The organism is Marinomonas aquimarina (genome assembly GCF_900089755.1).
In the GTDB taxonomy this organism is placed as follows: domain Bacteria; phylum Pseudomonadota; class Gammaproteobacteria; order Pseudomonadales; family Marinomonadaceae; genus Marinomonas; species Marinomonas aquimarina.
In genome coordinates this window covers 1-57,526 of sequence record NZ_FLOC01000004.1, presented here as the reverse complement: position 1 = coordinate 57,526, position 57,526 = coordinate 1, and the positions used below count along the sequence as shown (strand labels likewise).

Here is a 57,526-nt window from a genome sequence, read left to right as displayed (position 1 = left end):
GATCCATTGCTCAGGGCGTCGATACGCAAACGTGCGGATTTCCTCGATGGGGGCACGGTTCAACCGATAGAAGAATCGACCCAGACTCAGGTACGCAACTTTCAACTGATCGTCACCTGCAAATTGCCTTTGGAAAGTCCTATACCGACGGAGCGTGAGTTGAGTCGAGCATCCGCGCTTCGGGCTTCTTTCTCGCAAGCGCTGGCAACGGTTGGTTTTCGTGTTACTGAGATGACTGACCGAAATTGGCTCGCGGCATTAAGTGCTCAGCTTAACTGGGGAAAAGATGCTTCTTGGCGCAATCCATCTCCAATCCGCAGTGAGGCAGATAAACCACTTAGGGAGCAAGTGTTGGATTATGACCGAGCTATCAAAGTGGATAGCCAAGGTCTGATGCTGGGTGATTACCGAGTTAAAACCTTATCATTTAAGCGCTTGCCTGAGCGGATCTGGTTTGGTCATGCCGCAAGTTTTGCGGGCGATATGATGACGGGTAGTCGCGGTTTACGCGGCAGCTTTTTGCTGAATGTCACCATTCACTTTCCCTCAGCCGAGGCGATGCGATCTCGTCTAGAGACGAAGCGTCAATGGGCGGTCAATCAGGCCTATGGCCCGATGCTCAAGTTTGTGCCGGTGCTTGCAGCCAAGAAAAAGGGGTTTGATGTTCTTTTTGAAGCCTTGCAAGAAGGTGATCGTCCTATTCGGGCAAATATGACCTTAACGCTGTTTTCCCCAACGGAAGAAGCGTCGATCAGCTCTGTTTCAAATGCTCGAACCTATTTCAAAGAACTTGGATTTGAGCTGATGGAAGACAAGTACTTCTGTTTGCCCATTTTCCTGAATGCCCTGCCATTTGGTGCTGACCGCCAGGCGATGAACGACTTGTTTCGATTCAAGACCATGGCGACACGGCATGTGATCCCTCTGTTGCCTTTGTTTGCGGATTGGAAAGGCACTGGCACGCCGGTGATTAACTTTGTTTCCCGTAATGGCCAGATCATGAGTGTGTCCCTTTATGACTCGGGCAGTAATTACAACTGTTGCATAGCGGCGCAATCAGGGTCGGGTAAGTCATTCCTGGTGAACGAAATCATATCCTCCTACTTATCAGAAGGCGGGCAATGCTGGGTGATTGATGTTGGCCGCTCTTATGAAAAACTGTGTGAAGTCTATGACGGTGAGTTCTTACAGTTCGGGCGGGACAGTGGCATTTGCTTAAATCCGTTTGAAATCGTTGAGGACTATGACGAAGAAGCGGATGTACTGGTTGGACTATTGGCCGCAATGGCCGCGCCTACGCAGTCATTAACTGATTTTCAGATGGCCAACCTAAAGCGTCAGACCCGTGAACTGTGGGAGAAAAAAGGTCGTGCCATGTTAGTTGATGATGTGGCAGAGGCTTTAAAAAATCATGAAGACCGACGTGTGCAGGACGTGGGTGAGCAGCTCTATCCGTTTACGACACAGGGCGAATATGGCCGCTTCTTTAATGGCCACAACAATATTCGCTTCAAAAACCGTTTCACCGTTTTGGAGTTAGAAGAGCTCAAGGGGCGCAAGCACCTGCAACAAGTGGTGTTGCTTCAGCTTATCTACCAAATCCAACAAGAGATGTACTTAGGTGAGCGGGATCGTCGCAAGATTGTGTTCATTGACGAAGCCTGGGATCTGCTGACTCAAGGTGATGTCGGTAAGTTCATCGAGACGGGTTACCGGCGATTTCGAAAATATGGTGGCAGTGCTGTAACGGTAACGCAGTCGGTCAACGATTTGTACGACAGCCCAACAGGTAAAGCCATCGCTGAAAACTCGGCCAATATGTACCTGCTTGGCCAAAAAGCCGAAACCATCAACGCGCTCAAAAAAGAAGGCCGTTTGCCACTCGGTGAAGGCGGCTACGAATACCTGAAAACGGTTCATACCGTCACGGGTGTCTATTCCGAAATTTTCTTTATTACCGAGATGGGCACCGGGATTGGCCGCCTCATCGTCGATCCGTTTCACAAGCTGTTGTACTCGTCCCGTGCAGAAGATGTAAACGCGATTAAGCAGTTAACGCGCAAAGGCCTTTCTGTTGCTGATGCCATCTCCCAGTTGTTAAAGGAGCGAGGCTATGAATAAGTCCACGCTTTGGCCATTTATGGCTTCTATTACTTTGTCTATTGCTGGTAGCGGTTTAATGACCAGCTGGCTCTTAATGAAAACACTCGAACCCATCCACAGCCAGTTGGCGTTAAGTACGCCCATTGCAGTCGTGGATTTTGGGGAGGCTGTGCTGTCACTGGGCCCCAATGCCAGCGAACAAGACATCGAATCCAGGTTGCTTCAGACCAATCAGCAAATTGAAAAGCTAAAAGCAGCCGGTTTTATCGTGCTGGATGCCCAAGCGGTGGTGGGTGCTGATGACTCCGTATTTGTGCCAGTAGGCTCAAAGGAGGTGTCTCATGCAGATACTCCGTAAAAGAATGCCTTGGCGGCCATATCTCATCCGGTTGACCGCTCTCGCGTTAATCATGTCCGTGGTAGGCACCTACGCCATGATGCGCTACCGAATAGGAATCGATACCCAGCAAGAGCGCTGCCTGCCTGATACCACGGTGTATCTGATTGACCTATGGAATAAAGAGCCCGTTAAGGATGGTTTGTATGCCTTCCACTCAAAAGGACTCGCTCCGTTATATAACGACGGTACTCGGATGCTGAAACGCCTAACAGGGATGCCAGGGGATGAAGTCAAGGTGACCCCTGAGCATGTGCTGGTGAATGGTGCTGAAGTCTCTACCGGCATGGCATTAGCCCAGCGTCTTGGTGTGGCGGGATCACAATTTAGCCGCTCATTGACGCTGCAAGAAAACGAGTATTGGTTTTCCGGTGAGGCCGCAACGAGTTTCGACTCCCGTTATTGGAATGCCGTTAAGCGCGAGCAGATTGTCGGTCGCGCTTGGCCGCTTTGGTAGGAGGTAGATGATGCAAAGACTATGTCTCTTATTTTTGTTGGTTGCTCCATTGTCTTGGGTTCAAGTGTCCTGGGCACAAGAGCCTTATCCGTTGTCTGACGAGGACAAAAAGATCGTCGAAATGAGCCGCAGCATTTTACAAAGTGCTGTGGATGGTTCATCTGAATTTATCGAGCCTTTTTCACCGATTGAACAACCTGCGTCGCTCAAACACAGCGATGAATGGTTGATATTTGCGTCGTCCTCACTGGGGGATTCCTCACTGAAGCAGCTATTTAAAGAGGCCAGTGCTACCGGCGCTATTGTGTTGTTTCGGGGAATTCCTGAAGGAAAGACCTTGGGGGCGGCTATCCGTGATTGGCATACGCTGATGACGGGGCTTGATCCTGTTCCTCAGGTTCGAATCGATCCGAAAGCCTTTGTGCACTGGCGGGTGACTAGCGTGCCTGCCATTTTCCGCATAGAAGATGACAAGGTGACTGCAAGTGCACTAGGGGTTTACAGCAAGGACTGGTTGCAGCGTCAAATTGAAACAGGCAATACCGGTTCATTGGGTCAACGCGGTCCTATTCATTCGATTTTAGAACCGGATTTGATGCAAGTGGCGATGCAGCGTTTACAGTCGATTGACCTGGGCGCATTAAAGAAAAAAGCCATTGAGCGTTTCTGGTCTCGCCAAACATTTACTGAGTTACCCAAAGCCACGCAGTATCGGATAAGAATGGTTGATCCAACCATCGTCATGCAGCGGCCACTATTGGATGCCAATGGCCGAACATTGATCCCAGCAGGAACGCGTATTAACCCGCTAAAAGCCTTGCCGTTTACTCAGCAGCTTGTGGTGTTTAATGCGTCGAACGCTGAAGAAGTGGACGGAGTAGCACATTGGCTTGAGGGCCAAGATAGGACACTGCGCCGCATTACGCTTATCACCACGCAGCTCGACCGTACTCAAGGTTGGAATAGCCTCAATGCGCTCGAAAAGACATTGGATAGCCCGGTTTACCTTCTCAATGCCTCGCTAAAGCAGCGCTTTGATTTGCAAGTCACCCCATCGTTTGTTCAAGCAAAGGGACTCGCGTTTGAAATAGAAGAAACTCCAGCAAAGGAGCTTGTTCATGAAAAAGCTCAATAATACGTATCGTCTGTTGCGGACTCTCGTTGTCATGTTTGTCCTGGGCGCATCTATTCCTGCTAAAGCCGAACTGACCTGCCCAGACGCGGGTTTATTGTCGGGTAAGCTGCTGACGGATGTTTGCTGGTCATGCATTTTTCCTATCCGGGTTGCAGGTCTTCCACTTGGCTCTGGCAGTGTCCCAAGCGGCGCATCAAACAAGTCATTTTGCTTATGTGAAGACAACTTAGGCGTGCCAAGGCCAGGTATTGTTACCAGCATGTGGGAGCCAGCGCGTTTGATTGAACTGGTCAGAACGCCAGGTTGTTCGCCTTCACTGGGAGGGATTCGTTTACCGTTAGGTGATAGACGATTGCAAGGTGGTCATGGTGAAGGTGAATACGATACCGGTGATCTTGCTTTCTACCATTACCATTATTACGCCTTTCCGCTTTTGGTCATGCTCGATTTGTTCATGGATGGCAATTGCAATGCCGATGGTTACATGGACTTTGACTTGATGTATTTGTCGGAATTGGACCCAACATGGCTGAACGATGAACTGGCCTTTTTTACTCAGCCTGAAGCGGCTGCCGTTGCCAATCCATTGGCTATATCTGCTTGTACCGCTGACGCTGCTTCATCAACGCTTGGTAAACCCATCGACCAGTTGTTTTGGTGTGCTGGCAGTTGGGGCCATCTCTACCCGTTATCTGGCCACACCTTAGCCTTTGGCTCATTAGCAGAAAACACCAGCCATTTAGCGGCGCGTGCAATCGCGGCTCAACACAGGCGTGGTCTTGCTAGGCGAACAATGGGGAACAGTGCGCTATGCCGACCTGTTATCGAACCCATGCTGCCGAAATCCCAATACAAGATGAGTATGTTCTTCCCTGTACCGGAAACTGAAAGTGCGCATGTCATCGGTGAAAGCACCATGAAATGGGGAGAGTGGCGAACGATCCCCGGTGCCGGTGAAGATGCGCTCTACATTTTGTGGCGCTGGCAAGACTGCTGTAACTCGGGAGGTTAACCATGAAACCAACACTTTTTACCCGAGTTTTAGCGGGTATTTTATCAATCACTATGGCGTGCCTGCCCTTACATGGTGTGGCCGCTGATGTGCAGCGCCAATCCGGCCTAAGCGGACAACAAGAAGGTAAGCAATTGCTGCAAAACTGGACGATGCCCGCACTCAATGGCAATACATTGTCGGTGCCGAATGGCAGTGGTAATGAGTCCATTAACTTGCAAGAGCTTTTCCCTGGTATGGATCAGGGCTCATTGGATGTCTTAACGGGCGTTTATGGCTCTGATGCCAGCATGAATCAATTGGGGACACAGCGCCAAGAGAGCATGGCATCCGAAAGTGGCGCTACGGGTGAAGCATTTCGTTCGCTACAGCAAATCAAAGACAGGTCTCGGCCAGATATGGTCAATGATCCGCTTTGGGCATTAACTGATGCGGTTCAAACTGACCCAAATCTATTAACGCAAAGCTTCCCAGGCTGTGAGTCTCAAGGTGAAGGCAGTCCAAACTACCAGCAATGTGACAGGCTCAATACAGCGGTTAACAGCTGCACTATTACTCACGATTACACGGCAGGCATTATTGAGCATGTTTCTGGACCGATGAACCTTCGCTCTTGTGGTGAGGGGTGTCTTGAAGTTTGGATAGGACGTATTGGCGACAACTACTGGAGTGGCCGTTGTAAAGTGTTTGAACAGGCCATCACACTCAAAGTCGTGAACCCCGATGCGATTACCTCAGCCGTTCTTGAGTACGCCAAATGGGATGACTACATGCAGGTGTGGCTTGGCGATCAGAAAGTCTGGTCTGGGCCCAATAATAACTTTCCTCCAGAAACGGCTGATCGCTGCGAGCTTAGTACCAGTTGGGAGCGCAATCCTAATACCGATCTAACGGCCAAGCTAAAAGCGGTAGAGTCAGGTTTAGAAGTGCCGGTAAAAATTCGCGTATCGGTTACGGGTAGTGGTGAGGGGTATGCACGCATCAAGGTGCGCTTTGATCCAACCAAGGTGGTGATGAATGATAGTTGGTCGCCACAATCCTGTATCGAACAAGCAGCGGATATCCCGGCTAAGTTTTCAGACTACAGCATTCAATGCACGGATCAGCCGTCTTCAACCAACGGATGTACGGTGGTCAATGGTGTTTCAGTTTGTGAATCCTATTTTGCCCCAAGCCCTGTGGCTGGCATATCGCCTTTGTGTCGGCGTGTTCAAGTCAGTGTGGATGATGAAAGCTATAAGGGGATTGAAAATCAGGTCTGCCAAGTGCTTGAAGCAAATCCTTCCTGTGGATTCATGTCGTCAAAATGTGCCGAGACCAATGATAAAGGTGAATGCATTCGTTTTACCGATACCTATGACTGTGGATTGCAAACCAGCGATCCAAAGTGCGTGGTATCCAATCTTATGCCGAGTAGTTTTGAGGCCTGTGAGCCTACTCAGACGATTACGCCATTCACTGAAATCAAGCATGTACCGGATTACCAGGTGTGCGAGAAGATCAGCACGCTTACTCAGTGTCAGTTAGAGCGACGTGTATCCGCTGAAACCCATCAACAAAGCTGGTCCATTGAGCGTGGTTGCTTTAGCTCTGAAACGCTCAGCTTTGTTCCACAGCACAGCAATACTATGCAAACTGGAAACGCTACGCTGAGGATTTTTGATAATCAAAATACTGAGATAAAAATCACTGAGTCGCCGTCCAAGGCAAATGGTTGGAAAACGACACTCTCATTGACGGGCAATAAGGAGACGGTGACTGAGACGAAACCGTCCATTAAATACCCTGAAATGACCTGTCCAAAAGGAACCTTGGTTGGCTCATTGTGTAAAGTCGTCAATGGTTCGATTATTTCGTGGCATGAACCCCAGGAAGTCACGCGTTCCAGATGCGAATCCGGCTGGAACAAAGTCGATTTCGACACTTGCAGCCGAGAAGTTCAGAAGTGTTTGGCTCCTGCGAAACTGAGCGCTTCATTGACCTTCTCTGGCAAGTACTTAGAGCAAGACATTGTTCATCAATCAAGTGATCCGGGCATAGACCAATGCTTGATGCAAACGGATCAGTTTACTGCGGTGCAGTGGCAGTGTTTGGATACGGGGACAAAACGAATCGAGGGGTTAACGGTTGGTAGTGGCGAGTTGGCAAAGCTTGGAAGTCTTTATCCGGCGGTTGTTTCGTCTCCTGCTCATTTAACCAGTCGTGGCAGTTCTGATAGACTGGGGCTCTCATGCTGGAGGGCAAGAGCGACCTACAATGCTTCGACTGCTCATCCAGAGTTCAACATGGGCAGCTCAGATAGCTGGGTAGATGCCAATGGTAATACACAAACCATCGTCAATAACGGACAAAACACGACCACCAATACGTGTGCCGCGCTGGAGCAAAACCCGGCCTGCCAGTATGTCAGAACCGAATGCACTGAAGGCGGGGCTGGTCATGAAGGCTTCTGCTATATCCAAAGTCTGGTGTATGACTGCGGACAAAGCGTTGAAGTGCAAAACGCTCGAATGGAAACTCAATACAACTGTGAGGGGCCAGTTCGCTGCATGGGCACAGATTGTTTAGAGCCAGAGTCAATCAAGCAGGCTAACTTTGCAGAGGCCGCTGCGATGCTTAATGCGGCGCAGTTTATGACCAATGATATGTCATGCACGGGAGCTGATGGCCAAGATAACGTCGAGTGTACGGTCTTTAAAGGAAATGCTGGCCAGTGCAAAAAAGCCGTTGGCGGCATAGTGGATTGCTGTGAAAAGCCAAGTGGCGTGTCGTTATCGGATTACATCACGATGATAGTGGCGGTTAACAAGCTTGATACGGCAGTCATGGCTATGAATCCGTCTTCGGCAATCTATGGTTCGTGGAATACGCTTAGGGAGCCAATCACGAGTACTTGGAGTGCGGTCAAAGAGCCTTTTGTGTCTGCATGGGACTCTCTCATGGGGGCTGGGCCATCAACGGCTGCTGGCGCGGGAGCGGAGCAAGCTGCGACTGGCTTCATGCAGGTGTTGACCAACAAAACGGCTGAATGGGTAGGCTCTACCTTTGGTTCGGGGGCGCAATCGGCACTGTTTAGTAACGTTGGTGGTGCTGTCGGAGCCGATGGTGTTGTTTCGGGCGGCAACTTTGCGCTGGGTGGCGCTGCGGGCGCGGTTCTGAGTACGGTTATGACGGCCTACATGATTTATTCAGTCACCATGATCCTCATTCAGCTTATCTGGAAATGTGAGCAGAGTGAGTTTGAAATGAATGCCAAGCGGGTATTGAAGAGTTGCCACTATGTAGGTTCTTACTGCAAGTCTAAGTTCTTAGGTGCCTGTGTTGAGAAACGACAATCATATTGTTGCTTTACTTCGCCGCTTTCACGGATCATTCAAGAACAAGTTCGTCCGCAATTGGGCCTTGGTTGGGGCAGTGCAAAGTCACCAAACTGCGAAGGTTTGACCGCGAGTCAGTTAAACCAGGTAGATTGGAGCCAAGTCAATCTGGATGAATGGATAGGTATCTTGTCGATCACGGGCAATCTACCTGAAATACCGTCACTGGATCTTGAGAGACTCACAGGCTCAGGAAGTACGCTAAATGTTGATGGAAACCGTCAAAGTGCCGCAGACAGAGCCATTGAACGGCTAAACGGAATGGATGCCCAGAAACTGCGTCAGGAGGCGACGGAAGAAGTCTCGGGCAATAATTGAGCACGCCCTTCTAAAATAGCTGCGCCAATAATGTTCCATATTGGTTACTTTAATGCGTTTTTCCGCTGTAAAGTAACCATTTTTTGGCTTTCTGATTTCAGCTCGAACATACTTCAGCTAACACGGTTTTGCCCCTTAGCGTGACAGCTTGTTTTTTAACCGATAAATTTCGTCCCAAGTTAATCAGGTTTGCACGAATGACTGGAAGTTAACGCACGGTGCTCAAAAACTCCCAAAAGTTATCAGAACACTAAGCTAAATTTGCCAACAAATGAATGCATAACCATGCAGCACAAGGCTGCCAGCAATTACAGAAAAATGCCAATCAGGTTATGACTGGCATTTTGTTGAAAAGGTTGCTTTGTGAAACTATCGCAGTTTATGAAAATGCGTTTTCAATACTCACCATTGCGATACCACGCACTTGCATAGAATCTAAGGCTAATGCATGAGCAACAGGATCAACTGTACAACAACACTCCTCAATGACTTTCGGGGTGTATTTTTCTGCTGCTGGAGACAGCGCAGTATGTGTCACACAGTTATGGGTCATCATTCCCGTTAATAAGATCTCTTCTACTCCCATGCCCTGAAGTAATTCTTCGAGATTGGTTTTCTCGAAACAATCAGCATGACGCTTAACAACAACAGGTGAGGTAGGTGCCGCTGCCATGATGTCTTTTTGAATTTCAGCGCCTTCCGATTCATCATAAAAGAATAGACCTTCACCCAGTTCAGGAGATACCAGATGTTGAATGTGAATAATCGGGATGTTCTTCGTATTCGCAATGGCCATAGCTTCTAGGGTTTTCGCAGTTGTAGTTTCAGGTTGATAAAGAGGATATTTGCCGCCAGCGAAATAGTCATTTTGGATGTCGATTACAATTAGTGCTTGTTTAGTCATGATGTTTCCTTTGAGTGTCTCGTTTTGATGCGTTCATTATGTTGAATTTGAACTTCTAGAACGAGAGGCTAAAATGACACATTAGAAGGCAAATGCGACAACGGTTCTGAGATGAAAATAGTTATAATTGAGATCATTAATTACCCGACAGCCAGCCAATCCGCTGTACATGGTTTTGCTGAAACGATGATGCTTGCCAACACAATTTGCCAGCAGTTTGATGCATCTATTAGATTTGATGTGGGTATAAACACGTTGGAACAACTTGATATTGAAAGGCATGCTAAGGTTGTGGTGTTGCCTCCCTGTATCAACGACGATTTCTACACCCAACACAATACGGTTTTAAATCAATATCTTTTAAAAATGCAACAACAAGGCGCTGTATTAGCTTCAGCTTGTGTTGGTGCATTTATTCTTGCTAGAGGTGGTTTTCTGGATAACAAGTTTTGCACGACACACTGGCGACTAGGTGAGTCTTTTCGATCGGCTTTTCCCAGAGCAAAACTCAACGACAATGCGATCATTGTAAATGAAGGGAACGTCATTACCGCAGGCGGCCGTATGGCATGGCTTGATTTGGTATTTGAGATAATTTCGTTATTCTCTTCACCCACAATTGCTCTAAGTCTATCAAAAGAAATGGTGGTTGATAGCGGCTTTCGTGAGCAGCGGTTTTATCATCAATTTATACCAAAACTTGACCACGGTGATGAAATGGTTCTTAGAGTTCAAAATTATTTGGATGAACACTACGCCAAACCTTTTTCTGTAAAGAACATAGCAGAGAGTTACTTTGTTAGCCCTAGAACCCTGCAAAGGCGGTTTATAAAAGCCGTTGACTCAACCATAGTCCAATACTTACAGAAATTGCGATTGCATAATGCATGTCAACTGATCGAACTAACTAAAAAAGGAATCTCTGAAATCTCTTATGATGTGGGGTATCAAGATGTTAGCGCTTTTAGGAAGGTCTTCATAAGGGAATACGGCCTTACCCCGACAGAGTTTAGAAAACGGTTCAGTACTGATTCAATAACCGAATAACTTCTCATTAACTTAGCATTTTAAATATGAGGTAGTTCGAAGTCATGGTGACTGCTTTTGTCCATTTTCGTTCACCAACGGCATCACAGGAAGTGGTGCCGTTCGGCTATTTGGGATATTAAAAGTTCTCCGATGGGTAGATTCCGCCCAAAGCGGCTAAGAAGGTTCTGTCCAAAACTGTGTTACAAAATCCACAACACCAAATTTTGAAGAGCCCCTTCGAGAGGGGCTAGTTGAGGGGAGCCTAGCTGGCTAGTTGGCGGGGGTATCTGTTTCCTCTTCAGTTATATCGTCATCGGTTGAAGGCACCGCTTGCTCAACTTCTGCTTCTTTACCCTTAGCTTGAGCTGATTTTCGTGCTCGAATTTCGATATCAATAATGCGCCTAGCCAGTTTGATAACGCGCTGTTGCCATGCGTAGTTGCCATCAACACGTTGCTTGTTGCTAAGCACGCTAGATAACCAGAGTGTGTCCATTGAGATCATCAACGCATCGAGTTTGCGAACTAAGCCGACAAACTGGCCAACCTGAGGCGAGCTGATTTTGGCGTTGAAGGTAATCGGGTCGGTGTAGTCAGGTACTTCATCGATGCCGTTGGACTCCATCAGTTTGTCCAAACGAGCTTGTTCGTTGTCTACCGCTTTAGCGCAATCCTCGATCAACTGGCTAATGATCTGTTCCACTTCATCAATTTCGTTCTCATCGCCAATGATGCGCAGGATGACATCGATTCCGTAAAGCGCACTGACCGTCCGTCTAAAAACACGGTCAACGACACGTTGCGCCTGTAAGCTGTTAATTGTGAATGATTGTTCAAAGATGGGTTTTGAGTAATTGGGTTTTGCTTGGGCCATAAGTTTGCTCCTGATATGACAATAATCAGTCCCTAGCCTAATCCTCTGTGAGGTAACGGCCTCTCAGCTAGGTGGAAGAATTGAGCATCTTTCTAACTATCCTGTCTGGATAAGACGGTTACACTGACTATCAAATATTGCTGATCTGTTTCAGTGATATCTGCGCCTGAGAGCATGAGCTCAAAGGAAGCCCGCCGCTGAGTTTTCTCAGTGGTACTAAGAGGTAGCTAGCCTCCTTAAACAAATAGCCTGCATGTTTTTACATGCTCAACCATGCGTTCCTTACGGTTCGCCTTTTCACCACCCAACTGGGGGAGTTTTCCCCAGTTGGGGGTGACTCCTTCAAAACCAACATAAGGAGTCACCAATGGAATATATCTTCGGATTTATTATCCAAATCGCAGGCATTATGTTACTTGCAAAACTGAGCTGGTCGCTTTTGCGATTGCTTGCTCGTCAAAGCGTGCGCCCGTTTCGATTTGTATTTACTCAAATCAAGCGGTTGCTCACACCAACACCAAAACGTCGTCCAATGGCAGTGCCTAAAGCTCCTGGTATGCCCCGTTTGACATCTGCGTTTTACAAAGAGCCACATCAGTACGACATGGCTTTACTCGAAATACCAACCTATCTGCGTCGTCAGTCTTCTTTGCCCAGCCGGGTAGAAGCGACTGTGTGCACAGAGTTCAACTAAGACGAGGAGAACATCATGAAAAACCAAGTAACACTCATAGGCTACGTTGGCTCTGAGCCAGAGACACGAGCCTATCCATCAGGTGATTTAGTGACCAGTATTTCACTGGCCACTTCTGAGAAATGGCGCGACCGTCAATCCAATGAGCTTAAAGAGCATACGGAATGGCATCGGATCGTTTTTCGAGACCGTGGTGGATTTAAGTTAGGGCTAAGAGCAAAAGATTTGATCCAAAAAGGAGCGAAGCTTTTTGTTCAAGGGCCTCAGCGCACGCGCTCATGGGAGAAAGATGGTATTAAGCATCGATTGACCGAAGTGGACGCGGACGAGTTTCTGCTTCTTGATAGTGTGAACAAAGCATCTGAGCCATCACCGGCGGATGATGCGAGCTCCCAAGCTAATTGGGCACAAACTTATCCTGAACCAGATTTTTAACCGAGCGATAACGCTTTAACCCAGCCGGGAGTACTTTCCCGTCAGGGGCAGACTCCCACTTTGATTGTCGGAGTCCATAATGGAAAAACCAAAGCTAATCCAACGCTTTGCTGAGCGCTTTAGTGTCGATCCAAACAAGTTGTTCGATACCCTAAAAGCAACAGCATTCAAGCAACGTGACGGTAGTGCACCGACCAATGAGCAGATGATGGCGCTCTTGGTGGTTGCAGATCAGTACGGTTTGAACCCTTTCACCAAAGAGATTTTTGCGTTCCCTGATAAACAAGCTGGGATTATCCCAGTGGTAGGTGTCGATGGATGGTCTCGCATCATCAATCAACACGACCAGTTTGATGGCATGGAGTTCAAGACTTCAGAAAACAAAGTCTCACTGGATGGCGCGAAAGAATGCCCTGAATGGATGGAATGCATCATCTATCGGCGCGACCGTTCGCACCCAGTCAAAATCACTGAGTATCTGGATGAAGTCTATCGACCGCCTTTTGAAGGTAATGGCAAAAATGGCCCTTACCGTGTAGATGGTCCATGGCAGACGCACACTAAGCGAATGCTAAGACATAAATCCATGATCCAGTGTTCCCGCATTGCGTTTGGCTTTGTGGGAATTTTCGATCAAGACGAAGCGGAGCGAATTATCGAAGGCCAAGCAACACACGTTGTTGAGCCATCTGTGATTCCACCCGAGCAAGTTGATGATCGAACCCGAGGGCTTGTTTACAAGCTTATCGAGCGGGCGGAAGCTTCAAACGCTTGGAATAGTGCATTGGAATATGCCAATGAACATTTTCAAGGTGTTGAGCTGACGTTTGCGAAGCAAGAAATCTTTAATGCTCAGCAACAAGCAGCCAAAGCGCTCACACAGCCTTTAGCTTCTTAGCGCCACGCATTCATTTTACTAACCCTGGCGGGATTATTCTCCCGTCAGGGGGAAGGTCTCGTCTTTTTTTTGGAGATCTTCCATGACTAAATCAGCCTCACTTTTTCGCTTGGTATTGGTTGTTGCCCTTGTCTTAGGTTCGATTCAAGCCGGTAAAGCGGCAATTGATTCGGTTCAAGCAAGTGTTGTTCAGCACCAAACAGCGTTAGCACAAGCTGCAAAGTAACCACTTAACCCTGAAGGGGAGTTCTCTCCTTCAGGGGAGTCTCCCTTCAAAGGAGGCAATATGAAGGTTATCGACCTATCACAACGTACTCCTGCATGGCACCAGTGGCGCATTGCAGGGGTTACGGCATCTGAAGCCCCAATTATTATGGGGCGTTCACCCTACAAAACACCTTGGCGATTATGGGCAGAAAAAACCGGATTCGTATTACCGGAAGACCTGTCGAATAATCCAAATGTGCTTCGTGGTATAAGGTTGGAGCCTCAAGCAAGGCGAGCATTTGAGAATGCGCATAATGACTTTCTTCTGCCGTTATGTGCAGAAGCCGATCATAACGCAATCTTTCGAGCCAGCTTTGATGGCATCAACGATGCGGGCGAACCCGTTGAACTGAAATGTCCTTGCCAGTCAGTTTTTGAGGATGTGCAAGCTCACCGAGAACAAAGCGAGGCGTACCAGTTGTATTGGGTGCAAGTACAGCATCAAATACTGGTCGCCAATAGCACGCGAGGTTGGTTGGTTTTCTATTTTGAGGATCAACTGATTGAGTTTGAAATACAGCGAGACGCGGCGTTCTTAACTGAGTTGCAAGAAACAGCGCTTCAGTTTTGGGAGTTAGTACAGACCAAAAAAGAGCCGTCAAAATGCCCTGAGCAAGATTGTTTTGTTCCCAAGGGTGAAGCCCAATACCGTTGGACATCGCTGTCTCGACAGTATTGCTCAGCACATGCCGAAGTGGTCCGACTGGAAAATCACATTAAATCTTTGAAAGAGGAAATGCGAGACGCCCAGTCAAAATTGGTCGCCATGATGGGTAACTACGCTCATGCCGACTATGCTGGGGTCAAACTCAGCCGCTACATGATGGCGGGCACGGTGGACTATAAGCAATTGGCCACCGATAAGTTAGGCGAGCTGGATGAACAGGTTTTAGCCGCTTACCGAAAAGCGCCACAAGAGCGGTTGCGCATTAGCACCAATAAGCCAGAGCAGCCCGTTGAAACACCAATCAAAATCAGCCTTGAGCAAGATAACTTGGTTCTGCCAGGTGACTCGCCGAGCTCATTTTACTTTTAACGTTCACTTGGAGCCGATTTCGGCTCCTTTCTCATGCGCTTACATCGAGTGCATCAGAAAGCAGTTTCACTCGTAGCCAATGCTGGGTACGAATGATAGAGCGAGCTGAACTCTTACATACACAGCCATACCACAATCAACACACCACCCGACGGGGACTTCATTCCCTGTTGGGGCATGGGGCCTCGTTAAAACTAATGAGGTTTACCATGACAGAACAATCCCCATTTTTGGTTCAAGTGAATCAAGCGTTTAATGTCCCGGCTCCTGATGCTTTCGTTCTGGAAGGATATGGTGCCGACACTACCCATCCAAACATTCCCGTTCGCAAGGACGAGTATGTTTTTAGAAAAGAAGACTTACGTGACGTATTGGCGTTCTTGTCTCACCCAGACGGTGACGGTTTGTATATTACAGGCCCCACGGGATGCGGTAAGACCTCGCTAATTTGCCAAGTTGCTTCTCGATTGAATTGGCCTGTTCAGCAAATTACTGCGCACGGTCGATTGGAGTTGTCCGATCTTATCGGTCACCACACACTGGTTAATGGCAACATGACCTTTGTGTATGGGCCGCTGGCACTGGCTGTCAAGCATGGCCATTTGCTGATCATTAATGAAATGGATCTTGCTGAGCCTGCTGAACTGGCTGGGCTCAATGACATTTTGGAAGGTGCCCCGTTGGTCATCGCACAAAATGGCGGTGAGATCATCATGCCACATGCCAAGTTTCGTTTTATCGCTACCGGCAACAGTGCGGGCAGCGGTGACCAAACGGGCTTGTATCAAGGTGTGCTCCAACAGAATTTGGCTTTTCTTGATCGCTTTAGAATCATCGAAGCGACCTATGCAGAGCCTTCTGTAGAGGAAGCCATTCTGGAGAACGTTGCGCCGGGCTTGCCAGAAGTCTTTCGCCAGAAAATGGTGAAAGTGGCTGGTGACATTCGTCGTCTCTTTATTGGGGGCGCGGATGGCGGTGCTGAGCTTAGTATCACCATGTCCACTAGGACCTTGGTGCGCTGGGCAAAGTTAACACTTGCTTTCAAAGGTGCTCCTAACGCAGTGGAGTATGCACTGGTTCGGTCTTTGACGGCTCGTGCTGAGTTGGAGCAACGTGAAGCTATTCACCGTATTGCCGCTGATGTCTTCGGTGACCACTGGGAGGATTGATGATGGAAAAGTGCTTTGCTCTTTACCGTTACAGTCATTCTGATGGGACAGCCAAAGAATGGGCCATTTACGTTGGATCAGACACCCAGGAGATTGAAGTTCGGTTTGGAAAAGCTGGTCAAATGTCGCAGCAGCGATTGATTGACTCGACTGATCCTAACGCTGAAGCAGACCGACGAATCAATGAGAAAATCAACAAGGGTTATCGATTTGTTGGACAAGTCGGCATTGATCATCAAGGGCGGCCATTTGAACTCTCAAATGCGCTAGATAGTGTCGCGTGCGCCAATAACGTCAGTTGGGAGTTTCGTACTCGCAAGGACGTCAATGGCCAAATCTCGCTGGCTCAAAAAGCGTTGTTCGATATGGCAAAGCTGCTTGAAGCCTATGGCTTGGCTGTTATTGATGATAACCAGGTCAGGATTGGAAAATGGTCATTAGGGTTTTGCAAAAGCGGATTACCTAGTACCAATCAAATCAGCATGGTGTCAGGTGAAGGCGCTGGCATTGTTAACACTGATGATGGCCCGTGGCCATTGTTGCTGTTACTGGCCTTTAAGCGTCAATTACCACCATTGTGTTCGCTCACAGTAGCGAGTCCTGAAGGGATAGAAGTATCCGACCAACTGAAGTTGGAAAAAGATGTATTGAGGCTTTTAGGCAGTGATTTAGAGCGGGTTCGCCCGATTGCTGAAGCACTGGACTTAATGCCTGCGAAAATCGATCTCAACCAATCGTCGCCTGATTCGCAAAATTACTATTTCTGATAGTGGTATTGCCATTAGCGCGTCAACTACTACCACCCAAACGGGGGCCATTGCTCCTGTTGGGAGTGGTGCGTCCCCATCTCGCATGAGGATGCACTATGAGTATTCAAACCCTCGACAAACTTTTGATTTGTCACATCGACTGTTCCATCTGGAGCGGTAGAAAAAAACTAAGGCCTGAAGATTTCAGATTAGCCAATGGCAGCCAACTTCCACCGAAGGATGTTGCCAGCTTAGGGAGTAAAAAAATTTGCGACCCAGAGGCATTGGCGAACTTTGAACGGCTTAAAAAAGAAGCGCAGCGCTTGTGTGAGCAAGTCGGTGTGCGGTTTTTAGGTGGCTATGCCGTCCCTGAAGACCGAATTGATCAGATTGTTCCAGAGCTTGACCGGATCGGTCAGGAGTTTGCGCAGTGTAAGCAGTTGTTCTTGGACAACTATGATCAGGTGACGTTTGACTGGGTTGCGAAACACCCGGAATTTGCAGATGCAATCCGGCGTGCGCTGTCACCCATCGAAGACGTGGAACAACGGCTTCAGTTCGATTATGCCATCTATCGAATGCAACCGGCTGAACAAGCTGGAGGCTTAGATGACAAGGTCAATGGTATGGGACACACCCTCTTTAGGGAGGTGGCTCGTGATGCCAATGAACTGTTTGAGCGTTCCGTTGCAGGCAAGAATCAAATCAGTCAGCGAGCCCTTAATCCGCTCAAGCGATTAAGAGACAAGTTGGATGGTTTGTCCTTCCTGGATCATCGAGTTCAGCCGATGGTTGAAGCGATGGACAATTTATTTGTTCGTCTGCCGAAGACCGGCCCTGTGACAGACAATCTCTATCACGAACTGATGGCGACCATTTTAATTTTGTCTGATCCAGACAAGATGAGAATGCACGGTGAAGGTCAATTGGATATCAGACAACTGATGCCCAAACCTGAACCTAAACCCGCACAGCCAGTATCTGCTCAGGCAGATAACTTACGTGCAATACCACAACCAACCGTCAGACCAAACCTTGGTTCGACTGTACCAAACTCATTTTATTTCTAACGTCCTTGAGGGCATGTTGCCCTTAAGGGCGCATGTCCTCTGAACTATGTAAGAGGAAATTATGCAATCAACCATCCATAACCCCTGCCAACTGAACCAGTTTGAACCGCATTTTCGTGGTGTGACTGATGCGGTTGAAAGTGAATCGATACCAGAAGTGGCGTGTTGTCGAACGTTAGTACAACGGTCGTACTCAACACATAGTGTCTTGATCCCCAAGAACCCTGTTTTGATCGCAGATGCGGACGCACAAGGAGTTTGGGTAACGGCCATGGTATTTGTTCCAAACATGGCATTGCAGCAAACCGCTTTTGAGCGGGCCTGGCTGCAATATCAGCACGAGGTGTCTACTCAGTTACAAGACCAGTACGGTCTGACATTGGATGACATCCTGAGTTTAGACCAGCTTAAAACGTCATTTGAGCAGCACGAGAGTCCAGCTCAATTGGTGGCTTGGTTAGGTCAAAAATATGACCTGGATAAGCTAAAAGCACAGGTTTAAACACTTACATTCCCAGCGGGGAAACGCTCCCGCTGAGGGAGTATTCCCCCTAATGATTAGGAGACTCCCATGAATCATCCATTAAAAAACGCACTGCCAATCGTTGCCGCCGCTTATGGCGAAAAGTTTGGTGTGAAGGTGCTTATTCAAGGACAAGATGCGTTTACCGATGGTGAGCGGATTGTGATCCCAACAGCAAACCCAGACGACCCACACTATCAACAGATAGCTTGGGGTTATCTGGCTCATGAAGCGGCGCATATTCGGCATACCAATTTTGACATGGTGAAGAAGGCGTCGTCTAAGCCGATCCGTAAGGCACTTCTCAATATTATTGAGGATGTGCGCATTGAAAACGAATTGGCAAAGGATTACCCCGGAACCCGGCGCAGTATTTCGCAAGTGATTGAGTACATGGTGGACACACAGCAAATGTGTGTACCTGAACAGCCTGAGCCTGCATCTAACTTGCAAGCCTGGTTGTTGTTTCGCTTGAGATGCCATTTTCTGGGCCAGAAAGCACTGACGCCTTTGTATCAAGCTGTTGATGAAAGGGTGAGACAACTCTTTCCTGCCGCAGCGATGAGCCGGTTAAGCGCCATGCTGACAGCAGTGCCTAGCCTGGCATCTACAGGTGAAGTGCTGAAACTTGTCGATGCCATCGTTGCCATGTTGGAAGAAGAATCTCGTCCACCACAGGATGAGTCGGATGCTGATAACGGTGATGACATTGGACAAGATGCGAGTAATGACAGCAATAGCAGTAGTGACAGTCAAACCCCGGAAACAGGTTCGTCTGCAACGGGGGATGCTGCTGAAACGGGAGATTCTGATAACTCTGATCAAGCTGACAATTTGCGACAAGCCTTAGAGGCCAGTGCCGCTCAGTTTGAATCCGATACCTTTGCACAAGTGGCAGAAGTGTTGTCGGAACAAGCTGAAGGACATCAGGGTGTCACTCCACTCAGTTTGCCCCAAGCAGAGCAGGCTATGTTGGGTGATGAGGCCATCTTGACCTTATCGGCGTCTGAGTCCGCTCAAATTCGAGCCCGACTTAGGGGCATGGTTCAGTCCAGTCAGGACAATCGGAATCATGCCAAAAGGCACGGTCTTCGAGTTGCAACCCATCGTCTTGCCGCTTCACAAGCCGGTGAGTCGAGATTGTTTATTCAAAGGCAACCTCGCATTGCGCCTAATGCTGCTGTGCACTTGCTGGTCGATATATCGGGTTCAATGGGTAAACCCATTGGCGAAGGTAATCGAAAGTACTTTCATGTTGCCAATGAAGCCGCTTTGGCTTTGGCCATGGCACTGGAAGGCATACCGGGTGTTGTACCTGCGGTCAGTTATTTTCCTGGTATTCATCAGGAAGTTTCTATCGCGTTATTGCCCAAGCAATCGGTTCGACATCGGGCCGCCTGTTTTGACCAAAAACCACGAGGTTGTACGCCTATGGCACAAGCGATGTGGTTTGCGGCAAACAGTTTGTTAGCGCAAAAACAGAAGCGAAAGCTAATGATAGTGCTAACGGATGGTGACCCAGATGATTGGGCTGCCACGCATGACATTGTTGACCGGTGCAGACGCAGTGGCTTTGAGCTGCTGGGAATAGGGATTCAAACACGCAGTGTTGAGAAATTCTTTCCTCAAAGCATCGTGATTAACGACGTCAAAGATCTGAAGCGTGAGTTATTCGAAGTAACACAACAACTGTTAATTCAGTAACCACATCAATTTTACCACCCTGCGGGGACGATTCCGTCCCCTTCAGGGCATGGGTTCGTCTCCGTTTTTTTTGGAGACTCCTATGAAAAACAAAAAATTCTTAGCTGGCGAAGAAGCCGGTACTTACATCGTTCCTGAGCAAGTGACTGAAGCGGATATCTTAGATATGGCGCTCAAGCTTGCCCGTGGTCGATTGAGTAAAGGTCGCAAAATTGAACAGCCATCATCGGCGTTCTCATACCTGCAAACACTGATGCACGAGTATGAGCACGAAGTCTTTGGCGTGCTGTTTCTTGATACAAAGCATCGCGTTATTCGATTTGAAGAGCTGTTCAAAGGCACTTTAGATGCAGCGAGCGTGTATCCAAGGGAAGTAACAAAGCGGGCGTTGGAATTTAATGCGGCAGCAGTGATACTGGTTCATAACCATCCATCGGGTGATCCTGAACCCAGTGAAGCTGATAAACGCATCACTCATCGACTTCGTGACGCCTTGTCACTTGTTGATATTCGAACGCTTGACCATGTCGTGGTCGCATCCGAGGGCTGCGTTTCGCTTGCCGAACGCGGTTATCTGTAATGAATGGGCGTATTGCCCATTCTCCTACATCACAAAAGCAGTCCCATCAGCACACATCAGCACAGCTCGAATTTCTATTTGAGTTTGATGATGCCCCTGTCACTTGGTCTGACACGGAAATCTGGCAGTTACGCGAAGGCATTCTATTGGATGCGATCCGTGTATTGCTGGACGGTCGTGTCAGTACTCGATTGCGAAAGGATGTGTTGTCGTGGATTCAAAATGACGAATTAGCGCCATTTTGCTTTCGTGTTTGCGCGATGGCTGCGGTTGTCGATCCTGATGTGCTTCGTGATTCCATCATGTGGCTATTAAGACGACATGGTATCCAGCTTGACTAACGTTCCTGCATTAACCAAACGGCTCAATGCAGGACCCAAGCTGACTTTTACCACCTGTGGTAGGAGTCGGCTTTTTACTTAAGGAGGTTATATGGCGTTACCTTTACAGATTGACACAGTAAGGCCATATCTTAATGGCCAATGGCTTCAAATACTGGCGGCGTTGGTGCCAGAACTTGATGCCGCTATTGCTCGAAAAGGCCGTCATGTGGCTTGTCCTGTTCATGGCGGTCGTGATGGCTTTAGGCTGTTCAAAGATGCTGAATATACCGGAGGTGGCGTTTGTAACACCTGCGGGATCTTTCATGATGGTTTTGAACTGTTGTCTTGGATTAATGGATGGAACTTTGCTCAGTCTATTGAAGCAATCGGCCAAGTTCTATGTATTCAACCCGGACAAATACAAGCGTCTACTCGGCCAATACCGAGTAACGCTGTTGATTGGAAGGCTAGAAAGCAGGACGAGGACAAAGCGATTATCCATCGCTTGAATCAAACCTGGGGAGAAACGTTATCTCTTGCAGATACTCGTGCGCAACCGGTTTGGAACTACTTGCATCGTCGTGGCATTGTGACGCGGCTTCGTCCTGAATGGGATTCGGTGCTGAGGTTTCATCCTAACTTGCCTTACCATGATGAAGATGGTCTGTTTATCGATAGCTACCCAGCGCTGCTAGGTAAAATCGTTACTCAGCAAGGGCGTTCGGCCACGTTTCATCGGATCTACCTAAGTGAAGATGGATTCAAAGCGGGGGTTGAAAAGCCTAAAAAGATGATGCCCATACCAAGTGACAGAACAATCACTGGTGGTGCCATTCCGATAGGTGAGCCTGGTGAGGTATTAGGTGTTTCTGAAGGCATCGAAACAGCTTTAGCGGTTACCAGAGCTACGGGACAGACATGTTGGTCGGTTGTGAATGCAACGCTACTGGCTAGGTTTGAACCACCAAGTAATGTGAAAATGCTGTACATCTGGGCAGATCACGATCTCTCTGAGACCGGCCTGAATGCAGCGAATGAACTCAAGAAAAAAGCCTGGCAGAAAGGCATTCTGACACAAGTCCTGATCCCTCCGATACCAACGTCACTTGGCGTGAAAAGTTGGGATTGGAATGATGTGCTGAATGTTTACGGTGCCATGGGCTTTCCTAAAGTTCATACCTGATCCAAGGGGCTTCGGCCCCTTTTTTTGCGCCTTGCATATTTGAAAAAACATGGAGAATGAAAAATAGATAACCAATAGGAGAAAAAAACATGATGGTATTAACCCTTTTAACAAAGCAGACTGATGGCAAGTATACGGTGTACTGGAAGACCGGCCTTCGAAGAGGTGGTGAGCTAAAGGTCAATTTAGGTGAGCAATACGACAAGCTACCTGAGCAGCAAAAGCCAATTGCAGCTGAGCTCTATGCGATTCATCACCTACTGTCAGTGAAAGAGGTGATGGGGAGTAACCGAAGCGGCAATGGGCTTCAAATCCGAGTCAGTAAAGGTGCCATCAAAAAGTTACAGAAACAACGCTCAACTCAGCATTCACTTTACAGCCTGACTAGGTTTTTGCTCACTCGATACCAGGAAGCACAGATCTCGGTAGAGAAGCGGGACGATTGGCTCTCACATTCCTTCGAAGAATACAGCGTCGATAATGCTACAGTGAGAGAAATCGATGAAGTCATCAATGTGCCAAGTATTGGACCTGTCGTGGTGACTCGTCACGCGCTAGAACGATTCGTAGAACGGTTTGCAGACGGTGTACCTAAGCATCCTTGGAAGGCTTTGTGCGCCAAATTGCGTAGCACAGAATTGGCAAAATCTTTATTGCCAGAATGTATAGCCTCAAAGAAAGCAAAAAAGTACTTCGTACAGGCTGAGTTTTGGTGTCATGGGAGCTCTGGTATGCACTTTGTTTTGGTGCCATCAGCCAACGCACTTACGTTAGTAACAGTGTTTAATAGATAGTCAGAAACACTCACAATTCCTTCATCTATCTGGCCAATCGCTCTAACGGGGATCTTTAGCATGTTAGCTCTATGAAATTTTCTGGAGCTGACAATGAGAACCCCCTTGTTCCCTTGGTTCATCCTATGGGTGACCATCCCAATCATTATTTTCTTGCTATTCATCTTGCCCGCCCATGCCAGTGATGGACCATTCTATCAGCGTGGTCAGGAAGGCTGGTTTTGGTATCAGGTTATTCCTGAACCTGAGCAGCCTGATGAGCTGATAGAGCCGGAAACTGGTGTCGTGGAGTCCAGTCAGAGCGAACTAAAGCCCTTCAGTGCCGCATGGTTCCGAGAGCATATGCAATCGTTCATGGACAAGGCAATTGATGAGCCGACGAATGAGAACGTCAGGGCTTATCTGTATCTTCAGCGCGTCATGATGGATAAGGGTTCACAGTTTGCTGATGTTAGTCAGCAGGTGGTCATGGGCGATCCTGTTTTGGATGAAATCAGTCGCAGACCCTTGGCGACCTATGCTGCCAATCGGATGGATCGAGAAGCTGGCGCTCAACGCGATGTAGCTTTAGGTGAAGTAGCAAAACGGGCTGGCTTGTTCTTCTTCTATCGTTCGGATTGCCCTTACTGCCACGCTCAAGCGCCTATCATCGAATCCATGGCTTTGAACTACGGTTTCGAGGTGTTTGCTATTGCTGTCGATGGCATGCCTTTACCGGGTGGAGAGTTTCCCAATTACAAAGTCGATTCAGGACAAGCTCAATCATTGTCCGTTACGACTGTCCCTGCCGTGTTCTTAGTTGACCCGCCTAACGTCATTACTCCGATTGGCCAAGGTGCAATGAGCCTCGATGAGCTCAATAATCGAATCATTCTCGCAGCCCATCAAGCCGGTTGGATTGACGATCAAACTTACTATGCCACCAGACCCGTTCAACCCGGTGTGTCACTTGCGATGTCAGCGCAAGAGCTTAACGAAAAGATATTACAGGACCCTGAGTTCCTTGTTCGCTATCTGCGTGCACAAGGAGGGTTATAACGATGAAAAAAGTATTCCAAGTATCGCTAATCGCCTGTGCGATTGGTTTTTCGTCTATGAGCCAAGCAAGCTTGCAACAGGAGATGAACCAGTTGTTTGGTTCAATGACCAACAGCACTGCGCCTGGTGTATTCGAGAGTCAGCGGCGTGGCGTTATATCTGGCGGAAGTGTTGTTGTCCGTAACAGAATCATGAACGAGAACCTCGTCTCAATGGTGCCTCCGTCATTCCAAGCCGGTTGTGGCGGCATTGATATGTTCGCGGGAAGTTTGTCATTTGTTAACGCGGATCAGTTTGTTCAATTACTTCGCTCTGTTGCTGCAAACGCCAAGGGGTATGCATTCCAATTGGCGCTCAGTGCTATGTGTGAGAAATGCTCCCAGCACATGGAGACACTGCAAAAGAAAATCCAGCAGTTGAACGAGTATTTTGGTAATTCCTGTCAAATGGCTCAGGGAGTCGTGAACGATACCCTGGCTGCTTTTGGTAAAAAGGGGCAAACAGAAGCCAGCATGTTGAGCTCACTTAAAGGGGCTGGGGACATTTTTACCAGTTGGAGTGAGTCCAATGGTAAGAACCCTTACGAGAATGCTTCAAGTGTCGCGGCATCTGATGTGAACAAAACGATTAAAGGTAACTTGGTCTGGCGAGCACTGAAACGTCACTCGGCATCAAGCTGGTTTGCATCGGGGGATGACCGTTTTCTTGAAGCGGTTATGTCGGTGACTGGTTCGATCATTGTTGGTGATCTAGCTAATGCGGCTGATGGCCAAGGTAAAGCCCCAAAACTGACCAGACTGAATGGCAATAAAGTGACTATTGAGCATCTAATTCATGGCGGTAACGTCGCTATGTACCGATGTGACACAGTGACGCAAGACGGTTGTTTGAACCCGACAATCACTAACGTGACCCTTACCGGGTTATCAACTCAGGTAGAAAATTTACTTCTTGGTACAGGTTCTAGTAACGGCATTATTTTTAAGTTTGCTCGAAATACAGGGGCTGCTAGCACCACCGAAAAGGCTTTTATGACCTCGGCTCCTGCAAGCATTGGCGGCATGATTCGAACACTTTCTGCATTAAATGAAGGTGCCGCTAGGTCGTTTGCTTCACGAGCAGCACCATTTACTGCTGTTGAGATGGCCCGGGCATTGGTTGAAGACATGCTCAACGCAGCTAGAAGCACCTCTGGTGTGGAAGATCATGCCTATGCGAAGTTGTTAACCGAAGACCTTGAACGTGCACGTCGCCAAATCAATGAGGAGTACGCCGCGTTACAGCGAAGATACGGCTCAGAGCAAGAATTACTGGCGCATTTTAATCAGGTGATTCAGACCATTCGCAAACAGCGTTATTACACCGTTAAATCTACGGCGCTGGGGGAATAGATAATGTGGGAAATCTATTCCATCGGGGATTCGGCTTTTTTAGAGCAGGTCCTGAATGCTGTCGCGATGATCACTGGTACAGGCGACTTTACTTCAATGGTTCGGATTGGCTTGCTCATTGGGGTATTGATGGTCTCTGTTCAGGCCTTAATGCAAGGTGGTCGTGGGATTAACTTTCAACACGTTTTAGTCTCATGGCTAGTCTTTGCAACCATGTTTGGGCCCAGTACCCGAGTGAGCATTGAGGATGCGTACACGGGACAAGTTCGAGTGGTTGATAATGTGCCCATCGGTGTTGCTGCCGCAGGCAGTACGATTTCGACTGTTGGCTTTCAAATCACGCGATTGTTTGAAACCGCCTTCTCAACTCCCGCCATGACGGAATACGGTTTTGCATCCAGTTTACAGTCACTGATTAAGGTGAGAAAACAGGTGATGGATCGCTCTGGGTTGGGTGATGCAAATCGTGTCGGTGGCTCAGATATCGAACAATCGTGGTTTAACTACATCAAAGAGTGCACCTTGATTGGTATCGACATCGGCCAAAAGAACCTAGATCAGGTGCTGAGTGATCCTAACCCGATGACTGCGATTAGGTTTGATTCGCGCATTTATGGCACTCGAATCATGCTCAGTGGTAGCAGTAGCGATCTGGACTGCACCGACGCCTACAGCCAACTGAAACTCATGACAGAATCAACCTTCATTCCAAGGCTTAAACAGGTTCTGTCAGCCTCATTGGGGACTTCGTCAGCAACGGACACTGATGACGTGATCCGAAATGCACTGAATAATCTTGGTTTGGCTTCGGTTAACACCCAAGAGTACATGACCGCGTCAGTGCTTTTGCCTATTTATGAGCAAAGCGTGACGGGCAAGTATATGGATGATCAAGCTTTCACCGCAGCCGTTATGGTTAACCAAGCGATTGAGCAGCGCAATACGCAATGGGCGGCGGAGCAGACCCTGTTCCAAAGTATCGTTCGTCCGATGATGACGTTTTTTGAGGGTTTCATTTACGCCATCACCCCATTGATGGCCTTTGTGATTGCCCTTGGCCAAATCGGGATGCGAATGGCCGGGAAGTACTTGTTAATCCTGCTTTGGATTCAACTTTGGATGCCTGTCATGGCCATCATTAACCTTTATATCCATTTAACTGTTGCTGGGAAAATGTCGGCTCTTGATGCCTTTGCGGGTACAGAAGTGCCATCTTTTGCTGGGATGATGCAGATGGATTCAGTGCTGCAAACCTGGATAGCTACTGGCGGCATGTTGGCGTCGAGTGTTCCGGCGATTTCGCTCATGCTCGTGTATGGCTCAGCAATAACCGCTACCCACTTGGCTGGACGTCTTCAAAACGGTGATGCCATTGATGAAAAGATGGCAAGTCCAGATGTCGCGAAAAATGCCCCGGTGATGCAATCACAGTCAATGTTCCAAAATTCAGCCCTCACTGGTTCTGCTATGACCGGCGCGTCAAACCTACTTAGCAGTTTCTCTGTCGGAAATGCGGTGGGTTCAATGGTCGGCTCTGCAAAAGAATCCATGACTCAGGCAACTCAAGCCTTTAGCCGTCAAGTTGGCAATACCATGAGCCGAACTTTTGGTGAAAAGCTAAGTTACGACAACCTTTCTTCGGTTGGACGTCAGATTGGTTCTTCTAATTCCGCATCTAGCGCCGTTGTTAATCAGGTCACTGATGACCTGCAAACACGGTATGGTTTCGGAGACGATAAAAAAGACGCTGTACGTGGCTTGGTATCGGGCGTGTTATCTGGCGGACTAAGGATTGGTGGCGATGGAACCATTACTAATCCCGGTGAGAAAGAAGTTGCCGATAAGGGTTTTCTTGGGAGGCTTCTTGGAACGGGAGGCAATGATTCTCCACAAGGTAATTTGCCTGGAGTTGATAAGCCAGATTCATCTCGTGTACCAAAACTATCAAGGGTACGAGCTGGGTTGGATCTAGGTGGTAACTTTAGTGGCCAAGTTGAGTCGTCAGAAGGCAGTTCTCGGTCTACGAGCGCAAATACGCTCACTGGGGAGATGCAAAGCTTGGCATCGAGTGATTCACGACGTGCTGAGTTTCGCGATGCGATGGTTAAGGACCTTTCAGATTCAAGACGCTCTGGCGTTGAGATGTCGTTGTCTAATCAAGACTATCAGTCACTTCAGAGTTCAGCACAAGACGTTATCACGGCATCAAACCGCTTTAGTGAGCTTGATCAGGCCAGCTACAGTCTATCAGGACAAAGGAACACGGATGGTGCGACGTTAACTCGATTAGCAGCGGATAATCCTGAAGTCATGGATTATTTAGGTCGCTATATGAACCAGCATGTTGAAGCAGGTAACCGATTACGTGAAAACCTTCCAATGTATCAGCGCTTGCTACCTGATGATAATCAGGCGTATGTGGCCGCAGCTATGGAGTCTTTAACCTATAGCAACTCCTCTACGCCCGCTGAACGAGACAATGACTATCAAGCAGCAATGACTGTTATGGCCATGGCTACCGGAGCCGATTTACGATCTATTCAGCCACGCTCTAATGAAGGCTTGTCATCAACGGCACCTACTTTTGGTGGCACTCAAAGCCAAGTTGAATCAGGTGTTCTGGGAGGCTATGAGGATGCTGCAACAGTTCAAACGCAGTTCAATTCGGCTCAATCTGCTTACCAAACCAATCTTTCTGGTGTAGATGGACAGCTGAATGCGCATCAGCAACAAGCCCAGCAGGCCGTAGCTTCTGACACAAGTACCTATCAATCTGGACTAAACAGTGAAGCTGGCTCTCAGTGGCGATCTCGCATTATGGCTGATGATAGCGGAGTCTCTGGTGCTGAAATGTTCTTCAACAGCGCCAGTGCTATTGGTGATTTCAGTGGCAAGCATACTGATGCAGCTCTGCATACCTTGAATCACTTTGGCGAAGACTATGAGAGTTACAAAGAACAAGCGCTTGAAGATCCTGGCTCACGAGGTTTCTTGCACAACGCAACGGTGGCCAGCAAATCAACCTGGGATGGGTTAAAAGCCGCCGTTGATGCCGGAACCTCTTTGGAGAATCCATTGACGGCGTTTAATGATGCATACAGTGGATCGAGTTCGCAGTATGCCTCCGAAGTAAACTGGGGCACTAAGTCTGAAGCCATGTTGGCGGGGGCATTTGGTGCGGCAGTTAACAATCGATATGGTGAGTTCTTAGAACAGTATGCCGATGATTTTAAACAGGAAGCATACAGCGAAGGGCAGAGAATGGGATTGACCCCGATTCAAAGTCAAGTGTTCGCTCAAGCTTTCAATGAAGGTTTGGCGGGACGCGTATTCAACTCTGAAGACTCATCGAGTTGGTCGCCTGAAATGCTAGGTCTAAGGGAGCAAATGCTAAATGAGTATCGTCAAAAGGATGAGAGTGGCGCTTACATTCCTGACAGTGTGTCCGAAGAAGATAAAGCATTTGTGGATAAGCAGATAGCGGTGATCTCAAATGCATCGCTTGCGGGAGATTATGCTCAGAACAACTTGATCGATATTAGGGCTTATAACCAGGCATCAGGAAGGAACTGAAAATAGAAGGTAGCCAGCTTGTGGTGGGCTGGCTATTTTTTTGGCTTTTTGGGATACCTTGGATAAAAGCCATCAAAAAACGAATGGAGCTTATACCAATACCATTTTTCTTCAATGCTCAAAGTTCTACCCGAATCTTTAACTTGGCTACTCAAGAATCTAATTCCAGTACAAATAGCTATGAAAAAGAGTCCCAATCCAACAATTGTCCAACTCGCTTGCCAATATGCGATTGCTAAAAACATAGTGGTGATGGCTATAAGGCCGATGGGGTTGCAGGTCGCTTTGAATCCCAAGTAGCTGAAAAAAACGACGGTGCAGAACAGAAATGGCAGAGCCGCTAACTTGGCAGATGCCGTTAATATTTCTGATGGAAAAAAATGAGCCGCAGCCAAAGTCGCCAGAAAAAGCCCCAGTGATATAACCCAGCAGCGTGCTGGTAAAGATTTAAGTAAGTTTGTCATCTTAGTACTCTCAAAGTGCACGGGCGGTGCACAATCAAATCATGTATCAGCATGTTAGTTCTCAAAAAGTGCTCTAGTGGTTTGCTCGGCCATAATCTCGCACACAGGACATTTAAGCTGAATGCGCTGTTGAGATACCGTCAAATACAGACTACCGCATCGACACCGGTGTAAGGATGCAAGCTGTGATCTTAAATCACGAGCTAGAACCCAACCTTCATTGATGGTCAGTTTTTTCCAGGGGATCTCAGCTGGAAGGTCTGCCTCTTCTCTTGCAACCAAGTACGCATCGTAAGCCTTCATCAAAGCATCGATATTTAATTGCTTGTAGACATTATCACCACCAATATTGACATAAAGCGCCATCAGCAGGGAGCCTTCAACTAGGGCTCTTCTGCTTTTAACGATGGCATCAGATTCTGGCAATTGACCAGGACAAGGTGACTTGCCAGTCACTTCTTTGTGCAGCCTTCTGATAATGTGGATTGGTAAACCTGTATCGAGCGCGATAATGGTCGTTCGAAATCCGTACTTAATAAGCAGCGAGGCTCGGGTAAACAGCTCACTTTTGGACAGGTTATCAATCATGCATCCCCCTTGTTGTTTAGGGTTGATAATAAATAAGCGATTCTTGGGATACCTGTGCCTTTGCTCTTCACCATCTCAATCAGTTGGCTTTGGTTACCCCTTGGTTGAAACAGCATGAATGATGAGGTCGCCACTCGTTGCAGGTCGTCAACACCGGCATTAATCAGTGCATCCACCACGTCGCGTGTAAGTCCAAAGCGCAAGACCGCCTCTTGCGGATCAATTCGCGCTAATTCACGTGCTGCGTGTAGGTACGCCAAATTTAATTGATAGAAGTCTTGTTGATTGGTTGTCATTGACGGACCTCCAGTTCATGTAAAATATTGCGATAGATAGAAAGCACTCTTTGCCCATACCAGCGTGCACGCTCTTCGTTCCAACTGTGATAGCGGCCTATGCCAAGCTCTAAATCGTTTGGTGAAGACTTGATTGCTTCGGCCAAAATACTGGAGCCGACAGTAAGGTTGGTGATGGGGTCTAGCAGTTCAGCTGCTGAGCTCACTCGATGCCCATGCCAATGCAAATTGATTTGCATAAGGCCAATATCGAGCTGGTATTTTTCACTCTCTTGAAGTGCCTGGTTTAACAGTTGCTCCGCTTCTGTCTTAGATTTGGCGTAGGTTGCGTTTGAACCATTGCGAATTGCGTATGGCCATGGACTGGTCATGTTAAGACCTCGATGTGAGGCTGACTCAGCCAAGGCAACGGCGTAGAGCATGACTGGATCAATACCAACACTTTGTGCTGCTTTTTCCCACTGATAGCCCGGAAACGCATAGACTGAAGTGCTTGCGGACATGGCTATCACTAGGGCAATGGTTTTTGCTTTAATCGTTTTCATTTTTGTCCTCTAATTGATTTCCGAGAAGCGCCTGAATGGCTTTCGGGCTTATTCTTTTTAATGGCACTGCGCTAAAGTCGGCGATGCCTCTCGTATAAACTTGTGCCGCTTTTGACCAGTCGCCTACGGCAACAGGCGCTTGCATATCAAATCCTTTTTGCTGGTTCTGATGGTCTGCAATACCCTGTAATAGCCTTGGGTATTCACCCACTTCGTCCCGCAGCAAGTAAGCCTGGTAGCGTGTTAAAAACTCTTTTTGCTTAAAGGGGTATTCCCTGTCATCAACCTTGCAGAGTTCAACCCATCCACCCATGTCTGAAATCACGCGGTGGATAAGCGCATCGTCAAACATCACGGATGTCCAAGCGCCAACCTGACGAACAGCCTTGTCAACTTTGTTCCAAGCAACCATGGCTCTTGAACCTGAGTTGCCGTCGATATGCTTGATGACGTCAGCGGGCTTTGGAAAAAATTGCCCAGTATCCGGTGATTGAATATGCCGAGTCAGACCGATTCGCACTTCTTCAATGCTATAAGCACGAAGGGCTTCAAATGCGATGGATAGCAATTGTGGTGATACGCTTTTGCCATACATGGCCCAAGCTGCTCCCCAAACTTCAGCAAACTCGCGTTTATCAACCTCCTGCACTTGAACGAACCTCCCGAATACCTGGTCCGGCCCAGCTTTCAGCAATGCGGCGATTGCTTTCTTCAATATTCAATTGGTGATTGCTGCCCTTTAGGCTCGTCGATGATTGCTGTACTTCATCAATGCGAACGTACTCGTCTTCCCATTGCCGGTTTAAAAGCCAGTTATGTGGCATAGGGGTCTTAGTCCGATCTTGATACTGCAATCGGTTGTCTCGTTGCTCTTTCCAGCGTGTTAGCACTTCCAAGGCGAGTTCATGGTCTTCATTGAGGCCCATGCGTAGCCATTCTTCTTTGGCTTTCGCTTTTTTTTCTTTGCGTATTTGTACATCCCAGAAGTCTTCAAACTGTATCTGGTCAACAGTTTTAACTGTTGGTTTATTGCTTCTCTCAGAGTCATCCGACCGTTGAGAGTCCCTTACCGGGTTGCCATCAGGCATAAACAATGTTGAAAATTCTTCTGGTAGCCGAGCTTGAAAAGCGGCAAGAGATTTCAAAAGCGATGCCATACCAACGAAGTCGGCAGGTACATCTTTAAACAACCGAAAGGCTGCCTTACCTTGGTTTGGGTTTTCGATTGGGTTGTGCTTCAGAAAGCTTCGAATCAAAGTCCAACCGGATTCCTCGCAACGAATCAGGAACTGATCTTGTTCTAACTCATTTAGAGCCTTGGCAACCTGTTGTTCATCCCAGTTCAAGTCAGAAGCAACGTAACCAATCGGCAACCGAAAGCAGCCAAGCAAATTACAATGTGGGCATGTAAGCAAATACAGTCCTAGCAACTTCGCAGAGTCACTCCAGGACAAAACGTTTTGCTTTAGCCAAAAGCGGGTATAGACCTTGCCATAATCACGCATGGAGGTACTCGCTTCTGTGTTTACGTAAAATGCTGACCATTACTTGCCCTTAATCCTACTGGTTACTGGCTTTCAGCTCGCTTTGGCCTTCGGGATAGATATCCGGTCTTAACTGAGATCGGGTTACCTGTCCTTGCGTAGCTTGTTCGATGGGTAAAACGAATTCAGCGGGAACACGTCCGGATTTATTCAACCAAAACCAGACGTTTTGCTGTTTTGAGTTGATGGCTCGCGCTAATGCTGATTGCCCGCCGACCAAATCAATGGCACGGCGGAGATGTTTTTGTGTCGTGTTGAACACTTCCATACCGTCTCCTGTTACAATAATAACTGTTACAAGATTGAATGTTACAGTTTAAACTGTAGTTAAGTCAACAGTTAAAATTGTTGAAAGACTACAGTTTTATTTGTAGAATGCGGGCTTATGAAAACTTTATCCGAACGACTAAACCATGCCTTGCAGCTTACTGGGGTAACTCAGTCTGAGTTGGCTCGTCGCATTGGTATCAAACAGCAGTCGATCAGCCAGATTTGCTCTGGTAAATCGGCTAGGTCTCGTTACACCATGCAGATCGCGGAGGCGCTTCGCGTGAATGCTCATTGGCTCGCCACAGGTGATGGCGAGATTGGCTTGGGGGTCGGTAATGTAGAAGTCGGGCCTGATATTAAGGGAAGAATTCCTCTCATTAACTGGGTTCAGGCCGGTGATTGGACTGAAATAGCGGAGGGATTTGCCCATGAAGATGCTGAGGAGTGGCGTGAAGTCACTGGGAAAGCACATGAGGGTTGTTTCGCACTTCGCGTAAAAGGCGACAGTATGGAAAATCCAAGCGGAAAAAAATCCATACCTGAGGGGGCAGTGATCGTTGTTGATCCTGAGTTACCTTACTCTTCAGGTTCATTGGTTGTTGCGCGTTTGGATGATTCGAAAGAAGCAACCTTTAAGCAGTTGGTTATTGATGGTGAACAGAAGTATCTAAAACCTTTGAACCCGCAATACCCTGCAATACCGATCAACGGCAACTGCACCATCATCGGTGTAGTACGACAAGCTATCATCGATTTCTGGTAGCGAAGGAATTTGTGGTTTAGCCACAGTTGTTCATTAGCTGAAGAAGCAACGATTGCAAACAGCTACAACTGAGCATTGGTGCACGCTGAGAATAAATGGTAACCGATTAGATAACCATTGATTGTTTATAAAGTCAAGATCAGCGAAAATAGCGGCCAATTACGATTAACACGACGGATTTGACAAGCGAAGAACTGAAAAGAGAGTACTTCCAAAAGTGTGTACAAATCCGTGTACAAACTAAAAGAATTTATACATGGCAAACCAAGATTTTCTCAATGAAATCAATAAGCGAAGGACCTTTGCTATCATCTCGCACCCTGACGCCGGTAAGACCACCATTACGGAAAAAGTATTGTTGTTCGGACGCGCGATTCAATCCGCAGGTACGGTAAAAGGCCGTGGCTCGAATCAGCATGCCAAGTCGGACTGGATGGACATGGAGAAAGAGCGTGGTATCTCGATCACCACCTCTGTGATGCAGTTCCCATACAATGATTGCTTGGTTAACCTGCTGGATACTCCTGGGCACGAAGACTTCTCGGAAGATACCTACCGTACGCTAACGGCAGTGGACTCCTGTTTGATGGTGATCGACGCGGCCAAAGGTGTCGAGGATCGTACCCGCAAACTGATGGAAGTTACCCGTCTGCGCGATACGCCGATCGTGACCTTCATGAACAAATTGGACCGTGATATTCGTGATCCAATGGAATTGCTGGATGAAGTGGAAAACGAGTTAAACATGATGTGTGCCCCAGTCACTTGGCCAATTGGCTGTGGCAAGCTGTTTAAAGGGGTGTACCACATTCACAACGATGAAACGATCCTTTACTCAACTGGTCAGGGTCATACCATTCAAGAACTACGTGTGGTCAAAGGCCTAAATAACCCTGAGCTGGATGCCGCGGTAGGCGAAGAGCTAGCTGAGCAACTGCGTGAAGAGCTGGAGCTGGTAATGGGCGCGTCGAATGAATTCGATCAAGAACTCTTCCTAGCGGGTGAACTGACGCCGGTGTATTTCGGTACTGCATTGGGTAACTTTGGTGTGGATCATATGCTGGATGCCTTGACGCAATGGGCACCGGCGCCAATGCCCCGTGAAACCCATGATCGTCAAGTGGAAGCCAGCGAAGAGAAGTTCTCTGGTTTCGTGTTTAAGATTCAAGCCAACATGGATCCAAAACACCGTGACCGCATCGCCTTTATGCGCATTGTTTCAGGTACTTACCGCCAAGGTATGAAGATGAACCATGTGCGTATCGGCAAACAAATCAGTATCTCGGATGCGGTAACCTTTATGGCCGGTGACCGTTCCCGTGCCGAAGAAGCCTTTGCCGGTGACATCATTGGTCTACACAACCACGGTACCATTCAGATCGGTGATACTTTTACACAAGGTGAAAACCTGAAGTTCTCAGGCATTCCAAACTTTGCCCCAGAATTGTTCCGCCGTATTCGCCTAAAAGATCCATTGAAGCAAAAGCAGTTGCTGAAAGGTCTAGTGCAGTTGTCTGAAGAAGGTGCGGTACAGGTATTCCGTCCGTTCCAGAATAACGACTTAATTGTAGGTGCGGTGGGTGTGCTGCAGTTTGACGTAGTGGTTGCGCGTCTAAAAGCAGAGTACAACGTGGAAGCTATCTACGAGAGTGTCAACGTCGCAACAGCGCGTTGGGTTCAAGCTGAAGAAGGTAAAAAGTTCGAAGAGTTTAAACGTAAGAACGAAGCGAACTTAGCGTTAGATGGTGGCGATAACTTAACTTATATTGCCCCAACCATGGTCAATTTGAACTTGGCGAAAGAGCGTTACCCTGAAGTGGATTTCCGTGCGACTCGTGAGCACTGATCTATACTTGACTGAATTACTTGGTTAAGAGGATAATTCTCGCCATTCATATAGCAACGTAAAAGTTGCCTCAGTATTTTGGTGGAGAACGTAATGGTGGAATCAGCTGATCCCATTTCAATGACTGATGCGGCGGCAGCCAAGTTGCAGTCTTTGATTGAGGAAGAAGAAAACGAGCGCCTGATGTTACGAGTGTACGTAACGGGTGGTGGTTGTTCTGGCTTCCAGTATGGGTTCGCATTCGATGAAGAACATCAGGAAGACGACACAGAAGTGTTGAAGAACGGTGTGAAACTCGTAGTGGATCCTTTGAGCTTCCAATATTTGGTCGGCTCAGAAGTGGATTACAAAGAGAACTTAGAGGGAGCACGTTTTACCGTGACTAACCCAAATGCTACTTCAACCTGTGGTTGTGGTGCGAGCTTTAGTATCTAATTGCAAAGCTTTGCGGCAGACAAAGTGATCTTCGAAACCCTCGCTTAACAGCGGGGGTTTTTTTATGGCTAAAGTTTGTATATAAGCTAATTTAGCTAGGTTTGTTGTCTTGTTTTACAAGGAAAAATAAGGCGGTTTCGATGCGGCAAGCAAGTTGCATGATGTTTGTGATGGATTTTGCCATCTCAGACACGGAATTGCGTGGTTTTTGCACGGCATGATCTTTATCTGTAGAAAGCGGATGAGTATGATAGCCCGCTTTTTAATTTACTCGGACTAGGGGAAGTTATATGAAATTAAAGTCTTGCGTTTCGACGTTGGCCCTTACGGCAACGGCTATGGTGTCGTTCTCTGCTCAAGCAGAAGATGTGGTGCACTTTTATAACTGGTCGGATTACATCGACGAGGCAACGCTTCCTAGCTTCGAGAAAGAAACCGGTACTGCTGTGGTATACGATGTCTTTGACAGTAACGAAGTACTAGAGGCGAAGTTGCTCTCCGGTCAATCTGGCTTTGACTTGGTGGTACCGACTAATGACTTCCTAGGTAAACAGATCAAAGCCGGCGCTTTTATAGAGCTGGATCGTTCTGCTTTACCAAACTGGTCTAATCTCGACCCGCAAATGATGAAAGCCTTAGAAGACGTGGATCCAGGCAATAAATACGCCGTGCCTTACATGTGGGGCACAACCGGTATTGGTATCAACACTGGCAAAGTTAAAGAGCTATTAGGTGACGATACGCCGATCAACAGTTGGTCTTTGGTATTTGAAAAAGAATACCTAGAAAAGTTGCAGTCATGTGGCGTGGTGGCACTGGATGCACCAACAGAAGTCATGAGTTCTGCACTGAACTACTTGGGGCTTGATCCAAACAGTACCGACAAGGGGGATTTAGACCAAGCCAAAGAACTAATGCTGTCGGTTCGCCCTTACTACCGTTACTTCCATAGCTCAAAATACATTAACGATCTAGCAAATGGTGATGTGTGTGCTGTAATCGGTTGGTCAGGCGATGTGGCGCAAGCGGCAGCCCGTGCAGAAGAAGCGGATAACGGCGTAGAAGTCAGCTACATCATTCCTAAAGAGGGTGCCTTGATGTGGTTTGATATGCTGGCGATTCCACGCGATGCGCAGAACCCTGAAGGGGCATTGTCATTGATTAACTTCTTAATGCGCCCTGACATTACTGCAAACATTACCAACTATGTTTGGTATGCCAACGCCAACCCTGCGTCCATAAGTATGGTTGACCCTGAAATCTCTGGTGATGAAAGCATCTTCCCACCAGCAGATGTGCGTGACAAACTGTGGTTACCTAAAGTACTCGATCGACGTACAACACGTACCATCACACGTGCCTGGAACCAAATTAAAACAGGTCAATAACCTCACCTATGTCAGCGAGCGCTGCTCGCTGGCAGTCTTCGAATTCAATAAAAGGGCATGTCTAGCCTTGAGGAATTTCAATGATTGAGCCGAGCATTACGCGCGATAGCGCGGATGGCCATTTCTTGCAAATTAAAAGTATTGTCAAAACCTACGACGACGTGGTTGCGGTGAATGATGTTTCACTGGATATTGCCAAAGGCGATATTTTTGCGCTGTTAGGTGCTTCTGGCTCGGGTAAATCCACACTGCTGCGTATGCTCGCAGGTTTTGAAACGCCCAACTCTGGGCAGATTATTTTGGATGGCGAAGACATTGTCTCCTTAGAGCCTTATCGTCGTCCGATCAATATGATGTTCCAATCCTATGCCTTGTTTCCGCATATGACGGTGGAGCAAAACATCGCCTATGGTCTAAAACAAGACCGTATGCCGAAGAAGATGATTGCCGATAAAGTCGTGCAAATGCTGCGTTTGGTGCACATGGAGAAGTTTGCCAAGCGTAAGCCCGAGCAGTTATCCGGTGGTCAGCGTCAACGTGTGGCGTTAGCGCGAAGTTTGGCCAAATCTCCGAAGTTACTGCTGTTAGATGAGCCGATGGGCGCGCTGGATAAAAAATTGCGTACTCGGATGCAGTTGGAAGTAGTGGATATCCTTGAAAGTGTTGGCGTGACCTGTGTCATGGTGACCCACGACCAAGAAGAAGCCATGACCATGGCTAATCGCATCGCCATTATGGAAGAAGGGCGTATCGTCCAAGCTGGCACGCCGCGTGATATCTACGAAGCCCCTAACAGCCTTCAGGCGGCGGAGTTTATCGGCAGTATGAACTTGTTCCACGGCGAGATCTGTGTCGATGCTGAAGACCATGCTGTGATTGATTCACAAGAGTGCGCTAACAAATTGTATGTGTCTTATGGTGTGACCACGGCGCTTGATGACAAGCAAGTGGTGTTTGCTGTGCGTCCAGAGAAAACCATGATTTCTCGTGAACAGCCAGACAGCGAATACAACTGGTGTCGCGGTATGGTGCACGACATTGCTTACTTGGGTGGGCACTCGATTTACCATATCCGCTTAGACAACGGTAAAATTCTCAATTCCTTTATGGTGAACTCGGATCGCTTTGCTGATGCGCCGACTTGGGAAGAACAGGTCTACGTATATTGGTCTGATGACAGTGGTTTGGTACTGCGCCCATGAATAAGTTATTTGAGCGCTTTAAGCCCGGCTCGGAACATGGCAAGAAGTGGGTTATTGCGCTGCCAACCTTATGGTTAGTGCTGTTCTTTGCGCTGCCATTTTTGATTGTTTTAAAGATCGCTTTTGCTGAAGCTGAGATCGCCATTCCCCCCTACAGCGCTTTGCTGTCAATGGCGGATCAAGCGTTTGATTTACATGTCTATTTCGGCAACTTTATTTTCTTAACCGAAGATGACTTGTACCTGGCCGCGTATCTGAACAGCCTCAAGATGGCGGCTATCTCGACCTTCTTTTGTTTGCTGATTGGCTACCCAATGGCCTATTACATTGCTCGTGCCAAGCAAACTACTCAGTCGATTCTACTGTTGCTGATCCTGTTACCCTCTTGGACATCCTTTCTGATCCGTATCTACGCCTGGATCGGTATCTTGAAGAGCAATGGTGTGCTTAATAACGTGTTGTTGTGGACGGGTGTGATCAATGAACCACTGGCGATCTTGAATACGAATGTCGCGGTTTATATCGGTATCGTTTATGCGTATCTGCCCTTTATGGTGTTGCCGCTGTACGCCAATTTGGTAAAGCACGACCACAGTTTTATCGAAGCATCCCAAGACCTTGGTGCCCGTCGTTTGCAGTCGTTCTGGCACATTACCTTCCCGCTGTCGCGCAACGGTATTGTTGCCGGTAGTATGTTGGTGTTCATTCCGGTAGTCGGGGAGTACGTGATTCCAGAGCTATTGGGGGGTACCAACTCAATTGTGATCGGTAAAGTGCTGTGGCAGGAATTCTTTAATAACCGCGATTGGCCGCTGGCGTCATCCTTGGCTTTGATCATGCTATTGCTGCTGATGGTGCCAATTCACTTCTTCCGTAAGCATCAAGAGAAAGAATGGGAGGGCAATCAATGAAGACTCCGGTTCGTTTTTCCGCGTGGATGTTCTGGGTGGGCATGGCATTTTTATACTTACCGATGCTGAGCTTAATTATTTACTCCTTCAACGAGTCACGTCTGGTGACCGTATGGGCCGGATGGTCAACCAAATGGTATGGTGAACTATTTCGCGATGAAGGTTTGATGAGCGCCGTGTGGCGCAGTTTAGAGGTGGCTTTTTGGAGTGCTAACGCTGCGGTCTTGCTTGGCGTGATGGCATCGGTGGCGCTGACTCGGTTTGGCAACTTTCGTGGGCGTTCCATGTTGCACAGCTTAGTGGCGGCCCCGCTAGTGATGCCAGATGTGATTATCGGTTTGTCATTGTTGCTGTTGTTTGTGTCCATGACAGATGTGATTGGCTGGCCACAACAGCGCGGCTTGCTGACCATCTGGGTGGCCCATGCCACCTTCTGTACCGCCTACGCGACGGTGGTGATCAGCTCGCGCCTGAAAGAGTTGGATCGTTCCTACTTAGAAGCGGCGATGGATCTAGGGGCAACACCGCTGAAAGCCTTTATCCAAGTGACCTTACCCATAATCATGCCTGCTTTAGTATCCGCATGGTTACTGTCATTCACACTGTCATTAGACGATGTGGTGATTGCTAGCTTTGTCTCAGGCCCTGGTGCTACCACCTTGCCAATCGAAGTATTCAGTTCTGTGCGCTTAGGGGTATCGCCTAAGATTAATGCTTTAGCGACCATTATTATCCTGATCGTGTCTTTGGTGACGCTTGCGGTTTGGTGGTTGTCACGCCGTAAACTGCAGCGTGAGAAGCTCGCTAAATAAGTCTGCTAGGCGTTGGTATCTAATGTCCCTGAGGTGATATTGCCCGCCTCGGGGGCGTGTTCTTCACTAGTGTAAGCTTCATAGTTTCCCAAATAAACATAGCCCAGTCTCCGATCACTGATCAGCAGCGGTAGGGCGTCTTCTTGCCGTTCAAACCAGATCTGTAGGCTATTGAATTGCGCAGTATAATCTGCCGGTTTGAAGGTGCTGGTCTCATATAGAGAAGCCAGCGGTTCGGCTTCACCGTCTTGATCAATTTCAAACACCCAGTGCAAAGGTAGCAGCTCTAATTCGTGGGCCGAATAGGGCATGTGCAAGGTTTGTTTTGGGGGGAGCTGCACCAAGGCTTGCTGCAGTGGCGCAGATAAGTGGTGTTGAATAAAGGTCAGTTGGCATAGCTTATTGGTTTTGTCTTCGCCAATTAGGTGCAGTTCGATGCGCTTAAATGGCTTGTCTTTTTGCAGCTCTTTGACGTTGCTGGCGTAACTTGGGCCGGTATCAGCTTGGCTAAGGGGGGGCGTTTGTAGGGTAAGTTGCCATGAGTTGTTTGCTGGGGCAATTTGGCTCAAGGCTTCCACGTGAATATTTAGATCATCCAGTTGCTGCAGCACGGCTTCCAGCATATTGGCAATAATACTGTCAGTAGGAGTGAGGTTGCTGGCATTCTCATAAGACAGAGTGATCTGCTGTACATGTGCGGCGGCTTCGCTCAGGGTTAAACTATCCTTGTCGGTACGCGAGCGACGGCGACGGAAGTGTGTTGGGGCTTCCCGCTCAGGCAGATGGGTGATTCGATTAACAGTATCAATGAAAATCATGGCGCGTACTCTTTTCTTTTATATGAAAGTGTATCGGCGCGTAAGTTCAAATATTGAGCGAGGAAAAATTAAGGCCAGCGAGGCTGGCCTTAATTCAGAATCCTTAACGAAGCAAGTTAGACAGCTTCGGGTTCGGCTCAAGCGCTTTGCGATGTAGCAAGGCTACTTTACCGATGGTCTGCACGATTTGTGCTTTTAACACTTTGCTGGTTTCTTCGATCAACTCGTAGCGAGCTTCACGATCTGTAATGCTGTAACGAACTTTGATCAGTTCGTGGTCTTCTAGGGCACGGTCGATCTCAGTCAGTACGGATTCTGTCAGGCCGTTACCTGCGACAGTTACCACTGGGTTAAGTGTGTGCCCAATGTTGCGATATTGCTTTTTTTGAACGTTTGTCAAACTCATAGTTAAAATTTCTCATCTTGGTTGACCCTCTTTATTGGAGGCTTCAGAGGTTAAGCGATATTATAGCGGAATATCTATTGAATTAGGTATGATGAAACCGTAGAAGATCAAAATCTAGCGATCTCGAAAAGATGGAACATTTTGCTGATCACCGTGTCAAAAAGTACCAAGAAGTGATCGGATATATCGGAGCCTTCGTAGCATCTGTTATATTTAGACGTTACCATGACTCAACCGGATGAAAGCGGTGCGATTTTGCACCTCTGGATATACGAAAAACTACTTTCTAAGATTGGAAAGCCGGCGCCAGATCTTGTAATTTCAGGCTAGGCCCCAATATGTTTACTCATAGTTCCGATTTCACAGAAGCAGTTTCTTGTTGAGGTCTTACCAATTTAGGCTCTGAATGTACCTAAAAGCGATGCGGAACCGGTTGGTTTCGTTGTCACCCGTAACCCCTATGCTGTTAGCGCGAGCTGTCAGCGTACTTACTAGGACGACAAATTAAAGGTTATTTTCCCGCACTTTATTGTGCATGGTTAACTAACCGTTAAGAGGTGTGCTCTTGAACGATATGCTAAAAAATATTTTATTGTGGTTGGTAATCGCTGCAGTGTTACTGACAGTGTTTAACAACTTTAATACCTCTTCGGATACCAACCGAATCTCTTACTCTGAATTCGTGCAAGAGGTTCATGATGGCCGTATCGCACAAGTGGTGATTGATGGCTACACCATCAGCGGTTCTCGTACGGGTGGCGATAGCTTTGAAACCGTGCGCCCTGCGGCAGCAGATCCAAAAATTATGGACGATCTGCTAAGCAACAACGTCGTGGTTGAAGGCCGTATGCCAGAGCAACAAAGCCTCTGGACACAACTGTTGGTAGCCAGTTTCCCAATTCTTTTGATCTTGGCGATCTTCATCTTCTTCATGCGCCAGATGCAAGGCGGTGGCGGTGGTAAAGGCGGTCCCATGTCGTTTGGTAAATCCAAAGCGCGTCTGCTGCCTGAAGACCAAATCAAAACTACCTTTGCCGATGTCGCAGGCTGTGATGAAGCCAAAGAAGACGTCGAAGAGCTAGTCGACTTCCTGCGTGAGCCAGGCAAATTCCAGCGTCTTGGCGGTAAAATTCCACGCGGTATCCTAATGTGTGGACCTCCAGGTACGGGTAAAACCTTGCTCGCAAAAGCGATTGCTGGCGAAGCGAAAGTGCCGTTCTTCACCATTTCCGGTTCTGACTTCGTTGAAATGTTTGTCGGTGTCGGTGCGTCACGTGTTCGTGACATGTTCGAACAAGCGAAGAAACACGCACCTTGCATCATCTTTATTGACGAGATCGATGCGGTAGGTCGTAACCGTGGCTCAGGTATGGGCGGTGGTAACGATGAGCGTGAGCAAACCTTGAACCAATTGTTGGTAGAGATGGATGGTTTCGAAGGTAACGAAGGTATCATCGTTATTGCAGCGACTAACCGTCCAGACGTATTGGACCCTGCGCTATTGCGTCCAGGTCGTTTCGACCGTCAGGTGACAGTAGGTCTACCGGACATCCGTGGTCGTGAACAGATTCTTAAGGTCCACCTACGCAAAGTACCGGTCGCAGACGATGTTGAGCCAAAGAACATTGCTCGTGGTACGCCTGGTTTCTCGGGTGCCGACTTGGCTAACCTAGTGAACGAAGCAGCCTTGTTTGCAGCCCGTTCGAACCGTCGTCTAGTGAACATGGAATTGCTTGAGCTGGCGAAGGATAAAATCCTGATGGGTGCTGAGCGTAAGTCCATGGTGATGAAGGAAGAGGAAAAACGTAACACGGCATACCACGAAGCGGGCCACGCGATCGTTGGTTACCTAATGCCGGAACACGATCCAGTGTACAAGGTGACTATTATTCCTCGTGGTCGTGCCCTAGGTGTGACCATGTACTTGCCAGAAGAAGACAAGTACAGCCTCAGTAAACGTGGTCTGGAATCGCAAATCTGTAGCTTGTACGGCGGTCGTATTGCCGAAGAGTTGATCCACGGTTTTGATGGTGTATCAACCGGTGCGTCGAACGATATCGAACGTGCTTCAAGCTTAGCGCGCAACATGGTCACTAAGTGGGGTCTATCTGAGGAGCTAGGTGCGTTCGCCTACGAAGAAGAAGACCAGCAAAGCATGACCGGCAGCAAAAACAACTACTTCTCACCGGAAACCGGTAAGAAGTTGGATTCAGAAGTACGTGATATCATCGATCGCTGTTACAAGAAATCGACGGAAATTCTGAGTGAGCACCGTGACAAGCTAGACATGATGGCGGAAGCCTTGATGGTGTATGAAACTATCGATGCCAAGCAGATCAAAGAAATCATGGACGGTAAGAAACCAACGCCACCAGCAGGTTGGTCTGATCCATCTGCGGGCGGTAACAGCTCAAATGGCGATGCCGAAGAAGTGCAGAACCCTGAGCCTCAAAACAATGATTCTAGCGATCAAATGACAGGTTCATCTGACTCATCAGATGACGAGCCTGTGTCTCAAAAACCAACCGGCGAAGCGTAAGCTTCGCCGGCGTTGTTTCTACAGTAAGTGAACAAACCAATGTCTGTAATGGTATTTGGCGATAAGTCGTTAGACTTATCGCTTCCTCGCGTTATGGGGATCTTAAACGTTACCCCTGATTCTTTTTCTGATGGCGGCAAGCACAACAACTTTGATGACGCCATGCGCCAAGTCGAGCGCATGATCGAAGACGGTGCGGACTTTATTGATGTTGGCGGCGAGTCCACTCGCCCAGGCGCCGCGATAGTGGGTGAGCAAGAAGAGTTGGATCGTGTCCTGCCTGTGGTGGAAGCCATAAAACAGCGCTTTGATACGATCGTCTCGGTGGATACCAGTACGCCATCTGTGATCACTGGCTCGGCAAACTTGGGAGCGGGCTTGATCAATGATGTGCGCGCGTTAGAGCGTGACGGCGCGTTGGTCGCGACTGCGGCAACAGGCTTGCCGGTGTGTTTGATGCACATGCGTGGTACGCCGCAAAACATGCAAGATTCACCTTCTTATGAAGACCTTGTGGAAGATGTTGAGCAGTATTTACTGGCTCGCATTGAAGCCTGTGTCGCGGCGGGTATTAAAAAAGACAACATTATCTTGGACCCAGGTATCGGCTTTGGCAAAACCCTAGTTCATAATACGACCCTACTTAAACACACAGAGCGTCTGTTGAATTTAGGTCATGAAGTGCTGATTGGTGTGTCTCGTAAAACCATGATCGGCGACATCCTTGGTGTGCCAGTATCCGAGCGACTATATGGCACCATGGGCGCAAATGCTTCAACCTACTTGAAAGGCGCACGCATTTTCCGTGTTCATGATGTGAAACCCCATGTGGACATGTTGAAAGTGATGCATCAAATAGAAGAGAGTCGTCATGCGTAAATATTTTGGTACCGATGGAATTCGTGGGGAAGTGGGCAAGGCTCCAATCACACCTGAATTTATGCTTAAGCTAGGCTGGGCGGCAGGCCAAGTCTTTAAAGAACATGACAAGAAAATTCTGATTGGTAAAGATACGCGTATCTCAGGCTATATGTTCGAATCGGCCTTGGAATCGGGGATTGTGGCGGCCGGTGCGGATGTGCGTCTGGTTGGTCCTATGCCAACGCCAGCCATTGCTTACCTAACGCGTACCTTCCGTGCCAGCGCGGGGATTGTTATCAGTGCCTCGCATAACCCTTATACCGATAACGGTATCAAATTCTTCTCTGCCCAAGGCGGCAAAATCTCTGACGAGTTAGAAGAAAAGATTGAATACTACCTGGATCAGCCGATGCAGGTGGTGGAATCCGGCCTGATTGGTCGTGCTAAGCGTATTGATGACGCGGCGGGCCGTTACATTGAATACTGTAAAGGCACCTTCCCAATCGGTTTGCAGTTGTCTGGACTGAAAATTGTCGTGGACTGCGCCGATGGGGCGACGTACCACGTGGCACCGCGTGTGTTCTCAGAGCTGGGGGCGGAAGTGATTGCCATTGGTGTCAATCCTGATGGTTTGAACATCAATGAAGACAGTGGCGCGACTAAGCCAGAGCTACTGCGTAAGAATGTCTTAGCAGAAGAAGCCGATATTGGTATTGCCCTAGACGGGGACGGTGATCGTCTGATTCTCGTGGATCGCTTTGGTAAGGTCTGTGATGGTGACGACGTGCTGTACATCATTGCCAACCACTTGATGGACACTGGCCGCTTTAATGGCGGTGTGGTGGGTACGCTGATGAGTAACTTTGGTTTGGAATTGGCGTTTTCTGAAAATGGTATCGGCTTCAGTCGTGCTAAAGTAGGTGATCGTTACGTTAATGAAAAACTGATTCAGCATGGCTGGGTCCTAGGTGGCGAGCCATCGGGGCATATTGTTTGCCGTGATATCACCACCACAGGTGATGGTATTATCGCAGCGCTGCAAGTTTTGCGCGCCATGATTGAAGAGGGGAAAGCGCTTCACGAATTGCTGGCGGGTTTGATTAAATTCCCACAAAAGCTAAAGAATGTTCGTGTGGCAGCACGTTTTGCCCCAGCAGAAGAGCCGGCTTTGCAAAAAGCCATCGCCATGGCCAATGAAAAGCTCAACGGCCTTGGTCGAGTTTTACTGCGTGCCTCAGGTACAGAGCCACTGATTCGAGTGATGGTCGAAGGCCGTGATCAAGAAATGGTGGACGAGTTAGTGGACTATCTCGCTGCTGAAGTGGAGTCGGTTGCTAAGCAAAAGAGCGAGCAATTGGCTGATTCTTAACTTAAAAATCAATAATTAGCGCTTGATATAGGCTAGACAATTGCCTAGAATGAGCGCCTCTAAATCAGAGGTATCACTATGACGCGTCGTAAGATAGTCGCAGGCAACTGGAAAATGAATGGCTCAGTAGAGTCCGTAGTTGAACTGGTTAAAGGCTTAAATGCCTGTGATACCCTTGATGTAGTGGTAGCGCCAAGTTTCGTATACTTACCGTTAGTGGCTCAACAATTGGTGGATTCATCCATTAAATTGGCTGCGCAAAACGCGTCAGAATACAACTCAGGTCCTTACACTGGGGAAGTAAGCTTGTCGATGTTACAAGACTTCTCTGTGTCTCATGTGATCTTGGGACACTCTGAGCGTCGTGCTCTGTTCGCAGAAACGGATACTCAGGTGGCGAAAAAAGTCGCAGCAACGTTAGCTGCAGGCCTAACGCCAATTTTATGCGTCGGTGAAACACTTGAGCAGCGCGAAGTGGGTACGACTCTAGCAGTATGTAACGCTCAAGTTGATGCAGTGCTAAATGAAATCGGCGTAGAGTTGTTTGAGCAAGTTGTGGTTGCCTACGAGCCTGTTTGGGCTATCGGTACTGGTAAATCAGCGACTTCAGAACAAGCTCAAGAAGTACATAAAGGTATTCGAGATAATATTGCCACTCAGTCGGCAGAAATTGCGGAAAAAATCGCTATTTTGTACGGCGGCAGTGTTAAAGCATCGAACAGTGCCGAGCTATTTGCTCAGCCTGACATTGATGGTGCCCTAGTAGGTGGCGCTTCTTTGGATGCTAAAGAATTTAATTCGATCATAGAATCTGCGAAGTAAAAAAATGGAAGCTTTAGTTTTAGTTGTTCATGTATTAGCAGCCGTTGCTATCATCGGGTTGGTGTTGATTCAGCAGGGTAAAGGTGCTGATGCAGGTGCTTCTTTTGGTGGCGGTGCATCGCAAACAGTATTTGGTAGCCAAGGTGGCGGTAGCTTCTTCGGTAAACTAACAGCTGTATTTGCTTTGGTATTCTTTTTGACTAGCTTTGGTCTAGCGTTCTTCGCTAGCGAGCAGGCAAAAACTGTAGACGGTGGTTTGGACTTCGTGCCAAATGCGTCACAAGTGGAAGAAACTGTGGAAATGCCAGAGCTTGAAACAGGCGCTGAAGAATCTGCAGCCAACCAAGATATTCCTACAGTAGAGTAAGAATCTACAAAAAATTGCCGATGTGGTGGAATTGGTAGACACGCCATCTTGAGGGGGTGGTGGCCTACGGCTGTGCCGGTTCGAGTCCGGCCATCGGCACCATTCTTGAGAAAGACACATTGTTGTAGTAGAATGTGTCCTCGTTGACGCGGGATGGAGCAGTCTGGTAGCTCGTCGGGCTCATAACCCGAAGGTCGTCGGTTCAAATCCGGCTCCCGCAACCAACCTAGTCTTATTATGTTCACATAGTAAGATTAAGGTCTGAGAAGATCTTATAGTTTGGATGGCCCCTATATGGGGTTTTTTGCTATCTGAACTACTGTTAAATGGGCCTTGAGCCCGTTTTTTGTTTCTACGCTTTTTATCGGAGAAGTCATTTGTCTACTAAGTTCACGCAACTAGAAGAGCTAATCAAGCCCGTTGTTGAAGGTTTGGGCTTTGAATTTTGGGGGCTCGAATACATTTCTCAAGGCAAGGATTCTGTTCTACGTGTGTTTATAGAAACAGACGCCGAGAAAGGAATTGATGTAGAAGATTGCGCATCAGTGAGTCGCCAAGTGAGCGCGATCATGGATGTGGAAGACCCTATTTCTGGCGAATACAGCCTAGAGGTGTCATCACCAGGTTTGGATCGCCCATTATTTGAACTCAGCCAGTACCAACGTTTTCTTGGTTCTGTTGTGTCATTACGCTTGCGCGTGCCGTTTGATGGTCGCCGCAAATTTAAAGGTCAGCTCACCGGCATTGAAGGTGATGAAGTGGTGCTGCTCGTAGATAACGAAGAGTACTTGCTGCCAATCGAGTTGATTGAAAAAGCAAACATTGTTCCTCAGTTTTAATTTATTCAACCTTTGAGAGAGGCTAAAAGGATGAGCAAAGAGATTCTTTTGGTAGTAGAAGCGGTATCCAACGAAAAAGATGTACCAAAACAGGTAATTTTTGAGGCCGTAGAAACTGCATTAGCAAGCGCTGCAAAACGTCGTTTTGACGGCGAAGCAAAAGTACGTGTATCCATCGATCAGCGTACAGGTGATTACAAAACCTACCGTCAGTGGGACATCGTGGCGGATGAAGACTACTCAGCTCCAGATTCAGAACTAACCACTGATGACATGGAAGAAATGGGTCTAAACATCGCTGCCGGTGAGATTTACGAAGAAGAAATCGAATCAGAAGAATTCGGTCGTATCGCAGCACAAACAGCGAAGCAAGTGATCGTACAAAAAGTACGTGAAGCTGAGCGTGCAAAAATGGTGGCGATGTACAGTGACAAAGTGGGCAAGCTAGTTCACGGTCAAGTGAAGAAAGTGACCCGTGACAGCCTAATCATCGACCTAGGTGAAAACGCTGAAGCATCCTTGCCAAAAGATGCCCTAATCAACCGCGAAACGTTCCGTCTAAACGACCGTATTCGTGCGTTGCTACAAGAAATTCGTGAAGACAACCGTGGCTCACAGTTGGTGCTATCACGTACTTCTCCAGAATTCATGGTGGAACTGTTCCGTCTTGAAGTGCCTGAAATCGCAGAAGAAGTGCTCGAGATCCGTGGCGCAGCCCGTGATCCAGGTCTACGTGCGAAAATCGCTGTTAAGACAAGTGATCGCCGTATCGATCCAATCGGTGCTTGTGTGGGTATGCGTGGTGCGCGTGTCCAAGCGGTTTCTAACGAAATGAATGGTGAGCGTGTTGATATCGTGCTTTGGGATGATAACCCAGCGCAACTAGTGATCAATGCGATGGCACCAGCAGAAGTTGATTCAATCGTAATTGACGAAGACTCTCACTCTATGGACGTAGCAGTGAAGAGCGACAATCTAGCGCAAGCGATTGGTCGTAACGGTCAAAACGTTCGTCTAGCGTCAGCATTGACTGGCTGGACTCTAAACGTAATGACAGCGGAAGATGCAGAAGCTAAACAACAAGAAGAATCACAAAAGCTGATTGATCTATTTGTTTCTGTTTTAGACATCGACGATGACCTAGCGATTCAGCTAGCCGAAGAAGGCTTTGCAACGATCGAAGAAGTTGCATACGTGCCGATGGAAGAGATGTTAGACATCGACGGATTTGATGAAGATTTGGTAAACGAACTACGTACTCGTGCCAAAGAAGCGCTATTGAACCAAGCACTGCAAGCGGAAGAGCAGCTTGAAAGTGCCAAACCAGCACAAGATCTACTGGAAATGGAAGGCATGGATAACCACCTAGCCTTGGTTCTAGCGTCGAAAGGCGTGGTAACGATGGAAGATTTGGCAGAGCAATCAGTCGACGAACTATTAGAGATTGATGGCATGGACGAAGAGCGTGCCGCCGCCCTAATTTTGACAGCGCGTGCACCATGGTTTGCTGAATCTGAATAAAATCTGAGTAAAAAGGGGGAACTTAATGACAGTTCAAACCGTTAAGATATTATCCGAACTGGTGAGCACACCAGTCGAGAAACTATTAACTCAGATGAAAGATGCTGGTCTGCCTCATCAGAGTGCAGACCAAGAAGTGTCTGATGTTGAGAAGCAAATACTGTTAAACTATCTTAAGCGTCAGCATGGCGACTCAAGTGAAGCCGAAGGTGAGCAGCGCATTACCCTTCAGCGTCGCACAAAGAGTACGCTATCAGCGGGTGCTGGTAATAAAACAGTGAACGTTGCGGTTAAGAAAAAACGCACTTACGTGAAGCGTACTGATGTCGAAGATGAGCTAAAACGCCAGCAAGAAATGCTAGCAGAGCAGCGCGCGGCAGAAGAGCAAGCACGTATTGAGGCTGAGCAAGCTCGCGAAGAGGCGGCAAGACTTGAGGCCGAACAGGCAGCTAAGGCAAAAGCCGAAGCTGAAGAACAAGCTCGCAAAGAAGCAGAACGCCAGCAAAAAGAGCGTGAAGCAGCCGACCGAGCAGCACAGAAAACGGAGCCAAACGACTCCGATATGGGAGCGGATAAACTCGTGGATAATTCGAAAGAGACCAACACTACTCGTAAGGTGTCTCAGACTGCTGGCAACAGTAAACCAAGTGGTCCAGCACCGAAAGGTAAAAAAGCTGCACCTAAACAGAACGATCGTAAAGATGACAAGCCACGTGGTCGTGCAGATCAGAAACGCACAGGTCGCATCTCTTTGAATGATGATGACGAATTTTCTCGTCGCGGCGGCAAGCGCAAGCTGAAGAGACCTGGTAAACAAGAGCACGGCTTCCAGAAGCCAACAGCTCCAATCATTCACGAAGTAGCATTGCCTGAAAGTATCACGGTTGCAGAACTGGCTGAGAAAATGGCCATCAAAGCAGCAGAAGTGATCAAGGTGATGTTCAAGATGGGTGCGATGGCAACCATCAACCAAACGATCGATCGTGACACAGCAACCCTAGTGGTTGAAGAAATGGGTCACAAAGTTAAGTTCATCGACGAAAACGCGCTAGAGAACGACATGATCGACTCTATCGACTACGAAGGTGAATCGATCAAACGTGCGCCAGTTGTGACGGTAATGGGTCACGTTGACCACGGTAAAACATCGCTACTTGACTACATCCGTACCACGCGCGTAGCAGCGGGCGAATCGGGTGGTATCACACAGCATATCGGTGCTTACCACGTAGAAACAGACCATGGTATGGTCAGCTTCCTAGATACTCCTGGACACGCGGCGTTTACCTCAATGCGTGCTCGTGGTGCGCAAGCGACAGATATCGTAATCCTAGTGTGTGCGGCAGACGATGGCGTGATGCCACAAACGATTGAAGCGATCCAGCACTCTCGTGCTGCGGGCGTGCCTATTGTTGTTGCCATGACTAAGATCGATAAAGAAGCGGCTGACATCGATAAAGTTAAAAACGAATTGGTAGCGCATGAAGTTGTCCCTGAAGAATGGGGCGGTGACGTTCAATTCGTAGGTGTGTCAGCGAAATCTGGTCAAGGTATCGAAGAGCTTCTAGAAGCGGTTCTACTGCAAGCAGAAGTACTTGAACTAACAGCGGTACCAAGTGCGCCAGGTAAAGGTGTGGTGGTTGAATCTCGCCTAGATCGTGGTCGTGGTTCTGTTGCAACCGTTCTGGTACAGAACGGTACCCTGAAGAAAGGTGACATCGTTCTAGCCGGCCTACAAATGGGTCGTGTACGTGCGCTGTTGGATGAGAACGGTAAGACAGTAGAGTCTGCTGGTCCATCTATCCCTGTTGAGATCCTAGGTCTTGACGGTACACCTGATGCCGGTGAAGAGTTCATCGTTGTTGCCGACGAGCGTAAAGCGCGTGAAGTAGCGAACTTCCGTCAAGGTAAATACCGTGAAGTACGCTTCGCACGTCAGCACTCTGCTAAGCTTGAGAACCTGTTCTCCAACATGGGTCAAGACGAAGTGGGTACGCTAAACATCGTACTGAAAGCCGACGTACGTGGTTCTTTGGAAGCACTGATCAAGTCTTTGACGGATCTAAGTACTGACGAAGTAAAAGTAAACGTAGTATCGAGCGGTGTCGGTGGTATCACTGAAACTGACGCGACCCTAGCGCTTGCTTCAAACGCCGTTATCTTCGGTTTCAACGTACGTGCGGACAGCTCTGCGAAGCAGTTCATCGAGCGTGAAAACGTTGACCTACGTTACTACAGCGTCATCTACAACATCATCGACGACGTGAAACAAGCCCTATCAGGCATGTTGACACCGGATCTACGTGAAGAAATCGTGGGTACTGCAGAAGTACGTGACGTATTCCGTTCACCTAAGTTCGGTCTAGTTGCTGGCTGTATGGTTATCGAAGGTACGGTTTACCGTAACGAGAAAATCCGTGTCCTACGTGACAACGTGGTTATCTACGAAGGTGAACTGGAATCTCTACGTCGCTTCAAAGACGCTGTAAACGATGTCCGTCAAGGTATGGAATGTGGTATCGGCGTGAAGAACTACAACGACGTGAAAGAAGGCGATAAGATCGAGGTCTTCAAGACTATCGAAGTCGCTCGTTCACTTTAATACAGGGATACACAATGGCAGGCGAATTCAGTCGTACTAGTCGTATCGGTGACCAGCTCCAAAAGGAGCTGGCATCCCTAATACAATTTGAAGTGAAAGACCCACGTCTGGGTATGGTAACGATCAACGAAGTACGCGTTGCAAAAGACCTAGGCTATGCGGATGTGTACTACACCGTGCTAGGCCTGGATGACAACGCGGAGCGCTTGGCGGAAAACCAAGCGGCACTGGAAAGTGCCAAGAACTTCTTGCGTTCCCGTCTTGCGAAAGAAGTGAAGCTGCGCGTCATGCCGCACCTACGTTTCCACTACGACGCGAGCGTAGTAAACGGTGCCCGCATGTCGGCGTTGATTGACGAAGCCGTTCGCAAGGACCAGAAACAAGACTCAAACGAAGAGTAAGCGATTACCATGGGTAAAACGCAATGGCGCGCCATTGATGGCGTCGTGCTTTTAAACAAGCCTCTGGGTCTGAGCTCTAATCAAGCGTTACAAAAAGTTCGCCGTGTGTTCCGTGCTGCCAAAGCCGGACACACGGGGGCACTTGACCCACTTGCTACCGGCATGCTTCCGCTGTGTTTAGGCGAAGCAACCAAATTCTCACAATTCCTGCTCGACGCTGATAAGCGTTACATCACCTGTATTGAACTGGGTATTCGTACCACCACAGGCGATAAAGAAGGTGACATTCTGACTAACGAAACCGTACCACAGCTTTCTGATGACGAATTAGAAACACTGCTGAACCGTTTTCGTGGTGAGATCGAGCAAGTGCCACCGATGTACTCTGCGTTAAAGCACGAAGGCAAACCTTTGTACGAATACGCACGCCAAGGCATCACCATTGAGCGTAAACGCCGCAAAGTGTTTATCTCAAACTTGCAGGTACTAGAGCGCACCGAAAACACTCTGACGTTGGACATTAGCTGTTCCAAAGGCACTTATATCCGCACCATTGGTGAAGATATTGGTGAAGCCATGGGCTGTGGTGCGCATCTTAAGACCCTGCATCGGGTGTCGACGGCGGGATACGATCCGGCGGATATGCTCACCATCGAAGAGTTTGAAGCCCTTGCAGAGCAGGGTGAGGACATTCTCGATCAGAAGCTAATGGGCTCGGATACTGCCGTGCTGCACTTGCCGGAAGTTGTCATGTCAGTGCAAGAATCTCAGGATATAGTGTTCGGTAGATTGCTGAACGACACACGTGGTTTTGATGAAGATCAATTACTGCGTCTATACGTCGAAGGCACGCGTGCTTTCATGGGTTTAGGTGTAGTGAAAAAAGGTAAAATTAAGCCACATCGACTGGTAAATACGAGTGAGTTAGCGAAAAAATAGTGCTAGAATACTCGACCTTAGGATGACTGAAAATATGCTCGGCCACCCTGAATTTTTAATTGCATATTAATATTGGAGATACAGATTATGGCATTGTCTGCAGAACAAAAAGCAGCATTGGTTGCAGAGTTTCAAACTAAAGAAGGCGACACTGGTTCACCAGAAGTTCAAGTTGCATTGCTAACTAAGAACATCGAAGGTCTACAAGGTCACTTCAAAGCAAACAAAGGCGACCACCATTCTCGTCGCGGTCTAATCCGCATGGTAAACCAGCGTCGTAAGCTGCTGGACTACCTTAAGCGTAAAGACGCAGCACGTTACACTAGCTTGATCAAGAAGCTAGGTCTACGTCGCTAAGACAGAGAAAGGGCCATAGAGATATGGCCCTTTTTTCTTAAAGGCCTCCCAAGGGACAGCCTGTACTTCACATGTATTTTTCTTCGCCCAACGACACGAAGCTTTAAAGAATACATCTGAGTACTGGCTACTAAAGATTGTCTTTGGGAGAAAGTAATAAAAAATAAGTTAAAGGAATACGAGTGAGTATTACGACTAAAACTTTCCAATACGGAAATCAAGAAGTTACCCTAGAAACAGGCCGTATCGCACGTCAAGCGACGGGTGCTGTTCTATGTACAATGGGTGATGCACAAGTTCTGGCAACAGTGGTTGGCGCGAAGAGCGCAAAAGACGGCCAAGACTTCTTCCCTCTATCTGTACACTACCAAGAGCGTACTTACGCGGTAGGTAAAATCCCTGGCGGTTTCCTAAAGCGTGAAGGTCGTCCTTCAGAAAAAGAAACCCTAACGTCTCGTCTAATCGACCGTCCAATTCGTCCACTGTTCCCGAAAGGTTTCATGAACGAAGTACAAGTTGTTTGTACGGTTATGTCGACTAACACAGACCTAGATGCTGATATCCCAGCAATGCTTGCTACATCTGCAGCGCTAACGATTTCTGGTATCCCATTCAACGGTCCTATCGGTGCAGCACGTGTTGGCTTCAACGATGAGTCTGGCTACGTTCTTAACCCACTAAACTCTGAGCTAGCAGAATCTCTACTAGACATGGTGGTTGCGGGTACTAAAGACGCCGTACTAATGGTTGAGTCTGAAGCACAAGAGCTGACTGAAGACGAAATGCTAGGTGCCGTGCTATACGCACATAAAGAAATGCAAACTGCAGTAGACGCGATCAACGAATTTGCCGCAGAAGCTGGCAAACCACGTTGGGAATGGTCAGCAGAACAAGCCAACGCTGAGCTTGTTGAAGCGGTTAAATCTGGCTTCTCAACACAGATCGAAGAAGCGTACACCATCTCTGATAAGATGGCTCGCTACGCGAAACTGGGCGAAGTTCGTGAAGCAGCGATTGCTCACCTAGTAACTGAAGAAGGCTACCACACAGAAGCTGAAGTGGCTGGTGTATTCGGTAAGCTAGAGAAAAACATCGTTCGTCGTCGCGTAATCGACGGCAAACCACGTATCGACGGCCGTGACAACAAAACTGTTCGTGGCATCAACGTTGAAGTGGGCATGCTGAAGAAAACTCACGGTTCTGCTTTGTTCACTCGTGGTGAAACACAAGCAATCGCTACTTGTACACTAGGTACAAGCCGTGACGCACAGATCGCTGACGGTCTAGCGGGCGAGTCCAAAGACAGCTTCATGCTGCACTACAACTTCCCTCCTTACTCTGTAGGTGAGTGTGGTCGTATGGGCGGTGTAGGTCGTCGTGAAATCGGTCACGGTCGTCTAGCACGTCGTGGTGTACAAGCGGTTCTTCCTTCAGAAGACGAATTCCCATACACAATCCGCGTCGTATCTGAGATCACTGAATCTAACGGTTCAAGCTCAATGGCGTCTGTTTGTGGTGCGTCTCTATCTATGATGGACGCTGGTGTTCCTCTTAAAGCACCGGTTGCGGGTATCGCAATGGGTCTTGTAAAAGAAGACGACGGCTTCGCAGTCCTAACTGACATCCTAGGTGACGAAGACCACCTTGGCGACATGGACTTTAAAGTAGCGGGTACTGAAGAAGGTATCACAGCGTTACAAATGGACATCAAGATCGAAGGTATCAACGAAGAGATCATGGACATCGCGCTATCTCAAGCGATGGAAGCACGTAAGTACATCCTACGTGAAATGTCTCAAGTAATTGGCTACGCTCGTCCAGAAGTATCTCCGAATGCACCATCTATGGCGACATTCAAGATCGATCCTGAGAAGATCCGTGAAGTTATCGGTAAAGGCGGCGCAACAATCCGTTCTATCACTGAAGACACTGGCGCATCTATCGACCTAGACGACGACGGTACTGTACGTATCTACGCACCAGATAAAACTGCATCTGATGCCGCAATGCTACGTATCCACGAAATCACTGCAGAAGCAGAAGTAGACAAACTTTACCAAGGTAAAGTAGTTCGCCTAGCTGAATTCGGTGCCTTCGTGAACATCCTTCCTGGTAAAGACGGCCTAGTGCACATCTCTCAGATCGCTGAAGAGCGTATCCGTGCAGTAGCTGACGTACTAGAAGAAGGCCAAGACGTAATCGTTAAGGTTCTTGACGTAGACGCTCGCGGTCGTATCAAGCTATCTATCAAAGAAGTAACTGAAGAAGAAAAAGCAGCATTCGTAGCTGGCTAATCTTAACTTCTCGTTAACTCTCTAAAAGGAGCACCTCGGTGCTCCTTTTTTATTGCCGATAGAAAAGGAGTCAGACTCCTTGCCTATAAAGATCGGCTGATTATCGTCAACATTATTGGTGTAAAAGGGCTCTGACCCCTTAACTGTCGAAGCTGCTATTCCTGACAAGCTAGCACTTGTGGGAGGGGCATCCTTGCCCCGATTGCTCTGCATATCTGAAGTAAATCGCGGCTTTGTAGGACCGCGGTTCCCGCGGGAATCGATATCGCATGTCTGAAGTAAATAGTGGAGGCTGTAGGCTTTCCAGCCTCGGCCTTCTAACCCGCTTTGCGGCTCTATCCCATGCAATTCAATTTGCTTGCGCCTGTCTCGGTTCGTGCCTCACCACCGACGCGTCAGCACAAATCAAACGCATGGGATTGAGCTAAATAATAAGCGGCTATCCCTGCTGTGGGAGGGGCATCCTTGCCCCGATTGTATGACCCGATTCCATCGGGGAAGGGCATCACATACCTGAAGCAAATCGCAGCTTTTGTAGGACCGCGGTTTCCGCGGGAATGAAGCTCGCATTTCTGAAGCAGATCGCAAAAGTTGCAGACTTTCTAGTCTCGGCCTCATATCCTGCTTTTCGGCTCCATCCCATGCAATTCAATTTGCTTGCGCCTGTCTCGGTTCGTGCCTCACCACCGACGCGTCAGCGCAAATCAAACGCATGGGATGGAGCTAAATATGCCATCTTTGGGAGAGTTCCCTTGCCCCGATTTTACGACTCGATTCCATCGGGGAAAGGCATCGCATACCTGAAGCAAATCGCAGCCTTTGTAGGACCGCGGTTCCCGCGGGAATGGATCTCGCAGGTCTGAAGTAGATCGTGAAGGTTGCAGGCTCTCTAGCTTCGGCTTCCTAACCTGCTTTGCAGCTCCCTCCCATGCAATTCAATTTGCTTGCGCACATCTTCGGTCGCTCTTCCCTTCGACCGTCAGCGCAAATCAAAAGCATGGGAGGGAGCTAATTAATAAAACCTAATATTTGATCAAATTATAAACATGCAATACAATGAGTGTGTACCAATATTGGTACTTTAAAGCATAAGGACTTAAAATGACCCGGAAAAGGATGCCGGCTCGGTTCTACTGCAATCTTAATGGAATAGAACCGGTGAGAGAGTTGTAGTGGTCTAATAAAACCGGACACCATTTAAGGTGGTAATATAGCCACATCAAAAGAGGTGTCCAATGACAAAACAACGTCGTACATTTTCAACAGAGTTTAAGCATGAAGCAGCCTGCTTAGTG

Annotated in this window: 54 protein-coding genes and 2 tRNA genes (1 of these 56 cut by a window edge); 45 read left to right on the top strand and 11 right to left on the bottom strand. The window is 48.0% G+C overall.

The window, feature by feature from the left end:
* The 6 genes in view from traC to traN are tightly spaced (at most 52 nt apart) and all read left to right on the top strand, a layout consistent with a single transcriptional unit that may run on beyond the window.
* Window positions 1–2,121 carry the 3' portion of a type IV secretion system protein TraC gene (gene traC, locus MAQ5080_RS04825; protein WP_024008831.1) on the top strand. It extends 279 nt beyond the left edge of the window, so the window shows 2,121 of its 2,400 coding nt (coding positions 280–2,400); its start codon lies off the left edge, out of view; the stop codon is at window positions 2,119–2,121.
* Complete coding sequence (locus tag MAQ5080_RS04820; RefSeq protein ID WP_004249366.1) at window positions 2,114–2,461, top strand: hypothetical protein; 348 nt, start codon at window positions 2,114–2,116, stop codon at window positions 2,459–2,461. Before traC ends, MAQ5080_RS04820 begins: the two co-directional genes overlap by 8 nt.
* Window positions 2,462–2,513: 52 nt before the next feature.
* Entirely contained in the window at window positions 2,514–2,957 is a 444-nt protein-coding gene (locus tag MAQ5080_RS04815) for a S26 family signal peptidase (protein ID WP_438501667.1), read from the top strand.
* A gap of 7 nt (window positions 2,958–2,964) precedes the next feature.
* On the top strand, window positions 2,965–4,092 hold the full coding sequence (locus MAQ5080_RS04810; protein ID WP_231870781.1) for a TrbC family F-type conjugative pilus assembly protein: 1,128 nt from the start codon (window positions 2,965–2,967) through the stop codon (window positions 4,090–4,092).
* Window positions 4,076–5,104: a TraU family protein gene (locus MAQ5080_RS04805; protein WP_004249369.1), complete on the top strand. Its 1,029-nt coding sequence runs from the start codon at window positions 4,076–4,078 to the stop codon at window positions 5,102–5,104. Before MAQ5080_RS04810 ends, MAQ5080_RS04805 begins: the two co-directional genes overlap by 17 nt.
* A 2-nt stretch (window positions 5,105–5,106) precedes the next feature.
* Window positions 5,107–8,799 carry a conjugal transfer protein TraN gene (traN, locus tag MAQ5080_RS04800; protein WP_067206298.1) on the top strand — a complete coding sequence of 1,231 codons (3,693 nt, stop codon included), beginning with the start codon at window positions 5,107–5,109 and terminating at the stop codon, window positions 8,797–8,799.
* Between the two features lie 379 nt (window positions 8,800–9,178).
* Here the strand turns inward: traN and MAQ5080_RS04795 are convergent, their stop codons facing one another.
* A complete protein-coding gene (locus MAQ5080_RS04795) occupies window positions 9,179–9,703 on the bottom strand; it encodes a cysteine hydrolase family protein (protein ID WP_067206295.1) in 525 nt (174 codons plus the stop codon).
* Between the two features lie 111 nt (window positions 9,704–9,814).
* On the opposite strand from MAQ5080_RS04795, the gene MAQ5080_RS04790 reads away from it, so the two are divergent.
* Window positions 9,815–10,750, top strand: a complete 936-nt coding sequence (locus MAQ5080_RS04790; protein WP_067206292.1) for a GlxA family transcriptional regulator — start codon at window positions 9,815–9,817, stop codon at window positions 10,748–10,750.
* Window positions 10,751–11,002: 252 nt separating this feature from the next.
* Here MAQ5080_RS04790 and MAQ5080_RS04785 read toward each other — a convergent pair whose 3' ends face one another.
* Entirely contained in the window at window positions 11,003–11,605 is a 603-nt protein-coding gene (locus tag MAQ5080_RS04785) for a hypothetical protein (RefSeq protein WP_067206289.1), read from the bottom strand.
* A gap of 367 nt (window positions 11,606–11,972) precedes the next feature.
* Here MAQ5080_RS04785 and MAQ5080_RS04780 point away from each other — a divergent pair, with 367 nt between their 5' ends.
* The 17 genes from MAQ5080_RS04780 to MAQ5080_RS04705 all read left to right on the top strand — a co-directional run bounded on the left by MAQ5080_RS04780 (window position 11,973) and on the right by MAQ5080_RS04705 (window position 29,032).
* Complete coding sequence (locus tag MAQ5080_RS04780) at window positions 11,973–12,299, top strand: plasmid-related protein (protein ID WP_067206285.1); 327 nt, start codon at window positions 11,973–11,975, stop codon at window positions 12,297–12,299.
* Between the two features lie 15 nt (window positions 12,300–12,314).
* Window positions 12,315–12,734 (top strand): single-stranded DNA-binding protein, encoded by a 420-nt coding sequence (locus MAQ5080_RS04775; RefSeq protein WP_067206282.1) that lies wholly within the window; start codon window positions 12,315–12,317, stop codon window positions 12,732–12,734.
* A gap of 79 nt (window positions 12,735–12,813) precedes the next feature.
* On the top strand, window positions 12,814–13,632 hold the full coding sequence (gene bet / locus MAQ5080_RS04770; protein ID WP_000414662.1) for a phage recombination protein Bet: 819 nt from the start codon (window positions 12,814–12,816) through the stop codon (window positions 13,630–13,632).
* 82 nt (window positions 13,633–13,714) lie between these two features.
* Window positions 13,715–13,858: a hypothetical protein gene (locus tag MAQ5080_RS17485; RefSeq protein WP_015066581.1), complete on the top strand. Its 144-nt coding sequence runs from the start codon at window positions 13,715–13,717 to the stop codon at window positions 13,856–13,858.
* A 60-nt stretch (window positions 13,859–13,918) separates the two neighbouring features.
* Window positions 13,919–14,935, top strand: coding sequence for a YqaJ viral recombinase family nuclease (locus tag MAQ5080_RS04765; protein WP_067206279.1), 1,017 nt, complete (start codon window positions 13,919–13,921; stop codon window positions 14,933–14,935).
* A 209-nt stretch (window positions 14,936–15,144) separates the two neighbouring features.
* Entirely contained in the window at window positions 15,145–16,104 is a 960-nt protein-coding gene (locus MAQ5080_RS04760) for an AAA family ATPase (RefSeq protein WP_067206276.1), read from the top strand.
* Window positions 16,104–16,871, top strand: a complete 768-nt coding sequence (locus tag MAQ5080_RS04755) for a hypothetical protein (protein ID WP_067206273.1) — start codon at window positions 16,104–16,106, stop codon at window positions 16,869–16,871. The genes MAQ5080_RS04760 and MAQ5080_RS04755 overlap by 1 nt, the downstream gene beginning before the upstream one ends.
* Before the next feature lie 98 nt (window positions 16,872–16,969).
* Window positions 16,970–17,923, top strand: a complete 954-nt coding sequence (locus tag MAQ5080_RS04750; protein WP_000027441.1) for a DUF3150 domain-containing protein — start codon at window positions 16,970–16,972, stop codon at window positions 17,921–17,923.
* 61 nt (window positions 17,924–17,984) lie between these two features.
* The gene (locus MAQ5080_RS04745) at window positions 17,985–18,425 is read left to right on the top strand and encodes a hypothetical protein (RefSeq protein WP_067206268.1); all 441 of its coding nucleotides are present in this window, start codon (window positions 17,985–17,987) and stop codon (window positions 18,423–18,425) included.
* A gap of 69 nt (window positions 18,426–18,494) precedes the next feature.
* Window positions 18,495–20,150, top strand: coding sequence for a VWA domain-containing protein (locus MAQ5080_RS04740; RefSeq protein ID WP_067206266.1), 1,656 nt, complete (start codon window positions 18,495–18,497; stop codon window positions 20,148–20,150).
* 82 nt (window positions 20,151–20,232) lie between these two features.
* Window positions 20,233–20,730 carry a RadC family protein gene (radC, locus tag MAQ5080_RS04735; protein WP_012368361.1) on the top strand — a complete coding sequence of 166 codons (498 nt, stop codon included), beginning with the start codon at window positions 20,233–20,235 and terminating at the stop codon, window positions 20,728–20,730.
* Complete coding sequence (locus tag MAQ5080_RS04730) at window positions 20,730–21,071, top strand: hypothetical protein (protein ID WP_011788518.1); 342 nt, start codon at window positions 20,730–20,732, stop codon at window positions 21,069–21,071. The genes radC and MAQ5080_RS04730 overlap by 1 nt, the downstream gene beginning before the upstream one ends.
* A 91-nt stretch (window positions 21,072–21,162) precedes the next feature.
* Window positions 21,163–22,236 (top strand): DUF7146 domain-containing protein, encoded by a 1,074-nt coding sequence (locus MAQ5080_RS04725; RefSeq protein ID WP_067206262.1) that lies wholly within the window; start codon window positions 21,163–21,165, stop codon window positions 22,234–22,236.
* 89 nt (window positions 22,237–22,325) lie between these two features.
* Window positions 22,326–23,030, top strand: coding sequence for a hypothetical protein (locus MAQ5080_RS04720; RefSeq protein WP_067206258.1), 705 nt, complete (start codon window positions 22,326–22,328; stop codon window positions 23,028–23,030).
* Window positions 23,031–23,123: 93 nt separating this feature from the next.
* On the top strand, window positions 23,124–24,068 hold the full coding sequence (locus MAQ5080_RS04715) for a thioredoxin family protein (RefSeq protein WP_067206255.1): 945 nt from the start codon (window positions 23,124–23,126) through the stop codon (window positions 24,066–24,068).
* Window positions 24,069–24,070: 2 nt separating this feature from the next.
* Window positions 24,071–25,459, top strand: coding sequence for a conjugal transfer protein TraH (locus MAQ5080_RS04710; RefSeq protein WP_067206252.1), 1,389 nt, complete (start codon window positions 24,071–24,073; stop codon window positions 25,457–25,459).
* A 3-nt stretch (window positions 25,460–25,462) separates the two neighbouring features.
* Window positions 25,463–29,032, top strand: coding sequence for a conjugal transfer protein TraG N-terminal domain-containing protein (locus tag MAQ5080_RS04705; RefSeq protein ID WP_067206249.1), 3,570 nt, complete (start codon window positions 25,463–25,465; stop codon window positions 29,030–29,032).
* A gap of 32 nt (window positions 29,033–29,064) precedes the next feature.
* Here the strand turns inward: MAQ5080_RS04705 and eexS are convergent, their stop codons facing one another.
* From eexS to MAQ5080_RS04670, 7 genes are read right to left on the bottom strand one after another with little or no spacing between them, the layout of a single operon-like run.
* Window positions 29,065–29,496, bottom strand: a complete 432-nt coding sequence (gene eexS, locus MAQ5080_RS04700) for an entry exclusion protein EexS (RefSeq protein ID WP_067206246.1) — start codon at window positions 29,494–29,496, stop codon at window positions 29,065–29,067.
* Window positions 29,497–29,550: 54 nt separating this feature from the next.
* Complete coding sequence (locus MAQ5080_RS04695; RefSeq protein ID WP_000566753.1) at window positions 29,551–30,084, bottom strand: FlhC family transcriptional regulator; 534 nt, start codon at window positions 30,082–30,084, stop codon at window positions 29,551–29,553.
* Window positions 30,081–30,380 (bottom strand): flagellar transcriptional regulator FlhD, encoded by a 300-nt coding sequence (locus tag MAQ5080_RS04690; RefSeq protein ID WP_000210563.1) that lies wholly within the window; start codon window positions 30,378–30,380, stop codon window positions 30,081–30,083. The genes MAQ5080_RS04695 and MAQ5080_RS04690 overlap by 4 nt, the downstream gene beginning before the upstream one ends.
* Entirely contained in the window at window positions 30,377–30,925 is a 549-nt protein-coding gene (locus tag MAQ5080_RS04685; RefSeq protein ID WP_025610846.1) for a lytic transglycosylase domain-containing protein, read from the bottom strand. Before MAQ5080_RS04685 ends, MAQ5080_RS04690 begins: the two co-directional genes overlap by 4 nt.
* Window positions 30,912–31,574, bottom strand: a complete 663-nt coding sequence (locus MAQ5080_RS04680) for a DUF6475 domain-containing protein (protein WP_007105460.1) — start codon at window positions 31,572–31,574, stop codon at window positions 30,912–30,914. The genes MAQ5080_RS04685 and MAQ5080_RS04680 overlap by 14 nt, the downstream gene beginning before the upstream one ends.
* Window positions 31,561–32,430, bottom strand: coding sequence for a hypothetical protein (locus MAQ5080_RS04675; RefSeq protein WP_067206243.1), 870 nt, complete (start codon window positions 32,428–32,430; stop codon window positions 31,561–31,563). The genes MAQ5080_RS04680 and MAQ5080_RS04675 overlap by 14 nt, the downstream gene beginning before the upstream one ends.
* Window positions 32,431–32,485: 55 nt before the next feature.
* Window positions 32,486–32,737 carry a transcriptional regulator gene (locus MAQ5080_RS04670; RefSeq protein ID WP_011788534.1) on the bottom strand — a complete coding sequence of 84 codons (252 nt, stop codon included), beginning with the start codon at window positions 32,735–32,737 and terminating at the stop codon, window positions 32,486–32,488.
* A gap of 117 nt (window positions 32,738–32,854) precedes the next feature.
* Between MAQ5080_RS04670 and MAQ5080_RS04665 the strand changes: the two genes are divergently transcribed.
* From MAQ5080_RS04665 to MAQ5080_RS04635, 7 genes are all read left to right on the top strand, one after another.
* Window positions 32,855–33,502, top strand: coding sequence for a LexA family protein (locus MAQ5080_RS04665; protein WP_000854920.1), 648 nt, complete (start codon window positions 32,855–32,857; stop codon window positions 33,500–33,502).
* 256 nt (window positions 33,503–33,758) lie between these two features.
* Window positions 33,759–35,348, top strand: coding sequence for a peptide chain release factor 3 (gene prfC / locus MAQ5080_RS04660; RefSeq protein WP_067206239.1), 1,590 nt, complete (start codon window positions 33,759–33,761; stop codon window positions 35,346–35,348).
* Window positions 35,349–35,441: 93 nt separating this feature from the next.
* On the top strand, window positions 35,442–35,783 hold the full coding sequence (gene erpA, locus MAQ5080_RS04655) for an iron-sulfur cluster insertion protein ErpA (RefSeq protein WP_067206237.1): 342 nt from the start codon (window positions 35,442–35,444) through the stop codon (window positions 35,781–35,783).
* Window positions 35,784–36,073: 290 nt separating this feature from the next.
* Window positions 36,074–37,171: a polyamine ABC transporter substrate-binding protein gene (locus tag MAQ5080_RS04650; RefSeq protein WP_067206233.1), complete on the top strand. Its 1,098-nt coding sequence runs from the start codon at window positions 36,074–36,076 to the stop codon at window positions 37,169–37,171.
* Between the two features lie 80 nt (window positions 37,172–37,251).
* Window positions 37,252–38,373: a polyamine ABC transporter ATP-binding protein gene (gene potA / locus MAQ5080_RS04645; RefSeq protein WP_067206230.1), complete on the top strand. Its 1,122-nt coding sequence runs from the start codon at window positions 37,252–37,254 to the stop codon at window positions 38,371–38,373.
* A complete protein-coding gene (locus MAQ5080_RS04640; RefSeq protein ID WP_067206227.1) occupies window positions 38,370–39,284 on the top strand; it encodes an ABC transporter permease subunit in 915 nt (304 codons plus the stop codon). The genes potA and MAQ5080_RS04640 overlap by 4 nt, the downstream gene beginning before the upstream one ends.
* Window positions 39,281–40,096 carry an ABC transporter permease subunit gene (locus MAQ5080_RS04635; RefSeq protein WP_067206224.1) on the top strand — a complete coding sequence of 272 codons (816 nt, stop codon included), beginning with the start codon at window positions 39,281–39,283 and terminating at the stop codon, window positions 40,094–40,096. The genes MAQ5080_RS04640 and MAQ5080_RS04635 overlap by 4 nt, the downstream gene beginning before the upstream one ends.
* Window positions 40,097–40,101: 5 nt before the next feature.
* Here MAQ5080_RS04635 and MAQ5080_RS04630 read toward each other — a convergent pair whose 3' ends face one another.
* On the bottom strand, window positions 40,102–40,914 hold the full coding sequence (locus tag MAQ5080_RS04630; RefSeq protein WP_067206220.1) for a hypothetical protein: 813 nt from the start codon (window positions 40,912–40,914) through the stop codon (window positions 40,102–40,104).
* A 103-nt stretch (window positions 40,915–41,017) separates the two neighbouring features.
* Window positions 41,018–41,320: a YhbY family RNA-binding protein gene (locus MAQ5080_RS04625; protein WP_067206218.1), complete on the bottom strand. Its 303-nt coding sequence runs from the start codon at window positions 41,318–41,320 to the stop codon at window positions 41,018–41,020.
* Between the two features lie 565 nt (window positions 41,321–41,885).
* Here MAQ5080_RS04625 and ftsH point away from each other — a divergent pair.
* The 14 genes from ftsH (at window position 41,886) to pnp (ending at window position 56,231) form a co-directional block, all read left to right on the top strand.
* Window positions 41,886–43,859, top strand: coding sequence for an ATP-dependent zinc metalloprotease FtsH (gene ftsH, locus MAQ5080_RS04620; protein ID WP_067206215.1), 1,974 nt, complete (start codon window positions 41,886–41,888; stop codon window positions 43,857–43,859).
* 39 nt (window positions 43,860–43,898) lie between these two features.
* Entirely contained in the window at window positions 43,899–44,738 is an 840-nt protein-coding gene (folP, locus tag MAQ5080_RS04615; protein WP_067206212.1) for a dihydropteroate synthase, read from the top strand.
* A complete protein-coding gene (glmM, locus tag MAQ5080_RS04610; RefSeq protein ID WP_067206208.1) occupies window positions 44,731–46,089 on the top strand; it encodes a phosphoglucosamine mutase in 1,359 nt (452 codons plus the stop codon). Before folP ends, glmM begins: the two co-directional genes overlap by 8 nt.
* Before the next feature lie 78 nt (window positions 46,090–46,167).
* A complete protein-coding gene (gene tpiA, locus MAQ5080_RS04605) occupies window positions 46,168–46,911 on the top strand; it encodes a triose-phosphate isomerase (protein WP_067206205.1) in 744 nt (247 codons plus the stop codon).
* A 4-nt stretch (window positions 46,912–46,915) separates the two neighbouring features.
* On the top strand, window positions 46,916–47,278 hold the full coding sequence (gene secG / locus MAQ5080_RS04600) for a preprotein translocase subunit SecG (RefSeq protein ID WP_067206202.1): 363 nt from the start codon (window positions 46,916–46,918) through the stop codon (window positions 47,276–47,278).
* Between the two features lie 16 nt (window positions 47,279–47,294).
* A tRNA-Leu gene (locus tag MAQ5080_RS04595) sits at window positions 47,295–47,380 on the top strand.
* A gap of 45 nt (window positions 47,381–47,425) precedes the next feature.
* Window positions 47,426–47,502, top strand: a tRNA-Met gene (locus MAQ5080_RS04590).
* A 153-nt stretch (window positions 47,503–47,655) separates the two neighbouring features.
* Window positions 47,656–48,117: a ribosome maturation factor RimP gene (gene rimP / locus MAQ5080_RS04585; RefSeq protein WP_067206199.1), complete on the top strand. Its 462-nt coding sequence runs from the start codon at window positions 47,656–47,658 to the stop codon at window positions 48,115–48,117.
* A gap of 30 nt (window positions 48,118–48,147) precedes the next feature.
* Window positions 48,148–49,638, top strand: coding sequence for a transcription termination factor NusA (nusA, locus tag MAQ5080_RS04580; protein ID WP_067206196.1), 1,491 nt, complete (start codon window positions 48,148–48,150; stop codon window positions 49,636–49,638).
* Between the two features lie 25 nt (window positions 49,639–49,663).
* Window positions 49,664–52,240, top strand: coding sequence for a translation initiation factor IF-2 (infB, locus tag MAQ5080_RS04575; protein ID WP_067206192.1), 2,577 nt, complete (start codon window positions 49,664–49,666; stop codon window positions 52,238–52,240).
* Window positions 52,241–52,254: 14 nt separating this feature from the next.
* Entirely contained in the window at window positions 52,255–52,641 is a 387-nt protein-coding gene (rbfA, locus tag MAQ5080_RS04570; protein ID WP_067206189.1) for a 30S ribosome-binding factor RbfA, read from the top strand.
* Window positions 52,642–52,650: 9 nt separating this feature from the next.
* Window positions 52,651–53,580, top strand: coding sequence for a tRNA pseudouridine(55) synthase TruB (gene truB / locus MAQ5080_RS04565; protein ID WP_067206185.1), 930 nt, complete (start codon window positions 52,651–52,653; stop codon window positions 53,578–53,580).
* Between the two features lie 87 nt (window positions 53,581–53,667).
* Window positions 53,668–53,937, top strand: a complete 270-nt coding sequence (gene rpsO / locus MAQ5080_RS04560; protein ID WP_067206182.1) for a 30S ribosomal protein S15 — start codon at window positions 53,668–53,670, stop codon at window positions 53,935–53,937.
* Window positions 53,938–54,119: 182 nt separating this feature from the next.
* Entirely contained in the window at window positions 54,120–56,231 is a 2,112-nt protein-coding gene (gene pnp, locus MAQ5080_RS04555; protein WP_067206179.1) for a polyribonucleotide nucleotidyltransferase, read from the top strand.
* The last annotated feature ends 1,295 nt before the right edge of the window (window positions 56,232–57,526 follow it).

What these genes read in the sequence shown, in the direction of transcription:
- MAQ5080_RS04820 (WP_004249366.1), top strand. Translation starts at nt 2,114, where the DNA reads ATGAATAAGTCCACGCTTTGGCCATTTATGGCTTCTATTACTTTGTCT.
- MAQ5080_RS04815 (WP_438501667.1), top strand. Translation starts at nt 2,514, where the DNA reads ATGTCCGTGGTAGGCACCTACGCCATGATGCGCTACCGAATAGGAATC.
- MAQ5080_RS04810 (WP_231870781.1), top strand. Translation starts at nt 2,965, where the DNA reads ATGATGCAAAGACTATGTCTCTTATTTTTGTTGGTTGCTCCATTGTCT.
- MAQ5080_RS04805 (WP_004249369.1), top strand. Translation starts at nt 4,076, where the DNA reads ATGAAAAAGCTCAATAATACGTATCGTCTGTTGCGGACTCTCGTTGTC.
- traN (WP_067206298.1), top strand. Translation starts at nt 5,107, where the DNA reads ATGAAACCAACACTTTTTACCCGAGTTTTAGCGGGTATTTTATCAATC.
- MAQ5080_RS04795 (WP_067206295.1), bottom strand. Translation starts at nt 9,703, where the DNA reads ATGACTAAACAAGCACTAATTGTAATCGACATCCAAAATGACTATTTC.
- MAQ5080_RS04790 (WP_067206292.1), top strand. Translation starts at nt 9,815, where the DNA reads ATGAAAATAGTTATAATTGAGATCATTAATTACCCGACAGCCAGCCAA.
- MAQ5080_RS04785 (WP_067206289.1), bottom strand. Translation starts at nt 11,605, where the DNA reads ATGGCCCAAGCAAAACCCAATTACTCAAAACCCATCTTTGAACAATCA.
- MAQ5080_RS04780 (WP_067206285.1), top strand. Translation starts at nt 11,973, where the DNA reads ATGGAATATATCTTCGGATTTATTATCCAAATCGCAGGCATTATGTTA.
- MAQ5080_RS04775 (WP_067206282.1), top strand. Translation starts at nt 12,315, where the DNA reads ATGAAAAACCAAGTAACACTCATAGGCTACGTTGGCTCTGAGCCAGAG.
- bet (WP_000414662.1), top strand. Translation starts at nt 12,814, where the DNA reads ATGGAAAAACCAAAGCTAATCCAACGCTTTGCTGAGCGCTTTAGTGTC.
- MAQ5080_RS17485 (WP_015066581.1), top strand. Translation starts at nt 13,715, where the DNA reads ATGACTAAATCAGCCTCACTTTTTCGCTTGGTATTGGTTGTTGCCCTT.
- MAQ5080_RS04765 (WP_067206279.1), top strand. Translation starts at nt 13,919, where the DNA reads ATGAAGGTTATCGACCTATCACAACGTACTCCTGCATGGCACCAGTGG.
- MAQ5080_RS04760 (WP_067206276.1), top strand. Translation starts at nt 15,145, where the DNA reads ATGACAGAACAATCCCCATTTTTGGTTCAAGTGAATCAAGCGTTTAAT.
- MAQ5080_RS04755 (WP_067206273.1), top strand. Translation starts at nt 16,104, where the DNA reads ATGATGGAAAAGTGCTTTGCTCTTTACCGTTACAGTCATTCTGATGGG.
- MAQ5080_RS04750 (WP_000027441.1), top strand. Translation starts at nt 16,970, where the DNA reads ATGAGTATTCAAACCCTCGACAAACTTTTGATTTGTCACATCGACTGT.
- MAQ5080_RS04745 (WP_067206268.1), top strand. Translation starts at nt 17,985, where the DNA reads ATGCAATCAACCATCCATAACCCCTGCCAACTGAACCAGTTTGAACCG.
- MAQ5080_RS04740 (WP_067206266.1), top strand. Translation starts at nt 18,495, where the DNA reads ATGAATCATCCATTAAAAAACGCACTGCCAATCGTTGCCGCCGCTTAT.
- radC (WP_012368361.1), top strand. Translation starts at nt 20,233, where the DNA reads ATGAAAAACAAAAAATTCTTAGCTGGCGAAGAAGCCGGTACTTACATC.
- MAQ5080_RS04730 (WP_011788518.1), top strand. Translation starts at nt 20,730, where the DNA reads ATGAATGGGCGTATTGCCCATTCTCCTACATCACAAAAGCAGTCCCAT.
- MAQ5080_RS04725 (WP_067206262.1), top strand. Translation starts at nt 21,163, where the DNA reads ATGGCGTTACCTTTACAGATTGACACAGTAAGGCCATATCTTAATGGC.
- MAQ5080_RS04720 (WP_067206258.1), top strand. Translation starts at nt 22,326, where the DNA reads ATGATGGTATTAACCCTTTTAACAAAGCAGACTGATGGCAAGTATACG.
- MAQ5080_RS04715 (WP_067206255.1), top strand. Translation starts at nt 23,124, where the DNA reads ATGAGAACCCCCTTGTTCCCTTGGTTCATCCTATGGGTGACCATCCCA.
- MAQ5080_RS04710 (WP_067206252.1), top strand. Translation starts at nt 24,071, where the DNA reads ATGAAAAAAGTATTCCAAGTATCGCTAATCGCCTGTGCGATTGGTTTT.
- MAQ5080_RS04705 (WP_067206249.1), top strand. Translation starts at nt 25,463, where the DNA reads ATGTGGGAAATCTATTCCATCGGGGATTCGGCTTTTTTAGAGCAGGTC.
- eexS (WP_067206246.1), bottom strand. Translation starts at nt 29,496, where the DNA reads ATGACAAACTTACTTAAATCTTTACCAGCACGCTGCTGGGTTATATCA.
- MAQ5080_RS04695 (WP_000566753.1), bottom strand. Translation starts at nt 30,084, where the DNA reads ATGATTGATAACCTGTCCAAAAGTGAGCTGTTTACCCGAGCCTCGCTG.
- MAQ5080_RS04690 (WP_000210563.1), bottom strand. Translation starts at nt 30,380, where the DNA reads ATGACAACCAATCAACAAGACTTCTATCAATTAAATTTGGCGTACCTA.
- MAQ5080_RS04685 (WP_025610846.1), bottom strand. Translation starts at nt 30,925, where the DNA reads ATGAAAACGATTAAAGCAAAAACCATTGCCCTAGTGATAGCCATGTCC.
- MAQ5080_RS04675 (WP_067206243.1), bottom strand. Translation starts at nt 32,430, where the DNA reads ATGCGTGATTATGGCAAGGTCTATACCCGCTTTTGGCTAAAGCAAAAC.
- MAQ5080_RS04670 (WP_011788534.1), bottom strand. Translation starts at nt 32,737, where the DNA reads ATGGAAGTGTTCAACACGACACAAAAACATCTCCGCCGTGCCATTGAT.
- MAQ5080_RS04665 (WP_000854920.1), top strand. Translation starts at nt 32,855, where the DNA reads ATGAAAACTTTATCCGAACGACTAAACCATGCCTTGCAGCTTACTGGG.
- prfC (WP_067206239.1), top strand. Translation starts at nt 33,759, where the DNA reads ATGGCAAACCAAGATTTTCTCAATGAAATCAATAAGCGAAGGACCTTT.
- erpA (WP_067206237.1), top strand. Translation starts at nt 35,442, where the DNA reads ATGGTGGAATCAGCTGATCCCATTTCAATGACTGATGCGGCGGCAGCC.
- MAQ5080_RS04650 (WP_067206233.1), top strand. Translation starts at nt 36,074, where the DNA reads ATGAAATTAAAGTCTTGCGTTTCGACGTTGGCCCTTACGGCAACGGCT.
- potA (WP_067206230.1), top strand. Translation starts at nt 37,252, where the DNA reads ATGATTGAGCCGAGCATTACGCGCGATAGCGCGGATGGCCATTTCTTG.
- MAQ5080_RS04640 (WP_067206227.1), top strand. Translation starts at nt 38,370, where the DNA reads ATGAATAAGTTATTTGAGCGCTTTAAGCCCGGCTCGGAACATGGCAAG.
- MAQ5080_RS04635 (WP_067206224.1), top strand. Translation starts at nt 39,281, where the DNA reads ATGAAGACTCCGGTTCGTTTTTCCGCGTGGATGTTCTGGGTGGGCATG.
- MAQ5080_RS04630 (WP_067206220.1), bottom strand. Translation starts at nt 40,914, where the DNA reads ATGATTTTCATTGATACTGTTAATCGAATCACCCATCTGCCTGAGCGG.
- MAQ5080_RS04625 (WP_067206218.1), bottom strand. Translation starts at nt 41,320, where the DNA reads ATGAGTTTGACAAACGTTCAAAAAAAGCAATATCGCAACATTGGGCAC.
- folP (WP_067206212.1), top strand. Translation starts at nt 43,899, where the DNA reads ATGTCTGTAATGGTATTTGGCGATAAGTCGTTAGACTTATCGCTTCCT.
- glmM (WP_067206208.1), top strand. Translation starts at nt 44,731, where the DNA reads ATGCGTAAATATTTTGGTACCGATGGAATTCGTGGGGAAGTGGGCAAG.
- tpiA (WP_067206205.1), top strand. Translation starts at nt 46,168, where the DNA reads ATGACGCGTCGTAAGATAGTCGCAGGCAACTGGAAAATGAATGGCTCA.
- secG (WP_067206202.1), top strand. Translation starts at nt 46,916, where the DNA reads ATGGAAGCTTTAGTTTTAGTTGTTCATGTATTAGCAGCCGTTGCTATC.
- nusA (WP_067206196.1), top strand. Translation starts at nt 48,148, where the DNA reads ATGAGCAAAGAGATTCTTTTGGTAGTAGAAGCGGTATCCAACGAAAAA.
- infB (WP_067206192.1), top strand. Translation starts at nt 49,664, where the DNA reads ATGACAGTTCAAACCGTTAAGATATTATCCGAACTGGTGAGCACACCA.
- rbfA (WP_067206189.1), top strand. Translation starts at nt 52,255, where the DNA reads ATGGCAGGCGAATTCAGTCGTACTAGTCGTATCGGTGACCAGCTCCAA.
- truB (WP_067206185.1), top strand. Translation starts at nt 52,651, where the DNA reads ATGGGTAAAACGCAATGGCGCGCCATTGATGGCGTCGTGCTTTTAAAC.
- rpsO (WP_067206182.1), top strand. Translation starts at nt 53,668, where the DNA reads ATGGCATTGTCTGCAGAACAAAAAGCAGCATTGGTTGCAGAGTTTCAA.